61 protein-coding genes (2 of these 61 cut by a window edge) are annotated in these 57,671 nt (G+C 30.0%); 25 read left to right on the forward strand and 36 right to left on the reverse strand.

Going from position 1 to position 57,671, the window contains the following annotated elements; all coding sequences use genetic code 11:
- Positions 1 to 450 carry the final stretch of a calcium/sodium antiporter gene (locus Q0516_RS03545; protein WP_294465984.1) on the forward strand. Its footprint begins 498 nt before the window's first position, so 450 of the gene's 948 nt are visible here — the last part of the coding sequence; its start codon lies beyond the left edge, outside the window; the stop codon is at positions 448 to 450.
- Between the two features lie 42 nt (positions 451 to 492).
- Here the strand turns inward: Q0516_RS03545 and Q0516_RS03550 are convergent, their stop codons facing one another.
- The 9 genes from Q0516_RS03550 to Q0516_RS03590 all read right to left on the reverse strand — a co-directional run bounded on the left by Q0516_RS03550 (position 493) and on the right by Q0516_RS03590 (position 7,147).
- Positions 493 to 1,161 (reverse strand): allulose-6-phosphate 3-epimerase, encoded by a 669-nt coding sequence (locus Q0516_RS03550; RefSeq protein WP_294465989.1) that lies wholly within the window; start codon positions 1,159 to 1,161, stop codon positions 493 to 495.
- A 102-nt stretch (positions 1,162 to 1,263) separates the two neighbouring features.
- Positions 1,264 to 1,812 (reverse strand): guanylate kinase, encoded by a 549-nt coding sequence (gene gmk / locus Q0516_RS03555; RefSeq protein ID WP_294465991.1) that lies wholly within the window; start codon positions 1,810 to 1,812, stop codon positions 1,264 to 1,266.
- Positions 1,813 to 1,828: 16 nt separating this feature from the next.
- Positions 1,829 to 2,308, reverse strand: coding sequence for a GNAT family N-acetyltransferase (locus tag Q0516_RS03560; protein ID WP_294465995.1), 480 nt, complete (start codon positions 2,306 to 2,308; stop codon positions 1,829 to 1,831).
- 3 nt (positions 2,309 to 2,311) lie between these two features.
- On the reverse strand, positions 2,312 to 3,187 hold the full coding sequence (locus tag Q0516_RS03565; RefSeq protein ID WP_294465999.1) for a YicC/YloC family endoribonuclease: 876 nt from the start codon (positions 3,185 to 3,187) through the stop codon (positions 2,312 to 2,314).
- Between the two features lie 15 nt (positions 3,188 to 3,202).
- Positions 3,203 to 4,192 carry a tRNA dihydrouridine synthase DusB gene (gene dusB, locus Q0516_RS03570; protein ID WP_294466002.1) on the reverse strand — a complete coding sequence of 330 codons (990 nt, stop codon included), beginning with the start codon at positions 4,190 to 4,192 and terminating at the stop codon, positions 3,203 to 3,205.
- On the reverse strand, positions 4,173 to 4,943 hold the full coding sequence (locus Q0516_RS03575) for a type III pantothenate kinase (RefSeq protein WP_294466004.1): 771 nt from the start codon (positions 4,941 to 4,943) through the stop codon (positions 4,173 to 4,175). Before Q0516_RS03575 ends, dusB begins: the two co-directional genes overlap by 20 nt.
- A gap of 10 nt (positions 4,944 to 4,953) precedes the next feature.
- Positions 4,954 to 5,547, reverse strand: coding sequence for an ECF transporter S component (locus Q0516_RS03580; protein ID WP_294466006.1), 594 nt, complete (start codon positions 5,545 to 5,547; stop codon positions 4,954 to 4,956).
- Between the two features lie 184 nt (positions 5,548 to 5,731).
- Entirely contained in the window at positions 5,732 to 6,325 is a 594-nt protein-coding gene (locus Q0516_RS03585; RefSeq protein ID WP_294466008.1) for an ECF transporter S component, read from the reverse strand.
- A 297-nt stretch (positions 6,326 to 6,622) separates the two neighbouring features.
- Positions 6,623 to 7,147, reverse strand: coding sequence for a nitroreductase (locus tag Q0516_RS03590; RefSeq protein WP_294466010.1), 525 nt, complete (start codon positions 7,145 to 7,147; stop codon positions 6,623 to 6,625).
- Between the two features lie 235 nt (positions 7,148 to 7,382).
- Between Q0516_RS03590 and Q0516_RS03595 the strand changes: the two genes are divergently transcribed.
- Entirely contained in the window at positions 7,383 to 7,748 is a 366-nt protein-coding gene (locus tag Q0516_RS03595; protein WP_294466014.1) for a helix-turn-helix transcriptional regulator, read from the forward strand.
- 24 nt (positions 7,749 to 7,772) lie between these two features.
- Here the strand turns inward: Q0516_RS03595 and Q0516_RS03600 are convergent, their stop codons facing one another.
- Positions 7,773 to 10,154 (reverse strand): response regulator, encoded by a 2,382-nt coding sequence (locus Q0516_RS03600; RefSeq protein ID WP_294466018.1) that lies wholly within the window; start codon positions 10,152 to 10,154, stop codon positions 7,773 to 7,775.
- Between the two features lie 190 nt (positions 10,155 to 10,344).
- Here Q0516_RS03600 and Q0516_RS03605 point away from each other — a divergent pair, with 190 nt between their 5' ends.
- Entirely contained in the window at positions 10,345 to 11,763 is a 1,419-nt protein-coding gene (locus tag Q0516_RS03605; RefSeq protein ID WP_257480101.1) for a GntR family transcriptional regulator, read from the forward strand.
- Position 11,764: 1 nt separating this feature from the next.
- Here the strand turns inward: Q0516_RS03605 and Q0516_RS03610 are convergent, their stop codons facing one another.
- Genes Q0516_RS03610 through Q0516_RS03620 form a run of 3 tightly spaced genes read right to left on the reverse strand, consistent with a single transcriptional unit; the run spans position 11,765 to position 13,699 of the window.
- The gene (locus tag Q0516_RS03610) at positions 11,765 to 12,457 is read right to left on the reverse strand and encodes a YoaK family protein (protein ID WP_294466027.1); all 693 of its coding nucleotides are present in this window, start codon (positions 12,455 to 12,457) and stop codon (positions 11,765 to 11,767) included.
- A 20-nt stretch (positions 12,458 to 12,477) separates the two neighbouring features.
- On the reverse strand, positions 12,478 to 12,951 hold the full coding sequence (rlmH, locus tag Q0516_RS03615) for a 23S rRNA (pseudouridine(1915)-N(3))-methyltransferase RlmH (protein WP_257480103.1): 474 nt from the start codon (positions 12,949 to 12,951) through the stop codon (positions 12,478 to 12,480).
- Positions 12,941 to 13,699 (reverse strand): acyl-ACP thioesterase domain-containing protein, encoded by a 759-nt coding sequence (locus Q0516_RS03620; RefSeq protein ID WP_294466030.1) that lies wholly within the window; start codon positions 13,697 to 13,699, stop codon positions 12,941 to 12,943. The genes rlmH and Q0516_RS03620 overlap by 11 nt, the downstream gene beginning before the upstream one ends.
- A gap of 138 nt (positions 13,700 to 13,837) precedes the next feature.
- Between Q0516_RS03620 and Q0516_RS03625 the strand changes: the two genes are divergently transcribed.
- Complete coding sequence (locus tag Q0516_RS03625) at positions 13,838 to 14,782, forward strand: AEC family transporter (RefSeq protein WP_294466038.1); 945 nt, start codon at positions 13,838 to 13,840, stop codon at positions 14,780 to 14,782.
- Between the two features lie 31 nt (positions 14,783 to 14,813).
- Here Q0516_RS03625 and Q0516_RS03630 read toward each other — a convergent pair whose 3' ends face one another.
- The 5 genes from Q0516_RS03630 to Q0516_RS03650 are packed head-to-tail and all read right to left on the reverse strand — an operon-like array spanning position 14,814 to position 18,205.
- On the reverse strand, positions 14,814 to 15,005 hold the full coding sequence (locus Q0516_RS03630; protein ID WP_257480219.1) for a DUF951 domain-containing protein: 192 nt from the start codon (positions 15,003 to 15,005) through the stop codon (positions 14,814 to 14,816).
- Between the two features lie 13 nt (positions 15,006 to 15,018).
- The gene (locus Q0516_RS03635; RefSeq protein WP_257480106.1) at positions 15,019 to 15,696 is read right to left on the reverse strand and encodes a CvpA family protein; all 678 of its coding nucleotides are present in this window, start codon (positions 15,694 to 15,696) and stop codon (positions 15,019 to 15,021) included.
- A 23-nt stretch (positions 15,697 to 15,719) separates the two neighbouring features.
- On the reverse strand, positions 15,720 to 16,556 hold the full coding sequence (locus Q0516_RS03640; RefSeq protein ID WP_294466042.1) for a hypothetical protein: 837 nt from the start codon (positions 16,554 to 16,556) through the stop codon (positions 15,720 to 15,722).
- A gap of 1 nt (position 16,557) precedes the next feature.
- Complete coding sequence (locus tag Q0516_RS03645) at positions 16,558 to 17,439, reverse strand: ParB/RepB/Spo0J family partition protein (protein ID WP_294466049.1); 882 nt, start codon at positions 17,437 to 17,439, stop codon at positions 16,558 to 16,560.
- A gap of 1 nt (position 17,440) precedes the next feature.
- The gene (locus tag Q0516_RS03650) at positions 17,441 to 18,205 is read right to left on the reverse strand and encodes a ParA family protein (protein ID WP_294466052.1); all 765 of its coding nucleotides are present in this window, start codon (positions 18,203 to 18,205) and stop codon (positions 17,441 to 17,443) included.
- Positions 18,206 to 19,426: 1,221 nt separating this feature from the next.
- Between Q0516_RS03650 and guaB the strand changes: the two genes are divergently transcribed.
- From guaB to Q0516_RS03680, 6 genes are all read left to right on the forward strand, one after another.
- Complete coding sequence (gene guaB / locus Q0516_RS03655) at positions 19,427 to 20,890, forward strand: IMP dehydrogenase (RefSeq protein WP_257480110.1); 1,464 nt, start codon at positions 19,427 to 19,429, stop codon at positions 20,888 to 20,890.
- A gap of 12 nt (positions 20,891 to 20,902) precedes the next feature.
- The gene (gene guaA / locus Q0516_RS03660; protein ID WP_294466058.1) at positions 20,903 to 22,450 is read left to right on the forward strand and encodes a glutamine-hydrolyzing GMP synthase; all 1,548 of its coding nucleotides are present in this window, start codon (positions 20,903 to 20,905) and stop codon (positions 22,448 to 22,450) included.
- A 129-nt stretch (positions 22,451 to 22,579) separates the two neighbouring features.
- Positions 22,580 to 23,374 (forward strand): hypothetical protein, encoded by a 795-nt coding sequence (locus Q0516_RS03665; protein ID WP_294466060.1) that lies wholly within the window; start codon positions 22,580 to 22,582, stop codon positions 23,372 to 23,374.
- A 581-nt stretch (positions 23,375 to 23,955) separates the two neighbouring features.
- Positions 23,956 to 24,900 carry an agmatinase gene (gene speB / locus Q0516_RS03670; RefSeq protein ID WP_294466063.1) on the forward strand — a complete coding sequence of 315 codons (945 nt, stop codon included), beginning with the start codon at positions 23,956 to 23,958 and terminating at the stop codon, positions 24,898 to 24,900.
- Between the two features lie 18 nt (positions 24,901 to 24,918).
- The gene (locus Q0516_RS03675) at positions 24,919 to 26,367 is read left to right on the forward strand and encodes a nucleoside recognition domain-containing protein (protein WP_257480117.1); all 1,449 of its coding nucleotides are present in this window, start codon (positions 24,919 to 24,921) and stop codon (positions 26,365 to 26,367) included.
- Positions 26,368 to 26,594: 227 nt separating this feature from the next.
- Positions 26,595 to 27,467 carry a DUF362 domain-containing protein gene (locus Q0516_RS03680; RefSeq protein ID WP_294466071.1) on the forward strand — a complete coding sequence of 291 codons (873 nt, stop codon included), beginning with the start codon at positions 26,595 to 26,597 and terminating at the stop codon, positions 27,465 to 27,467.
- Between the two features lie 29 nt (positions 27,468 to 27,496).
- On the opposite strand, the gene Q0516_RS03685 is transcribed toward Q0516_RS03680, so the two are convergent.
- Positions 27,497 to 28,144: a hypothetical protein gene (locus tag Q0516_RS03685; RefSeq protein WP_299237464.1), complete on the reverse strand. Its 648-nt coding sequence runs from the start codon at positions 28,142 to 28,144 to the stop codon at positions 27,497 to 27,499.
- Between the two features lie 864 nt (positions 28,145 to 29,008).
- On the opposite strand from Q0516_RS03685, the gene Q0516_RS03690 reads away from it, so the two are divergent.
- Both Q0516_RS03690 and Q0516_RS03695 read left to right on the forward strand, forming a co-directional pair.
- On the forward strand, positions 29,009 to 29,665 hold the full coding sequence (locus Q0516_RS03690) for a GNAT family N-acetyltransferase (protein WP_299237466.1): 657 nt from the start codon (positions 29,009 to 29,011) through the stop codon (positions 29,663 to 29,665).
- Between the two features lie 22 nt (positions 29,666 to 29,687).
- Complete coding sequence (locus Q0516_RS03695; protein ID WP_294466082.1) at positions 29,688 to 30,608, forward strand: AEC family transporter; 921 nt, start codon at positions 29,688 to 29,690, stop codon at positions 30,606 to 30,608.
- A gap of 11 nt (positions 30,609 to 30,619) precedes the next feature.
- On the opposite strand, the gene Q0516_RS03700 is transcribed toward Q0516_RS03695, so the two are convergent.
- The gene (locus tag Q0516_RS03700) at positions 30,620 to 31,546 is read right to left on the reverse strand and encodes a hypothetical protein (protein WP_294466085.1); all 927 of its coding nucleotides are present in this window, start codon (positions 31,544 to 31,546) and stop codon (positions 30,620 to 30,622) included.
- A 149-nt stretch (positions 31,547 to 31,695) separates the two neighbouring features.
- Here Q0516_RS03700 and Q0516_RS03705 point away from each other — a divergent pair, with 149 nt between their 5' ends.
- The 3 genes from Q0516_RS03705 to Q0516_RS03715 are packed head-to-tail and all read left to right on the forward strand — an operon-like array spanning position 31,696 to position 33,743.
- Positions 31,696 to 32,235: a TIGR00730 family Rossman fold protein gene (locus Q0516_RS03705; protein WP_294466088.1), complete on the forward strand. Its 540-nt coding sequence runs from the start codon at positions 31,696 to 31,698 to the stop codon at positions 32,233 to 32,235.
- Positions 32,236 to 32,248: 13 nt separating this feature from the next.
- Complete coding sequence (gene udp, locus Q0516_RS03710; RefSeq protein ID WP_365945480.1) at positions 32,249 to 33,022, forward strand: uridine phosphorylase; 774 nt, start codon at positions 32,249 to 32,251, stop codon at positions 33,020 to 33,022.
- A gap of 4 nt (positions 33,023 to 33,026) precedes the next feature.
- The gene (locus tag Q0516_RS03715; RefSeq protein WP_294466095.1) at positions 33,027 to 33,743 is read left to right on the forward strand and encodes an AAA family ATPase; all 717 of its coding nucleotides are present in this window, start codon (positions 33,027 to 33,029) and stop codon (positions 33,741 to 33,743) included.
- Positions 33,744 to 33,750: 7 nt separating this feature from the next.
- Here Q0516_RS03715 and Q0516_RS03720 read toward each other — a convergent pair whose 3' ends face one another.
- The 4 genes from Q0516_RS03720 to Q0516_RS03735 form a co-directional block, all read right to left on the reverse strand.
- A complete protein-coding gene (locus tag Q0516_RS03720) occupies positions 33,751 to 34,362 on the reverse strand; it encodes a class I SAM-dependent methyltransferase (protein ID WP_294466103.1) in 612 nt (203 codons plus the stop codon).
- Positions 34,363 to 34,426: 64 nt separating this feature from the next.
- Positions 34,427 to 34,993 carry a TetR/AcrR family transcriptional regulator gene (locus Q0516_RS03725; protein WP_294466108.1) on the reverse strand — a complete coding sequence of 189 codons (567 nt, stop codon included), beginning with the start codon at positions 34,991 to 34,993 and terminating at the stop codon, positions 34,427 to 34,429.
- A 66-nt stretch (positions 34,994 to 35,059) separates the two neighbouring features.
- Positions 35,060 to 36,268, reverse strand: a complete 1,209-nt coding sequence (locus Q0516_RS03730) for an HD domain-containing protein (RefSeq protein WP_294466111.1) — start codon at positions 36,266 to 36,268, stop codon at positions 35,060 to 35,062.
- A gap of 84 nt (positions 36,269 to 36,352) precedes the next feature.
- Positions 36,353 to 37,522, reverse strand: a complete 1,170-nt coding sequence (locus tag Q0516_RS03735; protein ID WP_294466115.1) for a cation diffusion facilitator family transporter — start codon at positions 37,520 to 37,522, stop codon at positions 36,353 to 36,355.
- Between the two features lie 184 nt (positions 37,523 to 37,706).
- Here Q0516_RS03735 and Q0516_RS03740 point away from each other — a divergent pair, with 184 nt between their 5' ends.
- The 9 genes from Q0516_RS03740 (at position 37,707) to Q0516_RS03780 (ending at position 45,842) form a co-directional block, all read left to right on the forward strand.
- On the forward strand, positions 37,707 to 38,111 hold the full coding sequence (locus Q0516_RS03740) for a hypothetical protein (RefSeq protein ID WP_257480130.1): 405 nt from the start codon (positions 37,707 to 37,709) through the stop codon (positions 38,109 to 38,111).
- A gap of 139 nt (positions 38,112 to 38,250) precedes the next feature.
- Positions 38,251 to 38,961: a helix-turn-helix transcriptional regulator gene (locus tag Q0516_RS03745; protein WP_257480131.1), complete on the forward strand. Its 711-nt coding sequence runs from the start codon at positions 38,251 to 38,253 to the stop codon at positions 38,959 to 38,961.
- A gap of 228 nt (positions 38,962 to 39,189) precedes the next feature.
- A complete protein-coding gene (locus tag Q0516_RS03750; RefSeq protein WP_294466130.1) occupies positions 39,190 to 39,960 on the forward strand; it encodes an ABC transporter ATP-binding protein in 771 nt (256 codons plus the stop codon).
- A 71-nt stretch (positions 39,961 to 40,031) separates the two neighbouring features.
- Positions 40,032 to 41,609 carry an ABC transporter permease subunit gene (locus Q0516_RS03755; RefSeq protein ID WP_366940183.1) on the forward strand — a complete coding sequence of 526 codons (1,578 nt, stop codon included), beginning with the start codon at positions 40,032 to 40,034 and terminating at the stop codon, positions 41,607 to 41,609.
- On the forward strand, positions 41,593 to 42,585 hold the full coding sequence (locus Q0516_RS03760; RefSeq protein WP_294466134.1) for an extracellular solute-binding protein: 993 nt from the start codon (positions 41,593 to 41,595) through the stop codon (positions 42,583 to 42,585). Before Q0516_RS03755 ends, Q0516_RS03760 begins: the two co-directional genes overlap by 17 nt.
- A 19-nt stretch (positions 42,586 to 42,604) precedes the next feature.
- Positions 42,605 to 43,696, forward strand: a complete 1,092-nt coding sequence (gene phnW, locus Q0516_RS03765) for a 2-aminoethylphosphonate--pyruvate transaminase (protein ID WP_294466139.1) — start codon at positions 42,605 to 42,607, stop codon at positions 43,694 to 43,696.
- Positions 43,696 to 44,472 carry a phosphonoacetaldehyde hydrolase gene (phnX, locus tag Q0516_RS03770; protein ID WP_294466141.1) on the forward strand — a complete coding sequence of 259 codons (777 nt, stop codon included), beginning with the start codon at positions 43,696 to 43,698 and terminating at the stop codon, positions 44,470 to 44,472. The genes phnW and phnX overlap by 1 nt, the downstream gene beginning before the upstream one ends.
- 157 nt (positions 44,473 to 44,629) lie before the next feature.
- Positions 44,630 to 45,382, forward strand: coding sequence for a threonine/serine exporter family protein (locus tag Q0516_RS03775; RefSeq protein WP_294466144.1), 753 nt, complete (start codon positions 44,630 to 44,632; stop codon positions 45,380 to 45,382).
- Position 45,383: 1 nt separating this feature from the next.
- Positions 45,384 to 45,842: a threonine/serine exporter family protein gene (locus Q0516_RS03780; protein WP_294466147.1), complete on the forward strand. Its 459-nt coding sequence runs from the start codon at positions 45,384 to 45,386 to the stop codon at positions 45,840 to 45,842.
- Positions 45,843 to 45,914: 72 nt separating this feature from the next.
- Here Q0516_RS03780 and Q0516_RS03785 read toward each other — a convergent pair whose 3' ends face one another.
- From Q0516_RS03785 to Q0516_RS03840, 12 genes are all read right to left on the reverse strand, one after another.
- The gene (locus Q0516_RS03785; protein WP_294466148.1) at positions 45,915 to 47,372 is read right to left on the reverse strand and encodes an FAD-dependent oxidoreductase; all 1,458 of its coding nucleotides are present in this window, start codon (positions 47,370 to 47,372) and stop codon (positions 45,915 to 45,917) included.
- Between the two features lie 106 nt (positions 47,373 to 47,478).
- Positions 47,479 to 48,261, reverse strand: coding sequence for an EFR1 family ferrodoxin (locus tag Q0516_RS03790; RefSeq protein ID WP_294466154.1), 783 nt, complete (start codon positions 48,259 to 48,261; stop codon positions 47,479 to 47,481).
- A 442-nt stretch (positions 48,262 to 48,703) separates the two neighbouring features.
- The gene (locus Q0516_RS03795) at positions 48,704 to 49,249 is read right to left on the reverse strand and encodes a ferredoxin domain-containing protein (protein WP_294466157.1); all 546 of its coding nucleotides are present in this window, start codon (positions 49,247 to 49,249) and stop codon (positions 48,704 to 48,706) included.
- 35 nt (positions 49,250 to 49,284) lie between these two features.
- Entirely contained in the window at positions 49,285 to 50,052 is a 768-nt protein-coding gene (locus tag Q0516_RS03800) for a sulfite exporter TauE/SafE family protein (RefSeq protein ID WP_294466160.1), read from the reverse strand.
- 36 nt (positions 50,053 to 50,088) lie between these two features.
- Entirely contained in the window at positions 50,089 to 50,520 is a 432-nt protein-coding gene (locus Q0516_RS03805; protein WP_294466164.1) for a MarR family winged helix-turn-helix transcriptional regulator, read from the reverse strand.
- Between the two features lie 63 nt (positions 50,521 to 50,583).
- A complete protein-coding gene (ybaK, locus tag Q0516_RS03810) occupies positions 50,584 to 51,051 on the reverse strand; it encodes a Cys-tRNA(Pro) deacylase (protein WP_294466168.1) in 468 nt (155 codons plus the stop codon).
- Between the two features lie 102 nt (positions 51,052 to 51,153).
- Positions 51,154 to 51,801, reverse strand: coding sequence for an ABC-2 transporter permease (locus Q0516_RS03815; protein ID WP_294466171.1), 648 nt, complete (start codon positions 51,799 to 51,801; stop codon positions 51,154 to 51,156).
- A complete protein-coding gene (locus Q0516_RS03820; RefSeq protein WP_294466174.1) occupies positions 51,782 to 52,645 on the reverse strand; it encodes an ABC transporter ATP-binding protein in 864 nt (287 codons plus the stop codon). Before Q0516_RS03820 ends, Q0516_RS03815 begins: the two co-directional genes overlap by 20 nt.
- A 17-nt stretch (positions 52,646 to 52,662) precedes the next feature.
- On the reverse strand, positions 52,663 to 53,082 hold the full coding sequence (locus Q0516_RS03825; RefSeq protein ID WP_257480147.1) for a helix-turn-helix transcriptional regulator: 420 nt from the start codon (positions 53,080 to 53,082) through the stop codon (positions 52,663 to 52,665).
- A 203-nt stretch (positions 53,083 to 53,285) separates the two neighbouring features.
- The gene (locus tag Q0516_RS03830; protein WP_257480148.1) at positions 53,286 to 53,987 is read right to left on the reverse strand and encodes an ABC transporter permease; all 702 of its coding nucleotides are present in this window, start codon (positions 53,985 to 53,987) and stop codon (positions 53,286 to 53,288) included.
- Positions 53,987 to 54,847, reverse strand: coding sequence for an ABC transporter ATP-binding protein (locus Q0516_RS03835; protein WP_294466182.1), 861 nt, complete (start codon positions 54,845 to 54,847; stop codon positions 53,987 to 53,989). Before Q0516_RS03835 ends, Q0516_RS03830 begins: the two co-directional genes overlap by 1 nt.
- A gap of 146 nt (positions 54,848 to 54,993) precedes the next feature.
- Entirely contained in the window at positions 54,994 to 55,596 is a 603-nt protein-coding gene (locus Q0516_RS03840) for a TetR/AcrR family transcriptional regulator (RefSeq protein ID WP_294466185.1), read from the reverse strand.
- 204 nt (positions 55,597 to 55,800) lie between these two features.
- On the opposite strand from Q0516_RS03840, the gene Q0516_RS03845 reads away from it, so the two are divergent.
- Positions 55,801 to 57,671, forward strand: the 5' portion of a protein-coding gene (locus Q0516_RS03845; protein WP_294466186.1) for an MMPL family transporter. Its footprint extends 226 nt past the window's final position; 1,871 of the gene's 2,097 nt are visible here — the first part of the coding sequence; its start codon is at positions 55,801 to 55,803; the stop codon falls past the right edge of the window.

Genomic DNA, 57,671 nt, shown 5'->3' on the forward strand with positions numbered 1-57,671 from the left:
GTTCTTTCTCCTATAAAAAGTGTATTATATATACTACTGGGTCTTGTAGGTGTAATCTACGGAGGAGATGTAGTAGTTGACTCAGCGTCTTCAATAGCATCCAGTTTAGGTTTAAGCGCAAATTTGATAGGACTAACTATAATAGCACTTGGGACAAGCCTTCCCGAACTCGTTACAAGTATCGTTGCCGCAAGAAAAGGAGACAGTGATATGGCACTGGGAAATATAATTGGCTCAAATATTTTCAATATCTTATTGATTTTAGGTATGGCATCCTTCATTCATCCGATAGCAGTATCAATGGAATCTGTTTTTGATTTAATTATGCTTTGTATAGTGAGTATAATTACTTACTTCTTCTGCATATCCAAAGATAAAATAAATAAAAAAGAAGGCTTTGTAATGATTTTTATGTATTTGATATACATGATTTACATTATAAACAGGTAAAATTTTAATAAAAAAAGGCTTCAATTATGAAGTCTTTTTTATTTATGCTTCTTCAATTTGTTTTAAAGTCATTTTTATAGCAGTATCCAAATCTTCATGAAGACTGAATAAGCCCCTGTTTCCGACGATATAAACATCTACCCCTGCTTCTTTATATTCTCTGAAATGTTCTTTATTTACAACGCCGTCAATTTCTATTAAAAAATTCAAATCTCTTTCTTTTCTGATTTTAACTAACTTTTTTATTTTATCTAAAGTTCCCGGTATAAAATCACCACCCGCAAACCCCGGCTCTTCCGTCATTACAGTAATCTTATCAATTTCACAAATATAAGGCATCAAAGTTTCTTCGCCTATTTCAGGACACAGTACCACACCGAACTCTTTGTTTCTTTCATGTAAAAACTTACTGGTTCTAAATGCTTCGTTAATAAGTTTTTCAGAATGAATGCTTACACAGTCCGCACCGCAGTCAACCATTTCTTCCAAATAGTAAAAAGGATCCACGAGCATTACATGCGCATCTAATTTTGCGGAAGTTACTTTTCTTACAGCCTTCATAAAAGGAGGTGTGAAAGAAAAATTTTTAAAATATACTCCGTCGATTATATCGACATGATAAGAATATACATATGGATTAAGAGTTTTTATTTGACTTTCTATATTAAGCAGATCCATACACATAAGAGATGGACTTATTTTATATTTCATTTTTACCTCCCTAAATATATTCATTTATAATATATCATAAAAAAATTATAAAACACAAATATATTTATATAAAAAGAAAACTGATTTATAAAATAAATCAGTTTAATTATTGTTTATAATATCTTTTATTTCATTTGCGGCTCTATTTATATCATCATTGACCACTATGTAATCATATTTATTTTTAAATAATATCTCTTCTTTAGCCGTCGCAATTCTAAGTTTTAACTGTTCATCGCTTTCCGTTTTTCTGTTTGTAAGTCTTTCGATAAGTTCTTTCTCACTTGGGGGCATTATAAATATAAGTACAGCCTTATCGTTTTGTCTTTTTATTTGCATAGCACCCTGAACATCTATTTCAAGAATTACATTATATCCGCCGTCCAGCATTTCATCTACTTTTTCTTTAAGGGTTCCGTAGTAATGATTGAATACACTGGCAAATTCGTAAAAAGCTTTCTTTTTTATCTTTTTTTGAAATTCTTCATTACTTAAAAAATAATAATTAACTCCTTCTTCTTCACCTTTTCTCATAGGTCTGGTCGTTGCGGAAATCGATATTTTTATATTTTCTTCTTTTTCAAGTTCTTTACATATAGTACTTTTTCCGCTTCCCGAAGGTCCCGAAATAACAAATAATTTTCCCCTCATGAATATCTCCTATTATTTAAAAATTTAATACCATTATATAATCTTCATCATTTTCTTTTATTATATCAAATCCCAGCTTTTTATACAAATCAACAGCATAATTTTCTTTATTGACACTCAAAGAAACTCTATTATAATTCTTTTTAAGTACTTTAAGATGTTCTTTAAGTAAAGCTGTCCCTATACCTTTATTTCTGTATCCTTTTAAAACAGAAACAGCGATTTCGGGAGTATTATTATCGATATTACCGTAACCCTTTATATCACCGCTTAGTATCCTGCTCCAGGATAAAGCAACAATTTTATTATTATATTCACATCCTAAAATAATATCATCTGCTTTTCCAAGTCCTTCGATATAGTTATAAATTTCTTTATTATAGATTATACTTTTATCTATGGGATTACTGTCTTCAGGTATGTAAATCGCATTAAATAAGAACTCTTCCAATATTTGCATGTCAGGATTTTTTATTAATTTTATATTATACTTCATTTTTTATTCTATATTTTGGATTTGTTCTCTTATCTTTTCAAGTTCGCTTTTTATTTCGACTACTGAAGAACTGATTTCAAAACTGTTGGATTTTGAAGCTATTGTGTTCGCTTCCCTGTTTATTTCCTGAAGTAAAAAATCAAGTTTTCTTCCTATAGGTTCTTTCTTTTCTATTATGGTTAAGAATGATTTAAGATGATTATCTAATCTTACCAATTCTTCTGTTATATTGACTTTTTCTGAATATAAGGCAATTTCAGTAGCTAATCTATCAGAATCGATTATTCCTAATTTATATTTTTCTATATTATCATTTAATTCCTTGGCATAGTTTACCGGGATGTCATGAGCCAATTTAGAAATTTTTTCAGTCTCTGCACTTACAATATCGATCCTTTTTATGAAATCCTTCTTAAGTGCCTCGCCTTCAAGTCTCCTGCTTTCAACCAAAGTCTCTACAGCTTCACTAATTGCTTCTTCAAAATACTTCCATTGTTCTTCCAAATCAATTTCAGCTTCTTCTGTTTTTATAACCTCAGGATATCTTGCTATAGTAGTTATTGCAATATCGTTTTTAATATCGGTAAATTCACATCCGATTTTATTTAATATATCATAATATTCTTTAGCAAGGTTTTCATCATAAACCAAAGAAACATCTTCACTGCCAAATTTTTCGGTCTTAATAAAGACATCGATTCTTCCTCTGTTTACTTTCTTACTTATAAGATTTCTTACTCTCTCTTCAAAAGCAGAATATTTCCTGGGTAATCTTATATTAAAATCTCTGTACCTGTGATTTATAGTTTTGATTTCAACATCTATTACCAAAGTTTCGCTTCTGTATTCTCCTCTTCCGAAACCTGTCATGCTTTTCATAATATTTCCCCTTTTCTATGACTCTAATATATCATCTATTCTATTAAATATTTCATACACTTCATCTATTTCATTAACATTGTTGATACTGTTCCTAATTTTAGCACTGTTCTTTATACCTTTAATATACCAATATAAGTATTTCCTGAATTCAATCACTTTCTTTTTATCGTTTGAATATTTTAAATGTATTTCAAAATGTTTTCTTGCAGCATCTATTTTATCATGAATAGAATACTCACTTATTTTTTCACCTAAAATGCACTCATTGAACTGAGAAAAAATAAAGGGATCATAATTCGCACCCCTGCCTACCATGACACCGTCAGAACCGGTAAAATCCATTTTTTCTTTTGCCTTAAAATAATTATCCAAATCCCCGTTTGCAATAAGCGGAATGCTTGCTGTCTCTTTAGCTTTTTTTATTCCGTCATAGTCCACTTCTCCGGTAAATACCTGTTCTCTGGTTCTCCCATGAACGGTTATCATATCCGCACCGCCGTCTTCAATAGCTTTTATAATATCCTCGATGATATTTTCGTTAAAACCAAGCCTGACTTTAACACTGACAGGTTTAATTGAAGCCGACTTTACTTCTCTGACTACTTTATTTGCCTTATCCAAATCCTTTAAAAGAGCAGAACCGTCTCCGTTATTAACTATCTTTTTCATCGGACATCCCATATTGATGTCAATAAAATCAAAAGCAGTGTCATTTATATATCGCTTGGTAACTTCTGCCATTATTTCAGGTTCACTCCCAAATATCTGGATACCGGTTACTGCATCACTATGTTCAAGTTCATTAGTTTCCATTAAAGGAAAAGTATTTCTGCTTTTATAATATAAACCTTTGGCACTTACCATTTCACTTATAAAAATCTTACAGCCCATTTCTTTCATAAATAATCTATATGGCAGGGTCGTTACCCCTGCCATAGGTGCCAAGATTGCTTTATTTACCTTTAATAAATCTTCGAAATAATTATTTTTTATTTTTGTCATATATAATTTTTAGTCCTTTTAATGTTAATAATGGGTCAAATACATCTATTACATCTGTTTCCGGATATATTATTTTCCCATATCCGCCGCATGCTACAACTTTTATGCCTTCTGTGTTTAATTCTTCTTTCATTTTCTTTATTACATATTCGACTTGACCGATATATCCATAAACAAGTCCAGCCTGCATACTCGTTATGGTATTGCTGGCAAGTATGCTTTTAGGTTTTTCTATCTCTATTTTAGGAAGTTTTGCGGCACCTTTCCAAAGTGCATCCGCCGAAATTTGAATTCCCGGCGAAGTCACCGCATAGGAAAAGACACCTTCCCTATTTACATAATCATATCTCGTTGCTGTTCCGAAGTTTACTACTATTACCGGACATTTATACAAATTATAAGCAGCAGCCGCATCTACGATCCTATCTGCCCCCACTTCTTTTGGATTATCAGTCCTTACGTTTATACCCGTTTTTATCCCGCTGCCCACCATCAATGGCTCTACACCTATGTATTTCTTTATTGCATTTACAAGGTGATAGTTGACATCAGGAACTACACTTGAAATTATTGCACCTTTAAAATCTTTGATATCGATATTGAAGTGTGCAAAAAAAGTAATGATCAGTGTTCCTATTTCATCACTTGTCCTATCCTGCTTTGTAATATACCTGAACTCATGTATTAACTTATCATCTTTAAATATACCAAGCTGAGTTGTTGTATTACCTACATCTATCACTAAAATCATTTTTTCTCTCCTATTGTTCCGCTTTAATATTAGGATTTTTCTTTATATAAACAGCCATGACTGCAAGGGTAAATATTCCCATTACCGCTGCTTCAATCAACATCGAAGAAGTTATTATACCAATAAGTAAAATTTTGAACGAACTTCCGACTGCCTTTGCAATTTCCGTTCCGTAAAGAAAATATAACATCGGCATTACAAGCGCCGTGTTGGTGATTGCACCAAGTGCACCCGATAAAAATGAAGCAATACTTTTTGTTTTTATGATTTTTTTACTTAGTTTATAAACGTAATATGGAACTACCCCGATAAAGAGCCTTGGTAATACAGATACCAACGGATTTATAAAGTAAGGATCCAATATACCCGCAGGCATTAAAATTGCTTTTGATAAAGAAACAAGTCCCGCAAGTGCTCCCATAAAAGCACCTTTAACCGGACCGTAAATCAAAGATGTAATTACCGTAGGAATAAAACAAAGAATAGCAACAGACGCCATCCCCGCAGGTATCATCCCCGCAGTGTAAGTGAAGAAAATTGTAATCCCGAACATGATACTTAAAAAAGTAAACTCTTTTGTGTCTTTAAATAATCTATTTTTCATAATTAACCTCCGTTCTCACTCCTCATTTACTGTATACAAAGGATGCAAGACGATTTTTTTGTAGTTAAGAACATTATATCATCACCGATTTTATTGTCAATAAGAAAACCTTTTATTGACATCAAAGTAATTTTATAAAATAAAAAAGGAATATTAAATATTCCTTTTAATAAATGTTTATAATTTATACCTCTGCGGCAATTTTACTTTTCTTTTTCACATAAATCTGCATAATCGCAAAAGCGGCAACTCCCATTATAATCGCTTCTATAATCGCTGATGAAGTAAGTATTCCAAGAAGTATGACCTTAAAAGATTTACCAGCAGCCATTACAATATCCTTAGCATAGACTATATATAACATACCCATTGCCAATGTTGTATTAGTAACCGCACCCATAACACCTGCGCATAATGAAGCAATACCAATATTTTTAGATACTTTCTTAACGAATTTATAAACGTAAAAAGGAACTATGCCTATAAAAATTCTCGGAAGAACCGAAACAAGAGGATTTATAAAAAACGGAGATAAGATACCTGACGGCATTGTTATATTTTTAGACATTGCAACCATACCTGCCAATGCACCCATAAAGGCACCTGCCTTAGGTCCGTAAATCAATGAAGTAAGTACTGTCGGGAAAAATGCAAGAACCGCAATAGAAGCCATACCTGTAGGTATCATTCCCACGGTATATGTAAAAAGGATAGTAAGAGCAAACATAATACTTAGAAAAGTAAAAGTGTTTGTGTCTTTAAAAAGTTTATTATTCATTTGTACCTCCGTTCTCGCTCCTATATTTTTTAGTTTTCACCAAAGGATGCAAGACGTAATAACAAAATCATTATAACACTAACTTTTTTATTGTCAATAAAACACTTCACACTTTTCATTTAACAATTATTACATAATAGAACTGTCTTTTTAAATCGAATTTAAAAGTAAAGCAAATAAAATACAAAATTTTTAATGGCTTGTCTGAGATAATAAATATTAAATATAAATAATATATATTTTATAAAGATTATATATAATTTTATAAAAAGAGTATAATAATATGCTCTTTTTGTTTTATTTAATTATAATACTATAATTTTCTTTTCTTGGTTTAGCTTCTTTAATTTTACCTTTTGCATATCCCAATGCTAAAGCTCCCACTCCGACAAGATCATCACTCAGCCCCCATTTATTTAAAAGGTCTCTTCCCTCTTTTGTATTGAACATTTCATATTCCCTGTTGATCCAACAAGTAGATATTCCAAGAGAATTAGCGGCAAGCATCATTGTGCCAATAGCCAAACTCCCGTCTTGCAGATAAGTATTTACATTTTTATCTGCAAGAACTATGATAATAGTTGGAGCACCATAGTATGGATTTAAATCTGTACCCATTATTTCTGCATTCATTTTAACAAGCTTGTCTATGGTTTCCTTGCTTTGAACAGCCACTATCACAGGTGACTGTTTTCCCATACCCGACGGTGCATATTCACCAGCTTTTAATATTAACTTTAAATCATCTTCACATACTTCTTTATCTAAATAACTTCTAACACTTCTTCTCGATAAAATATTATCTATAACTGCATTACTCATTTCCATACCCCCTATTGTATTTATTTATATTATAATCCTCTAATATTAAATTTAAGTGAAACTTATGTAATAAAAAATTATTTTGTTCACAGATCTCATTAATATGTGTTTACAACGAAATAATGTTAAAATACTAAATAGCACGTAAAAAGTGCGTAATTGTATTAAGTCAGTTGGTAGAAGTTAGCTTAAAATTAAAATATAATTTGATTATAAATCAAAAAGGAGAAATAATATGAGTTTTAAAGAACAATTGATACACTTAAGAAATACTAACGGATTATCTCAGGAAGACCTAGCAGAAAAATTAAATGTAACAAGGCAGTCGGTATCAAAATGGGAAGTTGGAGAAACAATGCCTGATACGGATAAGCTTATAAAAATAAGCGAGATTTTTAATGTTAGCACAGATTATCTTTTAAAAGACATTGATAATGTATCAAATAGTAAATCAAAAATTTCAGTAGCATTATCCAAAGAAGTAAATGAAACAATTGAAAATATAAATAAGATGAGTAGATCAAAAAGATATATTATAGGTCTTATATTTATAGGTATCATATTTATAATAATAATTTTCTTAATAAACATAGTAAAATAAAAAAGAGTAATCATTACTCTTTTTTTAATTTATTAACTTATTTATTTCCTTCATCATAATGCTGCTATTAAGAGGCTTTGAGAGATGTCCGTTCATACCCGCTGCTTTTGCGGCATGTATATCTTCCGAAAACACATCTGCTGTCATTGCTAGTATCGGAACCGTTAAAGAATCATTTCTTTTTAACTTTCTTATGATCTTAGTTGCCTCATAACCGTCCATTACAGGCATTTGAATATCCATCAACATCAAATCATAATAATCTTCTTTAGAAGACTTAAACATTTCCACACATTCTTTTCCGTTTGAAGCACATTCAATATTAGCTTTTGTTATGGATAATAGTTCCACTGCAATATCTCTATTTAGTTCATTATCTTCAACCAGTAATATATTTTTATTTTTAAAATCGTAATAATTAGTTTTCTTATCTAAATAATCTTCGTCATTTGTTTTTAAAACATATTTATTGAGTGCCCTGTAAAGCGTTGAACGGAAAAGTGGTTTTGATAAAAATCCATTCACACCTTCAGCTTCATTTTCTATTTCACTCCAGTCATATGCAGAAACGATTAAAATAGGTATATCACCATTTATGGAAGCTCTGATTTTCTTTACTGTTTCTATTCCATCTTGGTCAGGCATCATCCAGTCAAGAATTACTATATCAAAATCTGTTTTTTCGTCATGAGCATTTATTACTTTTTCAACAGCATCCTTACCGCTGTCTACCCATTCTGCATTTGCTCCTAAGGCTTTTAAGTTACTGACTGTATATTCACACATGATATCATCGTCATCAACTACGAGTACATTTGTATTTGGTAAAGTATAGTCTGTTACTTTGTTTTTATCTATTTTAAGAGGAAGAGTCACGATAAATGTTGTTCCCAAACCCACTTTGCTTTTTACTTCAATAGTACCATCCATTATGTCTACTATCTTTTTAGTAATAGCCATCCCAAGTCCGCTGACCTCGGTTTTATCGACTCTTCCGTCTTTTTCACGAGTAAAGGAATCAAAAATATTGTTTAAAAATTCTTTTTTCATTCCCATCCCCGTGTCAGTAAACGTAAATGTCAATTTGGAATAATCCATATCATCAGAATATTCCTCTTCTACATCTACAGTTATACTCCCTTTTTCAGGTGTAAATTTAGTAGCATTAGATAAAATATTAATAAAACATTGACGGAGTCTCAATGCATCAAAGTAAAAATCCTCATGTACTAAATTATGAATTCTGATTGAAAATGACTGTTTTCTCGATTTCACCATTGGCTGAAGTATAGATACTATATTCTCTAACACTTCCGGTAAAGATACAGAATCATTTCTTAAAATCATCTTTCCGCTTTCAATTTTAGACATATCCAAAACATCATTTATAAGTCCAAGTAAATGCTGACCCGATACAGAAATCTTTTTAAGGCAGTCGTTTACTTTATCAGTATTTAAAATATTCATTTGGGCTATCTCAGTCATACCCATGATAGCATTCATCGGTGTTCTGATGTCGTGGGACATACTTGATAGGAACTCTGATTTTGCTTTGTTTGCATTTTCAGCTTCATTTAACGCTTTTTTAAGTTCAACGGATTGTTTTTCAAGTTTTACCTGCATTTCTCTTAAATCCGTTAAATCTGTTACATCTATACAAACAAATAAGTAAATTGGATCTTGTCTGATCCAGTCAATACAATCTCCATTTATTTGCATCCATGTATCTTCATTTTTATTATTTTTAAGTTTTGCCAAAAAACGTATATGTTTACCGACTTCAACTTCTGCTAAATATTTTCTTATTATTTGTCTGTTATAATCAGACATAATATTATAATTTTCATTTTTATAATTAAGTATCTTTTTATTTTTACCTTGTTCATCTAAAAGCTCAAGTTCATTATCATTTTTTATAATACCTTTAAAAATCAATCCGGGTAAATTGTTAGTTGTTATATGCTGAGTTTTTTGAGTTTGAACCAAATCATCTATATTTGTAATTACAGTATAAGATACTTGCTTACCGCTTATTATTTCATCGGTAAAGGTTGCATTCATCCTTACCCATATATGCCCCTTTTTCCCTTTTATAGGAAGACGGGTTATCAAACTATATCCTTTTCTTCCGTTATTGATTGCATCCATTACAGCAGCAGTAAGTTTTGCCAGTTCATCTAAATATCCAAGTTTACTGTAATATATATCCGGACGATTTTTAAATTTTTCTTCATATTCATCTTTAGGATAACCTATTAAATCATAATAATAATCATTAGCCCACACAGTTGTAAAGTATTCATCTAAAAGGTGTTTGCTTACACTCACTTTCATCGTACTCATTAGATTATTATATTCGTCACTTAATGGCAGTGATTTATCTGTTTCATTTATATCATGTTCCATAATATATTTCTCCTATACACGGATAAACATTTAATATTAAAAATAAATTTCAATTAAAGGTGAATACTTATATTAAAATATCTATAGCTTCTGTGTTCATGTATATATAGATTTATTGTAACAAATACTTTAAGATATAGCAAGAAAAGAAATTATTTAATTATTAAATAACAATTATTAGGTGGGTATTGTGAACAGAGCTTTTTATGAAATGATTTATGAATATTATTCCACACAAATATTATTTGGACATATAAAATATGGAGAAAAACTACCTTCAATCGAACACCTATGTTATAAATTCCAGGTAGCACCCCAAACCATAAGAAATATGCTATATAAACTAAAAAAAAATGGATTTATAGAAATTTCATCGGGCAAGAAGGCAACTGTAGTATATAAAACTTCAAATGATGAGGTTATAAATTATATAAACGATTATTACGTAAAAAGAATTGAAGCAATAAGGGATATAAATGAAATCGCTCCTTTAATGATACATCCTATGCTAAAAAAAGCATACCTATTATTAGATAAAGAAGACATGAACATTTTATATAATTCAATTAAAAATACTGATCCTAAGGATACTTATTTATCTTTTACTATGGGAAGTGCTATACTTGAAAAACTTAATAATAAATTAGCTATGAATTTATTTAATGAAATAATTTTATTTTATAAATTCCCTTATTTTGATGATAAAAACGATCATTTTAATACATACACTAAAGATAATAATATAAATATTTTAGAAAGAAAAAGTTATAAAGAGGCTATTAAAAATATATTAATAAGTTGTAAAAACCATAAAGCAAACGATTTTTTAAATAATTATTTAATTTTTGAAGATATACTACTTACAGATATAAAAAAATATATTAAATATCCTGATAAAAAATCGTTAACACCTGAAAAACAGATTCCGTTTATTTGGCATGTATTTCGTGACAGACCTCAAAAATGTTATTCTATAGCCGAACATATCATCGGCGGGATTTATTATGGAGATTATAAAATGAATTCTTTCTTACCTTCTTTTACAAAAATGGAAGAAAAGTATAAGGTTTCATTTAGTACAATAAGAAGGACAATAAATCTTTTAAGCACATTGGGAATAGTAAAAACGATTCCGAGAAAAGGCACAATAGTAAGTATAGAAAATATAAACATAGAAAATTTCAATAATAAGACTATAAACAAAAATATAAAACTTGGATATGAAAGTCTGGAAATATTAAAACTTAATGCATATGAAATGAACGAAATTATTTTTTCAAAATTTTCTAATGATGATTTCGATAAAATAAAGGAAAAAATTATATCTTTAGATAATAAAAAATCATTGGATATAATATTTGCTTATTTGGAATGTATTATATTATTAACAAAATCAAAATTTATTAAAATGGTATATTCTCGTTATTTTGCACTAATCCTTTGGATATATCCTATAAATCTTATATATAATGAAAAAAATATGAACGACATTCAAGACATTTTAAATATATTAAACAGCAGAAATGCTGATGAATTTTCAATAATAATGATTAAACTGATAAAAAATGTCCAAGATATTACAAAATCTGTGCTACAAAAAAAAGAGTAAGTCATACTCTTTTTTTGTTATTATTTTTTACTTCAACTTCTTCAATAAACATAAGTATAAAAACTGCTATTAGACCAATCAGAGAAAATAATACTGCTTTAACAAAGAACAAATGCGTAAGTAAACTTCCTATTAGTGCTCCGACTATAAAAAATAGTATTATCCCATAATACTGTAGACTATTTTTAAGTATTCTTTTATCTTTTGTTTGCTTGTAGTTATATAAATGTTCCGTAGCACTTCTTAAATTTCCTGTGCACATAGTAGTAGCATAAGCATTACCGTTGACTTTCCTAAAGCTTTCAACTTGAAGCGAACATACAAAAGATATCAATATATTACTTAACATATCAAATCTTCCCGAAGGAATAAAACCTACTATTAAAAGAGTAACAATTTCTATTATGATTACAATTTGTCTCCAGTGAATGTTCTCATTATATTTATGTCTTTTCTTTATCATCTCTGCGCCTATAATACCTACAAAAAATGCAATAATAGGAAGCAGATAAAAAGCAGCTTCTTTAAATTCCCCTTCTGCAAAATTCACCCCGAGAAGTACTATATTACCGGTTTGAGCATTGGCAAATACTTTACCTCTTGAGATATAAGTATATGCATCTAAAAATCCTCCTACAATGGCGAGGATCATACCTATTATATAAGTCTCCGACATTTGTTTTTTTCTGGTCATAATCATCCTCTATAAGTATTCTATTTATGATATGTCTCATTATTATTTATTTTAAAACATCTATATATCTGCTCTAGGAGCATAACTCTGAATAACTGATGGGGAAAAGTCATTAATGAAAACGACATTTTTTTATTAGCTATTTTCAGAACATCTTCGCTAAGCCCCAGGCTTCCGCCGATTATAAACGTAAAATCGCTTTTGCCGGATACACTTAAACTATTAAGTTCTTTTGCAAAATCTGTGGAAGTGAATTGTTTACCCTTTATATCCATGGCAAAAATATAAGAATTTTTAGGTATTTTATTTATAATACTCTCCCCTTCCTTATTTTTTGCTATTTTATCCAACGATTCACTGCCCGTCAACTTTTCATCATTTAGCTCTATAATTTTTATTTTAGCAAACCTTGATATTCTCTTTAAGTATTCACTCTGTGCTTCTTTAAGATATTTTTCTTTTAATTTCCCTACGCATATTATATTAACATTCATCTTTTTTCTTCCACAAAATCTTAATCAAAGTATAAATTTCATTATCATCATTACATATTTTAACATTTGTGTAATGCTGTTCATCTTTTACTTCATCTTTTGTATATACATATGGTTCATCATCAATAGTGATTTGCTTTTTATATGTAAGCTGGATCTTATAAGGGATATATTTTTCCAATACTTTCTTATCGATATAATCATAAAAATATGAAAAGTATAATGTATTATTAACATGATTATTTATATCAAGATCCGATCTTCTTATTTGTAAAGGCTTCTTTTCTACATCACTAAACAACTTATCATCTATGCTGTCTACTTCAAATCCTTTTCCCTTTTCTATTTTATGAAGGTCATATACCTCTGCAATTTCTTCGGTTACTTTTTTTATCTTAAAAGTATCTTTTTCAACAAGCAGCCATCTTGTCTTTGCCTCTATTAAAACATTATCATTTTCGTCTTTTAAGAAAAACATTCTATTCCCATAAAATCTATTAAAAGAATAAGGATATGTTTCTATTTTTACACTATCTCCGATTTTTCCATACTTATAAATATTCATATCATAATTTAATAATATCCAAGTAAAATCATTGGTCCTCTCAATTCCCAGTACTTCGTCCTGCCTTAAAAATATATCCTGAAACCATCTTGCGGCTTCCATCGGCTTTAACATATTATTATTATCTACATTTGAATATTTGATTCTGTGATTTTCTGTTATATATGATTTTAAGTTTTCCATTTTAGCTCCTAATACTCTATTAAACTTCTTTGAAATTACATTATACTACGTCTTGTTAATTTTTCAAATTATATAAATACACTTTATTGTCTTTAAACCCTCGTTATGGTAAAATTTTTCCCGGAAGGAATTACATATATGGATGATTTGATTTTTAGTTTAAATGCAACTTTACCGATTTTTTTTACTATGGTGGTCGGTGTAATATTAAAAAAATTTGATATATTCAATGATAACTTTTTATCTTCTTTAAATAAATTTGTTTTTACCGTAGCGCTTCCAATCCTATTATTTCAAGATATAAGCTCGACGGATTTTATAAAAAATTGGGATACCAAATTTGTAATATTTTGCTTTATTGTTACTTTGATCTCAGTATTGATATCTTATCTGGTTTCTATATTTTTAAAAGATAAATCGATACAAGGAGAGTTTGTGCAGGCTTCATACAGAAGTTCCGCTTCTATTATAGGAATAGCATTTGTACAAAATATATATGGAAATATAAGTGTTGCCCCTCTTATGATAATAGGCGCTGTTCCGTTATATAATATAGTAGCTGTAGTAGTGCTTTCTTTTCTAAAGCCGGAAAAAGATAAGCTTAACATAGAAACAATAAAATACACAATTAAAGATATAAAAACAAATCCTATAATACTTGGAATTATTATAGGCATGGTATGGTCTGTTTTAAAAATACCAAAGCCTATTATTTTAGATAAAACCTTGGTCAATCTCGCAAATTTAGCAACACCTTTGGGACTAATAGTAATCGGAGCGAGCTTTGATTTCAATAAGGCATTTAAGAATATAAAACCTGCACTAATGTGTACTATTCTTAAATTGATAATATTTTGTGCACTATTCATTCCGCCGGCAGTATTCATTGGATACAGAAACGAATATCTTGTAAATATATTAGTCATGCTCGGCTCAGCGACGACCGTAAGCTGTTACATAATGGCTAAAAACATGGGACATAAAGGAATATTAACCTCGAGCACTGTTATGCTTACTACAATGCTTAGTTCTTTCACTTTGACAGGATGGCTGTTTATTTTAAAAAGCTTGGGACTTATATAATGTTTCACGTGAAACAAATAAAAAAAAGAGACTATATAGTCTCTTTTAATTTGCACTTTACACTTTTATTAAATTTAGCTCTTGATAAAGTAACTATCCTTTTGCACTGGATACATTCAAGTTTAACATCAGAGCCTATCCTTATTATTCCCCATTTATTGCTCCCGCATGGGTGTCCTTTTTTCATCATCACAATGTCATTTACTTCATAATTTTCCAAAATATATATCTCCCGATCAAAACAAAATATATCCTATATAAAAGTAACTTGCAAATAAGGAATCTCTAAGTGCTATATTAAGAGGTGAATCCTTTAAAAATATTGCTATAACAAATAAAATACTTATTATGACAAGATTTAAGATAAGTCCTTTTAAAAATCCAAATACAGCTCCGCCTATCGTATTGAAAGTCCCGATGACCGGAAGTTTTGTTACCAAATTCAAAACTTCTACAAGTAGGGAAATAACTACAAAGGCAAATATCAGTAATCCAATAAATGATATAAATGAAACTATAGAAGCTGTGGTTATATCTGCAACCGTCGCATTTGCATTTCCCGCAGCTTGAACACCGCCATTCCATAAATTTTGAAAAAAGTTAATTACGGAATTAGGTACTTCACCAAGGTTTAAACTATCAAACCACACGCTTACACTATTTGAAGCATCACTTACCCCGCTTGGAACACTGGGAAGGGTATCTTTAACTTTAAAAAAGTTATGTATGGTGTTTTCTATATTGGTATTATTTATAAGCCAGCTTGAAAGGACAGGTGTGAACATCTTAGCAACTAAGAAACTTAAAACAATAGTCACCAAAGAGAATACACTTTTTACAAGTCCCTTATAAGCTCCGAGTATAATGCATATACCAATAATTACAATTATTAAAATATCAATCCATGTCAGCATAATTTTTTCCTTTTGAAGAAGACTTATTCATCTTCATTTTTAGGTTCTTTTTGCTCCTTTAAATTTTCCTTTAATATACTATTTACAATTTCCTCTGCTAACTTATCTTCTTTTTCATCTAAATCTTTTGTTATTGTAGTAGTGTCGGTAACCAAGGCTTCTTCTATTTTATCGTCGTCATTAGAAATCTCGTTCAGTTCATCTTTCTTATATGATAATTCATCATCTATTTCTTCGGTTACCTTTTCACTGTCTTCTTCAACTTTTTCTTTTTTCTTTAGTTTTCTCTTATTCTTCTTTTCTTTTTTTGCTTTTTTATCTTTTTTATTAGGTTTAGTGACAACATTATTTTCTTTTACCGATTTTTTATTTTTTCTTCTTTTTCCCCCATTAATGGCATAACCTAAAAGTTCGCCTATAAAATAGGAAATACCCATTACCGCATAATTCACTAAGAACAGTAAATATCCGCTGCCTTTAAACATAGCCATAAGTAACGTAATTGGTTTATTGAAGAATATAAGAGGTCCGCCTAGGAAAAAGAAATGAGTCCACCCCTGACTTTCCACTGGTATAAATCTGCTTACACCATAAGATATCCCTGTATATAATAATATTGGGAATAAAGCGATCAAAACAGCCAAAAACAGTTTGCCTACCTTATCCATATCACCGCTTACTGCAACTTTAAAACCGCATATCAGCCATATTATAACTTCCGCAATAAGCATGGCCATTGCTATAACCACATTATTAACACTAACTATCATCCCCACAACATATATTATAAAACATAATAAAAGCTGTAGTCCGTTTACCAACATTGCTGTCCCAAAATATCTAGTTTCTTTTTTTGTCATATTATTTATCCTCTATATTAAAAAGTTCCAAAAGTCTCGATAAATCTTCATTTGAATAATAATCAATCACAATACTTCCCTTATTGCCTTTATCGTTCAGTTTAACTTTTGTCCCAAACGTTAAAGACAATTTATGTTCTAAATCCACAATATAAGGATTTTCTTGTTTTTCTTTTATTATTTTTTTAGATTTATCTTTACTGTTACCTTTAAATTCTTTACTTAATTTTTCGCTTTCTCTAACCGATAAGCTTTTACTTATGATTTCCTCTAAAAATTCATCTCTGTAATTTTCATCAACCGAAAGGATAGCTCTTGCATGCCCTGCAGATATTTTATCATCTCTTATAGCTTTCTTTATATTATCCGTTAATGAAAGGAGCCTTAAAGTATTTGCAACGCTTACCCTGCTGGTGCCAAGTCTTTTTGCTATATCCTCCTGAGTCATCTTAAAACTTTCTTTTAACTCATTATATGCTTCAGCTTTTTCGATTTCATTCAAATCTTCTCTTTGAAGATTTTCTATTAAAGAAACTTCACTTATTTCTTTCTCACTGTAATCTTTAATTATAACTGGCACTTCTTTTAATCCTGCAAGGATAGAAGCTCTGTACCTTCTTTCCCCTGCAACAATTATATACTCATCCCCTTCTTTTACAACAAGTAAAGGCTGAATAACACCATGTTCTTTGATTGAAGCGGATAATTCTTTTATTTTTTCTTTATCGAAATGTTTTCTTGGCTGATTTGCATTTGCCTTAACCAAATTAATATCGACTTTTTTTATATCGTGTTCACTACTTTCACTGAAAACACCGTCTACATCTTCCTGAGGTATTAATGCAGACAGCCCTTTTCCGAGACCACCTGATTTTTTCTTCATATTATTCCCCTTTTTTAAGTAATTCTTTCGCCAAATTCATATAAGCTTTTGAACCTTTTGAAGAAGGATCGTATTCAACGATCGTTTGTCCGAAGCTTGGAGCTTCGGCAAGCCTTATATTTCTTGGGATAATCGTTTCATAAACTTTATTTCCAAAAAATCTTTTTACCTCTTCGACCACCTGAGTTGAAAGATTGGTCCTATTGTCAAACATGGTAAGCAGTACTCCCTCTACTTTTAAGTATGGATTTATACCTTTCTTAACAAGATTAATTGTATTCATTAACTGACTGACCCCCTCAAGTGCATAGTATTCGCATTGAATAGGTATGAGAACACTGTTTGATGCACAAAGAGCATTTATTGGAAGCAATCCCAAAGATGGAGCACAATCAATAATAACAAAATCATAATTTCCGATTATGCCTGATATATGTCTTTTTAGAATAGTTTCTCTCTTCGGCTTACTAGCTATTTCAATTTCCGCACTTGCTAAATCAATACTTGAAGGTATCAAATCTAAATTTTTTACTTCGGTATTTATAACGACATCACTTCCGTCTATATCGTTGACGATAATGTCATATGTACTATATTCAAGTTTAGTTCTATCTATATCAAGTCCGCTGGTAAAATTACTTTGAGGGTCAAGGTCGATCCCAAGCACCTTTTTACCCATTTTTGCAAGACATGCAGATAAATTAACTGCGGTAGTTGTCTTACCAACGCCTCCCTTTTGATTAAATAATGATATTATCTTTGTCATATTTCTTACTTCTTCCCTATTATATTTTTACTTTCTACATTGTAACACAGAAAAAGTACCCCTTCAATAAATTTAATATTAAAAATGTTTCACGTGAAACATAATTTTATTCTTCATTTCTTATTTAATCTAATTGATATAAAATTAACTTGTTTTATTTATCAAATAAATATTTAATAATTTGTTAATAAAGAAAATCACTCCCTGCATTATCAGCTAACCTATAAATATCATTATTATATTCACATTCTTCTTTTATTTTCTATTTTCCCTATATATAGCCGTTAAACAATAATAATTCTTCGGATGAAATAATTTTGAATTCTAAATGTATGTATATATATATTGAAAAAAATATCTTAATCAGAGAAGACTATATTTTCTCCAATTAATAAATTAAGAAATATAAGTTTATAAATAATAAGGAAAATGGCATAAGCTAATTTATCATATAGAATTAAACAATTTTAATTTTCATTCAATGAATAATATATTTTTTTAACTTTTATCATATCCAACATAATGAAAACATATTAAATCAGAATGTGCAAATTTATTTCTGATTTTATGAATACTATTTTCTCCCCTTGAAATAAATATATATTCAATTTATTAAGTATTTTTATTATATAAAGTTTCGGATAATAAATAAAATGAAGTTTTATAGTCATTTAAAATATATATTATAGTTATCTCCAATATATTAAATAACAAAAATAAACATTCAAACTCATTTCCAGCCTTATTCAATTCTTCACAATAAAATATTTGATTTTTAAAATATTTTGAATACTACAAAGTATAATCAATAATTTTTGTTTTTATTAAAATTAATTAATTTAATTTCATATATCCTTTAAATATAAAGTTACTAAATGTTTCACGTGAAACATTATGAAATTAATATTCAAAGTAATACATTATAAATTATAATATTCAAAACTTAATTTAACTTGAATTTATTTTGAATATTCTAAATTAATTATAATATTTGACTGTTTAACACCCATATATTATATAAAACAACAATTTAAATTATCTTTATATAATTAATATTATAATCACCTAAATATTTAACAATTTTTTCTCATTTTTTATTGCATTTTCTGTTTACAAAAATAGCTTTTTGCATTAATATATATATAAATTAAAATACAGTTTACTTTTTAGAAGATAGCAGAGACTTTATCTTCGATTTTTTTATATTATAAGGAGGCAATCATGGGTAAAATTTTAAAAGAAGGACTAACATTCGATGATGTATTATTAATACCGAGAAAAAGCGATGTTATTCCTTCACAGGTAGACACATCAACATATTTAACAAAGAAAATCAAACTTAATATTCCACTAATGAGTGCGGGAATGGATACTGTAACAGAATCAAAGCTTGCCATAGCAATGTCAAGACAAGGCGGTATAGGTATTATTCATAAGAATATGACTATTGAACAACAAGCAGCCGAAGTCGATAAAGTAAAAAGAAGCGAACATGGGGTTATTGTAGATCCATTCTTTTTATCTCCTGAACATGTAGTTGAAGACGCTAATGAAATCATGGCAAGATATAAAATTTCAGGAGTACCTATTACGGACAAAACAGGTACACTCGTTGGCATCATCACAAACAGAGACTTGAGATTTGAAAGAGACCCTAAGAAAAAAATAAAAGATGCAATGACTAAAGACAACTTGATCACAGCAGCCGAAGGTACAACTTTAGAAGAAGCAGAAAAAATACTTAAGAAAAACAGAATTGAAAAACTTCCTATAGTAGATAAAAACTTTAAGTTAAAAGGTCTTATAACAATCAAAGATATCGAAAAGAAAATTCAATATCCAAATGCCGCAAAAGACGAACAAGGCAGACTTCTTGCTGGAGCTGCAGTGGGTACAGCAGCGGATACACTGGAAAGAGTTCAGGCACTGGTAGATGCAAAAGTTGACGTTATTGTGCTTGATACAGCTCACGGACATTCAACAAATGTTTCGGACTGGCTAAAGAAAATTAAAGATGTTCATCCAGATTTACAAATCATCGCCGGCAATGTTGCAACAGGAGAAGCAACAGAAGATTTAATAAAAGCAGGCGCCGATGCGGTTAAAGTTGGTATGGGTCCGGGTTCCATTTGTACAACAAGAGTTGTTTCTGGAATTGGTGTGCCTCAAATCACGGCGGTAATGGACTGTGCGGAAGTCGGTAATAAATATGGTGTTCCCGTAATTGCCGACGGCGGTATCAAATTCTCAGGTGATATCACAAAGGCTATCGCAGCAGGTGCAAGCACAGTAATGCTTGGAAGCATGTTTGCAGGAACAGAAGAAGCTCCGGGCGAACTTATAATATATCAAGGAAGACAATTCAAAGCATATAGAGGAATGGGTTCAGTAGCTGCCATGTCACAGGCAAATAACTCTTCAGACAGATACTTCCAAAGCGGACAGAAGAAACTTGTTCCCGAAGGAGTTGAAGGAAGAGTTCCATTCAAAGGAAATATTGCTGACAATGTATTCCAGCTTCTAGGCGGACTCAGAGCAGGAATGGGATACTGTGGATGTGCTACAATACACGAACTTAGAAACGATGCAAACTTTGTTAAAATAACAGCTGCTTCACTACAGGAATCTCATCCTCATGATATTTCAATAACAAAAGAGTCTCCAAACTATACAAGAGAATTTTAAGGAAAATAAAATATGAGCAAAAAAAATGAATTAGTAATAGTTTTAGATTTCGGAGGACAATACAATCAGCTTATCGCAAGAAGAGTAAGAGAATGTAATGTTTACTGTGAAATAAAACCCTACACTATTTCTCTAGAAGAATTAAAAGATTTAAATCCCAAGGGCATTATTTTTACCGGAGGTCCTAACAGTGTATACGGTGAAGATTCCGCAACATACACAAAGGAAATATTCGAAGCAGGGATCCCGATCCTTGGAATATGCTACGGTTCACAGTTGATGGCACATAAGCTTGGAGGAAAAGTTGAGACAGCTCCGGTTAGTGAATACGGACATACCGAAGTCGAACTTGATACCTCTTCCCTACTATTTGAAGATATAGATGAAAAAAATGTCTGCTGGATGAGCCATACGGATTATATATCTAAAGAACCTCAAGGTTTTAAGGTTACAGGAAAAACTCCTGTTTGCCCTGTGGCAGCAATGGAAAACAAAGATAAAAATCTTTATGCAGTTCAGTTCCACCCTGAAGTAATGCATACAAAAAAAGGAACTAAAATCATAAATAACTTCCTATATAATATTTGTAAATGCAGCGGCGACTGGAAGATGGACTCATTCGTAGAGGATACAATAAAAGCTATAAAAGAAAAAGTTGGTGACGGAAAAGTTTTATGCGCATTATCGGGAGGAGTCGACTCTTCCGTAGCAGCGGTAATGCTAGCAAAAGCGGTAGGTAAACAGCTAACTTGTGTTTTTGTAGACCATGGACTTCTTCGTAAAAATGAAGGTGATGAAGTCGAAGCTGTATTCGGTCCCGACGGTCCATACGATTTAAACTTCATAAGAGCGAATGTACAGCAAAGATTTTACGATAAACTTGCAGGCGTTACAGATCCGGAAACAAAAAGAAAAATCATCGGAGAAGAATTCATAAGGGTATTCGAGGAAGAAGCTAAAAAAATCGGAACTGTGGATTTCTTGGTTCAGGGAACGATATATCCGGACGTTGTGGAAAGCGGTCTTGATAAAAGTGCGGTAATAAAATCACATCACAACGTAGGCGGACTTCCTGATTATGTAGACTTTAAAGAAATCATTGAGCCTCTAAGAGATTTATTTAAAGACGAAGTTAGAAAAGCAGGAAAAGAACTTGGTATTCCGGAATACTTGGTAATGCGTCAGCCATTCCCGGGACCGGGACTTGCCATTAGAATAATCGGAGAAGTAACCGAAGAAAAAATAAAAATCGTTCAGGACGCAGATGCGATTTACCGAGAAGAAGTCGCAAAAGCAGGAATAGACAAAGACCTAGGACAATACTTCGCGGCACTTACAAATATGCGTTCGGTAGGTGTTATGGGAGACTTTAGGACTTACGACTATGCAATAGCCTTAAGAGCGGTAATGACTTCAGACTTTATGACGGCGGAAGCAGCAAAACTTCCTTGGGATGTCCTTCACAAAGTAACGACAAGAATAGTAAACGAAGTCGACCACGTAAACAGAGTACTGTACGACTGTACGAGTAAACCACCGGGAACGATTGAGTTCGAGTAGAATAAAAAAGCACTTCAGAATATGAAGTGCTTTTTTAATGAGATAAAGTAGTACATGTCGGAATTTGTCTTTTTTATGTAATCGTTGTATAATATTATTATATATTTAATATTATGTTAAGGAGCAAAAATGCATTTTCAAACATTTCAAATGATTATTGACGGAAATATACCTGATAATATACAAATACAAAAACTATTTAATTTAACGGATGATACATTTGAATATAATAATTATATTTATACAATACAACCTAAAAAAATAAATAATAATATATTATGGATATATTGTCAGTTTGAAAACAAAAATAAATATGGTACAACAGTGTATGATGATACTACAAAAAAAATAATAAATAATACTAGAGATAAATCTAAAGTTGAATTAAGAGAACAGCTATTTATAGCATATGATATAAATACAAAACGATTATATATAAGTAATATAAATAAAAAGGGATTTATAAAAACATATATAAAATCACGTTTAGGTTATGATATTATAATAAAAAACATTTACTCCTCTTTAGATGATTTTCAAAAAGCTATAAAATATTTAAAAACCATATCTTTTACAGAATATCATAATATAGTAAATTATCAGCCAGATACTATTTTTAATAGACAAATAAATGTATTAGGGATAGATATCCCATATAAATTAAAAATGCAACTAGATTATTCTCGTAGACCAATTTCAACATTGAAAAAAACTATTAATATGTTAAAAAGTAATAGAAATAATGCATATTTTGAAAATGTCATATTAATTGGAGAGGATGATAAAGGAATAGAGCAAATATTTGATTTTAATAATATTATAGAAAAAATTAATATAGATGTAAAGAAAGATGAAAATGAACAATATAATTCAAAAGAAGTGCAAAACCTTTTTATAAAAAATATAGAAGGTAAATATGTATAAACATCATAGAAAGATAATAGTATTAATTTTTTTTATATCTACTTTAATTTCATACTATTTAAAATTGGATTACTCAAAAATAGTTTCACAGAGTATAACAATATTATCATTCTTTTTAGTAATCCTGACAACATCTATAACAAATTTAATTTCTTCAAATTCTTTAGTAGATAAATTAAAGAAAAGCTCTGATAAACAAATAGTAAGCAAATCTGAATTAGGTGTTTACATCACTTATATAAAAACAGCATTTTATTTTGAAATTGCAAATATAGTTTTAAATTGTTTATTTATTATATTAAAAAATACTATACAAATATGCATAATAAAAATATTATCAATTCTTGGTTTTAGCATTTTAAGTATTAATTTTTATATAATTTTTTTAATATTTAAATTTTTAATTGAAAGACAATTATATAATTAAATAAATATTATTAAAACAACTTATAATATATTATATACCCCCTCCTCCCGAATATTCAGAATATATTGAAAATAATGTCGAAATATGCTATTATTAAGGGCAAAAAGAGGATATTTTATAACATTTTGAAATGTCTAAGGAGGAAATTATTATTATGTCAGAAGTAAAACAACCCGCAAGTGCCCTATCATCACCTAGATTTTGTAATATGGGGACTTTTATGAGAATGGATAAAGTGGATAGTGCAAAAGGACTAGACTTTGTAATCGCAGGTGCACCTTTTGATACCGCAAGCTCATTTCGTTCAGGCTCAAGGTTCGGACCAAATGCGATACGTAACATATCCGCAATGATGAAACCCAATAATGTATTGATGCAAGTCAATATCATGGACGGTTTAAAAGGCGGAGATATCGGTGACTTTCCTGTTATTCCGGGATATATCCACCCTACTTACAAAGCAATCGAAGAAGGAGTCAAAGGCATAGTCGATGAAAATGCTGTTCCAATAGTTCTTGGAGGAGACCACTCTATTACTTTAGCGGAACTTCGTGCAGTAGCTAAAAAATATGGACCTGTTGCATTGGTTCATTTCGATTCTCATTCGGATTTATGTGATGAAGTATTCGGAGAAAAATATAACCACGGAACACCTTTCAGAAGAGCATTGGAAGAAGGTTTAATAGATCCTTCGCATTCAATTCAAATCGGTATGAGAGGTTCACTATATGACCCCGACGAACATAAAATGGCTGCAGAACTTGGAATGCTACTCATTCCGGGACACAAAGTAAGAGAAATGGGAAGTAAAAAATTACTTGAAACAGCCCTTGAAAGAGTTGGAGATAAACCTTGTTTCTTAACATTCGATATCGACTTTGTCGACCCTGCATATGCTCCGGGTACAGGTACACCTGAAGTAGGAGGCTTTACTTCTTGGGAATCTCTTGAAATGGTAAGAGGACTCAAAGACCTTAACTTTATCGGAATGGATTTGGTTGAAGTTCTACCTGCTTATGACCATGGAGAAATCACAGCTTATCTTGGTGCAAATATAGTATTTGAATTCTTGTCAATTCTAGCTACAAAGAAAAAATAGAAAGGGCAAGAGTGATAAATGGAAAATACAACAACAAAAGTAGTCTATGATCCGGATATGCCTTCAAATGAGCTGGATAATATAACATTCAATAAAGAAAAATTTATAAAAAGTCTTATAAGACTAATTATTTGTTCTGTAATTGGTGTACTGGTATTCTTTGTATCCGTTCCTCATAACGGCGACAGTGAGATCATATTTAGTATAGTATATAACTGGCTTATAGGGCTAATGGGTAATTTTGCATACTGGGTGATTGCCTTGATAGTGGGAGGGAACCTATGTGCTCATATTTATTATAAGTACATAAAAAAGAGCACATGTACATCCACATTTGCAGGAGTATATGAAAATGATACAATAATTCACACTGTCCTATATTCTTTAGGATTTATATATGTATTCTTATATGCGATGAAAATGAATATTGCCGGCTTTGTCGGTCCCGAATTCATCGTTGGAGACGCAACGGGCGGAAGTGTAGTACCTCCTATCGTTCTAGGTGTCCTCGGTATTATCATAGTAGGAGCGATATTCATGCCTTTCTTGCTTAACTATGGAATACTTGAAATCGTAGGAGCATTATTGGAACCTTTTATGAGACCTTTGTTTAAGGTTCCGGGAAAAGCCGCTCTGGACGCAGTAGCTTCGTTTGTAAGCTCATCTTCCCTCGGAGTTCTAATTACAAACAGGCTTTGGAAGAAAAATGCCTACACCGATAAAGAAATGGTCGCAATAATGACCGGATTTAGTGCGGTAAGTATCGGTTTTGCATATCTTGTAATAAATACAGCAAATCTAGGTCATTTATTTCTAAAAATATATGCAATCAGCTTTGTGCTTGTTTTCATCATGGAAATGATAATGGTTCGAATACCTCCTATCTCAAAGAAAAAAAATGTATACCATAATGGAAGAGAACAAAGTGAAGCAGAAAGAAAAGACGGTGCTAAAGCAAGTTTATCTATATTTAAAACAGGTTTCAGCCGTGCAGTAAAAAGAGCAGGTATAGCAAACGGAGTAGCGACCGATATCAAATTAAGTTTAATGGACAGCTTGCTTATATTACCTCAAGTGCTTACAATGCTATCGGCAATAGGTGTATCGGCATTGATACTCGCAGAATACACTCCTGTATTCCAGTGGCTCGGTAATATATTTAAACCACTATTATTAATATGTCAAGTCCCAGATGTTTCACTGATTGCACCTTCTATTCCCGTTGGTATAGCTGAAATGTTTTTACCTGTCCTAGTTATGGGAACAAAAATAACCTTAATCAGCGAACCCGCAAGAGTATTCGTTACGCTTGTTTCTATAGTACAAATTATTTTCTTCTCTGAAACTGCAACGGTTATGCTTGCAACAAAATCTCCAATCAAATTTTGGGAGATTATAGTTTGCTTCTTGGAAAGAACGGTCATAGCCATACCTTTAGCGGCAATAGTCATTCATTTGTTCTTCTAAATAAAAAAATCAAACAGCAGTGTTTATTAAACTGCTGTTTTTTATTATTTATTTTATATTTATCCTTGACTTAGAGTTAACTCCAAGTGGTAAAATATTTATATAATATATATGACATCTATAAAAAATTATTATCCAATGATTTTAATCATTTCGAGGAACTATTATCAGCTCTTAAAAGAATTGAAATGCACAGTTAAAATAAATAAAACAAAGAGGTAAATAAAATGAAAAGCAAAGTTTATTTCACAAAAGAAATCACACCTTCAAAAATGGTGGAAATGTACAAAGTGATGGGCAGAGAACTAAAAGGAAAAATCGCTGTAAAAGTCCACAGCGGAGAAGTCGGCAATCAAAACTTTTTAAGACCGGAATTCATGAAGGACATTATAGATTATGTAGACGGTACGGTTGTAGAATGCAACACTGCATATGAAGGAAAAAGGAACACAACAAAAGCACACTGGGAAACAATGAAAGAACATGGCTGGAGCGAAATGTTTAAGGTAGACATTATGGACGAAAAGGAAGACATGGAAATACCTGTTAAGAATGGAAAAATCCTCGATAAAAATTATGTTGGAAAAAACTTAGAAAATTATGATTCATTGCTGGTTCTCTCCCATTTTAAAGGACACCCCATGGGAGGATATGGCGGAGCGCTTAAAAATATTTCCATAGGTATAGCATCGAGCAAAGGTAAAGCATATATTCACGGAGGAGGCACGTTCGATGATATGTTCAAAGCAGACCACGACTCTTTCTTGATTTCAATGGCAGATTCGGCAAAATCAATAATGGATTATGAAAAAGATAATATTGCATTTATAAATGTGATGTGTAATATGTCGGTAGACTGTGACTGTTGTGCGGTAGCAGAAGACCCAAAAATCAAAGACATCGGAATATTATCATCACTTGACCCTGTTGCCCTGGATCAAGCATGTATCAATTTAGTATATAATAGTAAAGATGAAGGCAAAAAAGATTTAATAGAAAGAATTGAATCCAGAAACGGACTTTTGACTATTAAAGCAGCAAACGAACTTAAAATAGGCTTAAGAGAATATGAATTAGTAGATGTAGATATAGATAAATAATAATTAAAAGCAGGTAACGATACCTGCTTTTAATTTACAAATTTAAATATTATCCCAAATACAATACCTGCTATTATTCCAATAGTAAAATATGATTTTAATCCTTCGTTTGTGGTCATAATATCAGGATGGTATTTCCTTAAATAAATAAGAAATAAATATGATCCATTTTTTACTTTAATAATATCTCCGTCGTAAGTATGTATATATAATTTATTTGGAGTATAACTGGTCCTGCTATACGATGCAGCTTCGTAATGAACCGAATTTATATCTTCCCACTTAGTATAATCTCTAAGAGTACTTATCCCCTCTTCATCAGCTACAATATTTATTTTCCCAAACCATAAATAATTGATTACTACCAAAGGGATAACAAAAATAAAGGCTGCTCCAAACATAAGTAGTATACTTAAATATTTAAAATCGAAAAACCATATCACACACATTATAGAAATAGACAAAGCTAGAGGTGCCATAACAACATAAAAACCAAGACTCCACATATGTCTGAACTTTTTACCTTCAATGTCATCTAAATCTTTGATACTATTTACCCTATAATTATTAATATAATTTTCATATATTTTTTTGAATTCTTCATAATATCTATAATTACATATACTGACCGGTACAATAACGAATAAGCAGAAGTATGAAAATATCAATGCAACCATACAAAACCAATTAGGAACAATAAAATATAACGGTAAAAATAATATAAGAAATACAGCTACATATAAATAAAACCTTTTATCAATTTTTCCATTTAAAAAAAAGTTTATATAATATTTTGACGCTATTCTATAAAATATAAAAACAAACGGTAAAGAAATCATAAAAACTATTTTGAGTACTATCAAATTAGAAAAATATTTCAAAAATAAAATACATATAACATTGCTAATTCCTAAAAATATACTTGATACAAGTAAACTTGCAAAAACCTTAGATAAAAAGCCTATTAATCTATTCGTCATATCTTTTTTGTATTTATAAAAAATAACAGAATACATTATATATAAAAATGCAGAAATAATTAATAAAATCCATGGAAAAACACCAAAGTAAAATTTACATATAAAAGTCAATACTAATTGAACAGCGAAAAAAATAAATAAAGCAATTAAATATCCAATAAAAGAAGACTCTTCCAACACTTTAAAGTCTTTCCCGTCACTGTCATTCAAAAAGTCTTTTATATTTGAAGAACTATGTCTGCATAACTCATCAATATTATAAACCGGAAATAAAAATTCTTTCAATTCATTCTCCTTATACTTATTTTTATCATTATATAATCTTTATAAGTTTTTATCAATCAATAAACTATTTAACACAATAAATTTATGCTATAATGTGTAAACAATCTTTTTATTAAATCAATAACGATGTTTATAAATCGTAAGATAGAATTCACTGTTTTTGTTTTTTAATCTTAATTACATGGACAGTAAAAGCATACCAAATATTAAAGATATTTGACATGATATTCTCATGTCTTTTTTGTAAGGTGATATTATTAATATTTAAATAAAGAAATGGAGAATAACATAGTAATGGACTATATCATAAGGTTGGAAAATAAAGAAGATTATAATGAAACAGAAACATTAACAAGAGAAGCATTTTATAATGTATATATTGAAGGTTGTTTTGAACATTATATCTTAAATAAACTGCATTCAAGCAAGGATTATATAAAAGAGCTTGCATTTATAGTTGAAAAAGATAACAGACTAATAGGTCACATAGGTTACACTCACTCTAAACTTATTTCATCAAACAATAAAGTAAAAGATATAATAAGCTTTGGTCCTGTAAGCATACTTTCGGAATATAAAATGCAGGGTATAGGAAGTAAACTAATAAAACACTCAATAAGTAAAGCTAAGGAGTTAGGATATAAGGCAATCGTTATATATGGAAATCCTAAATTATATCAGAAGTTCGGTTTTACCTTAGGTATAAAATATGGCATCAAGACTTCAGAGGGAAAAGATGCAGTCCCGCTTCTTGCACTGGAACTTAAAGAAGGGTATTTAAAAGACACTGACGGATATAGATTTATAGAAAGTCCGGATTTTGAAATCGATGAAGAAAAGTTTAATGAATATGATAAAAACTTTCCATATAAAGAAAAAAAGAAAACAAAATCTCAGATTGAATTTAAAATAATATCAAACTTAATGTGGTAAAAAACATATAAAGGAGTAAGTTATGAATATAAGTAATATAATTATGCAGATGATAGAATTATTCCTAATAATGGGAGTAGGATATATATGTTATAAAGTAAAATATATAGACATAAAATCTGCTAAGAAAATGAATATATTACTTCTAAATGTAACTACGCCCTGCCTTATTTTAGGCTCGGTATCGACCGGAGAAGTTCCATATGAAAAAAGCATAATATTTACAATTTTGTTAATAGCATTTCTTATGTATATCATTCTTCCTTTTGTTGCATTTATTTTAAATAAGTTATTAAAAGTCGAAAAAGAAAACTTCGGATTATATTTATTTATGACAGTATTTTCAAATATTGGATTTATGGGTTACCCCGTAGTGAAAACAATATTTGGTGATAATGCAGTATTCTTATGCAGCCTGTTTAATATGGTATTTGGATTATTCGCATACAGTCTTGGGATATATTTATTTAATTTAGATAAAGAAGAAAGTATCAAATTTGAAATCAAAGAAATGATAAATCCCGCAATGATTGCAAGTATAATCGCTCTCTTTATATTTCTGTTAAATATAAAACTTCCTTTAATGATAAGCGACACCTTTGTTACGATAGGAAATATCACAACTCCTCTGGCAATGATGTTGATAGGCTCATCTCTTGCCACAATGCCTGTGAAAGAAATATTTAAAGAATATAAATTATATCCATATACGTTAATAAAACAAATAATAATTCCTTTGATAGCACTTATATTATTAAAACCTATATTGACAGACCCCTTGATTTTAGGGATAACCGTCGTAGTACTTGCGATGCCCGTGGGAAATATATCAAACATATTTGCCAATAGATTTGACGGGAATTATCAGCTGGCTTCAAAAAGTATATTTATAACGACCATATGCTCCTTTATCACCATACCCATTTTATGTTATATATTATAAAAGACAGATGATTATCTGTCTTTATTTAAATACCATTTTTTAAAATCATTTACCAAAGGCTCCTCCAAATAATTGAACTTTAACCTTAAAACTTTACCTGTACTGATTATAACTTTAATAGTATAAGTTCTATGAGTACCTAAACCGCCTTCTTTTTTTATATCTGATATCTTACTTATATAATTCCTATTAAATGCAATAAATCCTGTGTTGCCCATACCTATAAACCAATCATAGGATTTATAAATCAAATCTTTATTTAAATATTTATCCTTAAAATAATCATTAAAAGATATACCAAATTCTTTTTCTTGCTTAATAATATATATAATAGATTTTATCAAGCGGATCGAACAGAAAAAAATTATACCTAAAAACATAGCTATAATGATCATCCACATATAAATAAAATCCAGCATTGTAAATCCATTTTTATCTAAATTTACTATCCCTATAACTGTCATTATTATTAGTAAGAACGAGCATATGACAGACATAACTAAAAATAAGCTTTTAATTGAATTTTTGAAAAGGGAAAATTTTGAGATAGCAATCGGTTTTCGATTAACATACTTTTTCTTGAATTTTTTGTTTTTCTCTTTTAATTTATCATTACCGACAATAAATTCAGTATATGGTATATAGCTTACTGCAGGTTCATCATCTATTGAAACGACTTCAATTTTTTCTTTAATATCAAGTAAATATTCACCGTCAATCATTCCATACTTCTTTAAATCTTCAAGTGAATTAAATTTTTTATCATCCAAATAAAAATCACATACTTCTCTTGTACTTCCGCTGTCATCACCTTCCAGTGATAAAACATGTTTCTTACCACTTATAATAAATACTATTCTGCATCCTGTTAAAATTTCAAGACTTTCATATATTGGAATAAATAAATCCTCAATATTGCAAATCACTTTACCTTTCATCCTATTCTCCGCTTTTGTATATTTATTTTATATATCATAACATAACTTTTAAGTATTAAATGTAAAACTATTAAATTATTTATAATCACTACTTTCAACATAAAAATAAATATATGTTATAATATAATAAAAAGATAGCAGGTGATAAAATGAATATATGCATTTATGGTTCATATAGTAAAAATCAAGATGAAAATTTATTAATATTATCAAAAAATATAGCGAAAGAACTCTGTAAAAGAGAGCATAATTTAGTTTACGGAGGAGGAAAAAACGGGCTTCTCGGAGAATTAGCAAGAGAAGTTCATAATAATAAAAAAGAAACAATCGGAGTGATTTTAAATGATTCCGATATGGAAACCTATGTTTATAAAGACTGCACAAAGTTGATATCAAAAAAGAATATGAGTGAGAGAAAATATTATATGGAAGAAATATCTGACGGGTTTATAATCTTACCGGGCGGAATAGGCACGTTAGATGAATTCTTTGAAATACTTGTATTATCAAGTAAAAATGTATTAAATAAACCAATAGTATTATTTAATATAAATGGATTTTTCAATGAAATAATATCATTCATGAAAATGCTTTTAAATAAAGGCATGATGGGAGAAAAAATATTTAATTTATTCTATATAACGGATAATATCAAAAAATGTTTTGATTACATAGAAAACTACAAATAGGAGAATTAACATGATAGATTATGCTGAAGGAAGCGGAAAACAATATCATATAGGAGTAGGAAAAGGAGAAGTAGGTAAATACGTACTTCTACCGGGAGATCCAAAAAGATGTAAAGAAATCGCCAAATATTTTGACGAACCTAAATTAATAGCCGATTCAAGAGAATTCATTACTTACACGGGATTTGTCGACGGAGAAAAGGTATCTGTAACATCTACAGGAATAGGCGGACCTTCCGCAGCCATTGCAATGGAAGAATTGGTCGCCTGCGGAACCGATACATTTATAAGGGTAGGTACCTGCGGAGGTATGGACTTAGATGTAAAAGGCGGTGACATGGTAATAGCAAATTCCGCCATAAGGTTTGAAGGGACAAGCAAAGAATATGCCCCTATAGAATACCCTGCCGTAGCAGACTTTGAAATAATAACTGCTCTTAAAAATGCCGCAGATAAACTGGGTATCAGAAACCATATAGGAGTGGTACAAAGTAAAGACGCTTTCTACGGACAGCACAGACCGGAAACCCTTCCAAATAAAGATGAATTACTATCTAAATGGGACGCATGGTGTAAACTTGGATGTAAAGCGAGTGAAATGGAAGGTGCTGCCTTATTTATAGTTGCAAGCTACCTTAAGGTAAGATGCGGTGCATGTTTTCTTGCAATAGCAAATCAGGAAAGAGAAAAAGCAGGTTTACAAAACATACAAGTCCACGATACGGATGAAGTAATCAAAGTTTCAATAGAGGCAATAAAAGAACTAATTAAAAAAGATAAGAAATAATATTATGAATGATTTATTTATAAGAGGAATTAAAATAAACTTTGATGAAATAAAAGAGAGTTCTTATGTTAAAGACATAAAATCAATAGGAAATACAAAAGAATTGATATTCAATAAAAACGTAACTTTTTTTGCAGGAGAAAATGGAAGCGGAAAATCAACATTACTTGAAGCGCTTGCCATAAATTACGGATTTAATCCCGAAGGAGGAAGCAAGAACTTCAGCTTTTCAACAAATAATACTCATTCACAGTTGTATAAAAATTTAACATTAATAAAAGGTACAAGACCGGCAAAAGACGGTTTTTTCCTTCGAGCAGAAAGCTTTTATAACGTAGCAAGTAAATTAGATGAATACGAAGCTATAAACAGTTACGGAGGTACTTCTCTTCATGAAAAATCACACGGAGAAAGTTTTTTATCTTTAGTGGAATATAGATTTTGGGGAAAAGGTTTATATATACTTGATGAACCCGAAGCAGCTTTATCTGTAGAAAGACAGCTTACCCTACTAATACATATAAACAGACTTGCAAAAGAAGGTGCACAATTCATAATCGCAACCCACTCCCCTATTTTACTTGCCCTTCCCGACTCTGTGATATTATCCTTTGATAATGATAAAATTTCCAAGATAGACTATGAACAAACTAGCAGTTATCAGCTTATAAAAACATTTATAGAAAATAAGGATTATATGCTTAAGCTATTGCTTGAATGATAATAGCTTATTTTCTTGCTTTTATTACACAGCTTGTATGATTTACTTTCTTATAATCGATATCTTTAAATCCTACTTTATCGAGCATTTTAATAAACTCTTTCTTCGAATATATTTTTACATCTCCGTCACTGCTGAACTTCATAAATATATTTACTATTTCCCTGGAAATAATCGGCTGAGCACATTCCCCAATAATCAAATATCCGTTATATTTTAATACTCTGTACACTTCACTTAAGACTTTCTCAGGATTTGGATAATGATGAAAAGAGTCATTGCATAATATCAAATCAAACTCACTATCTCCATAAGGTAAATTTTCACTGTCACCTACAGTAAGAGCAGCATTATTTCCCAGTTTATTTTCTGCTACTTTTATCATATTCTCCGACAAATCCAAGCCATAATATTTAGCTTTATCATTTTCAATTCTAATGATATTTATAAGCTCTCCCGTACCGCAGCCAACATCCAGCATAGAAGTAAAATTTATACTTTCCACTTCTTTTATTATATTAGCATATAGTTTCTTGGCATGATCACAGCAATTTGTTTTATCATACCCTACTGCATATCTGTTAAAGGATTTTCTTGATTTTTCTTTATATTTATTCATTATTCACCTCCATTGACCTTTATTCATTCAAAGTTTAAAAATTTACCCCGACATAAGTCGGGGATTAACCTTTAATCAAAATATCTATATAATGACGTAATTCTCTTACAACTTCCTCTATATTTTTATCTGTACTAGATAGAAGTCCCACCTGACCATACATGATAAAGTTTACCAATACCTCAGGGTTATTTACTTTTATCTCTCCGCATTCACACAGTCTCTCTATTTCTTCCTTAAAATAAGAAGATAAATATCTGCACATTTTTATAGTGAGTCTTTCATGAAACTCTTCATTTCCGTCTTTATGAAAAAAACTGTTATATTTAGATTTCTTATCCGTTTCAATCATTAAAGAGCCAAGTAAATCCAGTCTTTCACTCAGCGGTTTTGAATGGTCATTTATAAGATTTAGAAATACTTCACTGCACTGTATAACATATTGATCCATGGCTTCTTCAAAAAGTTTTTGTTTGGAATCAAAATACCTGTAACAAAGACCTTTTACCACGTTCATCTCTTTTGCTATATCCGCCATAGTAGTTTCATTATATCCCTTTATGGAAAACAACCTCATAGCAGTATCCAATATTTCCTGCTTTCTTTCTTCAGGTGCTTTAGAAATACGCATTTTTACTTCCTTTCAAAAATATATTATCACATGAATGAATTAAAGTCAATGAACTATATTCATTTATTAATGTTCAAAATATCCTTTATACTGAACTTTATATTTACTGTTTGGGAAAAGATGTTCATGTAAATCTATGAAATAATCATCCGTCATACTGGCTATATAATCAGTGACAATATCATTGGGTTTTGTTTCTTCATATTTAAAGTCCTTGGCAGTATAAAAATTGTTGCTGTTTACATAATTGATATGATGTCTGTATATGATTGATGAAGTATCCTTTTTATCCAAATCATAAAGGAGTTTTTCATATATTTCTCTCATCATAGGTTCGATTTTTTCGCTGTAATCTGACCTTACCTTATCCGTTCCGTATATGATTTCATTATTTTCGACCTTACCGAGCTTTAACGCATTATATGCTACCTCGTCCATTTGAAGGTACTCTTTGCCGTAGCTATGCTCCATTATGCTTACACTTAAATTGTTTATTATTTCGGCATTGCTGCTGCCTATCCCTTCATCACTAAACACTTCTGTTCCCTTAAGCATCTTGAGTCTTTCGGCGTCCTGTCTGTCTTTACCAAGATAAGCTATTATATCACTGACCCTGACCACACAGCCTTCCAAAGTTGAAGGTACCAAATGTCCTATATTCTTTTTATCAATATAACAAGCTTCGGCTTTTTTATCAAAGTTATCAAAACTGTTAAGAGGCACAGGTCTATATTCTTTTTGTTCAAGTTCACCGTTATGACATAGTATCCCATCCAAAACCTGAAGACTCATATTTCTCTTTATTATTTTATCTAAAACCCTTACGCTATGTACATTATGATTAAAATATCTACCTGTGTGTTCATAATATAGCCTGCTTAAAAAATCCTCTCCCGCATGACCGAAAGGAGTATGTCCAAGGTCATGTCCGAGGGCTATAGCTTCTATCAAATCCAAGTTTAAGTTTAGTACTTTTCCAATATTTCTTGCAATTCTCGAAACAAGCTGAACATGAAGACCTCTACGTGATATATCATCATTTTTATATAATGAAAACACCTGAGTCTTATCAAAATACCTATTATAATAAGGGATATGCAAAATCTTTTCCACATCTCTTACAAAGGCAGGTCTCCACAAATTTGCCTTATCATGCTCAATATCCCTTCTTATGATATTTTCATCTTTAAAAGCATATGGATTTTCCTTTTGATTTTTTCTATCTTCCATTATTCGTTGCTGTAACTCTTTAGAAAGTGAATTATATTTAGGCATCTTATCATCTCCTTTTGTTAATTGTAACACATTAATATTGTTTTATTAATAAAAAAACTTTGCCCAAAATGGGCAAAGTTCTATTTATATATATGTACTTTCCACTTTGACTACCGCAAAGTGGTTTTTGAAACTATTGCTGACCAGCTCTTTTATTCTATCCTCTACTTCTTTTTCACTCATTTTATATTTGGGAGGTATCACCGCGTCAAAAATCACATTCGTATGACTTGGACCTTTTACCATCCTAAAATCATGAATAGAAATAACTTCATCTATTTCTTCTTTTATCTTTTTACTTACTAAATCTTTCATTCTCATAGTTTCTTCGTCATCGGTATCTATGGGATCCAAATGGATAACTGCTTCACAGTGAAGTTTTTCGCTGAGCTCCATTTCGGCTCTGTCTATAGCATCATGAAGAACGTATATATCTCCGCTACCGGGAACTTCCGCATGAAGAGAAATCATGAGCCTTCCCGGACCGTAATCATGAACTACAAGGTCATGTATCCCTACTATCTCATCATAATTCATTACTATATCTTCGATACTTTGAACAAGAGAATTATCGGGAAGCTGCCCGAGAAGCGGACTTAAAGTTTCTTTTGCCGCATCATAACCTGCATAAAGTATGAAACAAGCAACAAGCACTCCGCTGTAACCATCGATATTTAAACCTGTTAGTTTAAGTATCAACATAGATATGAGTACAACAGTGGTAGCAATGCAGTCGCTTTTGCTGTCCGTAGCAGTGGCTTTCATTGCGGATGAATTTATCTTTTTACCTATACTTCCGTTATATAAAGACATATATAATTTAACAAGGATAGATATAATCAAAATAACAATCGCTATTAAACTTGTATCTATTGCTTCAGGACTGAAAATTTTAATTACAGACGATTTAAATAATTCAACACCCATTAATATTATGAGAACCGACACAATAAAACCCGCTATATATTCTATTCTTCCGTGTCCGAAAGGATGTTCATTATCAGGTTCCATCCCCGCAAACTTAAATCCTATCAAAGTAATTAACGACGACCCTGCATCGGATAAATTATTAAATGCATCTGCCATAATAGCAATCGACCCGCTTAACACTCCTGCAAAATATTTGATACCAAATAAAAATACATTAAATAAAATGCCTAATATACTGCATAATATCCCATATGCACTCCTGACATTTTCGTTATTTACATCATCATAATTTTTAATAAACTTTCTAGCTAATAAATTAACCATTTTAATCCCCTACCTTTTACTTACAATATAATACAATATTTAGCATAAATTTACAAAGCTTTTATGTGATAGTTTTTAAATTTCATAAACTATAATATTTTTATTATTTCTATATATAAAGTATCTATTCAAATAACATTATGTTATAATTTGAGTAAATAAACAAATTTAAAGGAGAAAATATATGAATAAAAAAGCAAAAGGATATAACTTTTTAACTGCTTCTGCCATTATGGATATTATTTTAGCATTAGGCAGTCTGTTACTTGTTGTTATTTTACAAAACGAATCATCATCAGAACTTTATAAATCTATAGGTATAAGTGCAAAAGAAGGATTACTTGGATTATTTGGCTTCTATGCTATCCTGATATTACATGCAATAAATGCAGCAGTAGCTTTTATGACCAGAAATAAGCCGGAATCATGGAAAACACCCTATATACTTTCTATATTCATGGTATTATTGGTTTGTTTGACAACCAACTGGTCTGCACTTAATATTATAAATGTAGCTATACCGCTCATACCTCCATGTTTTATGATGTCCGGAGCAACTATGAACAAAAAACAAACTCAAGAACAATAAGTTGTAAAAAATAACTATCTTAAAAATGATAGTTATTTTTTTATGTTAACTTTGGTTGACAAAATTCAAAGTAAGATTGATAGCTATTTTAATGTCTTTGGTGTATATTTAAGTTAACAAAATAAAACAGAGGTTAAATATGGATCTGGGAAATAAATTATATACATTAAGAAAACAAAAAGGTATATCACAGGAAACGGCTGCAAATGAAATCGGTGTTTCAAGGCAAACGATATCAAAATGGGAAACAAACTCCAGTTATCCCGAGTTCGATAAACTTGTATTAATAAGCAAGCTTTATAACATAAGTCTGGATGAACTTGCAGGAAATACAAATATAAATAATAAAGAAATTAACTATATACCAATCAAAACTCACTATGAATACATCAGCAAAAGAAAAATAGGAGGTATTCCGTTTATACACATAAATATAGGAAGAGGTCTATATAAAGCAAAGGGGATCATAGCCATCGGAAATATAGCAAAAGGTTTGATATCAATAGGTCTATTATCAATGGGACTTATTTCTATAGGTCCGGTCGCACTCGGATTATTACTGGCGCTTGGCGGATTTTCTGCCTCAGTGATAAGTATCGGAGGATTTGCAATAGGGGGAATCGCTATAGGAGGATTTGCACTTGGTATATTTGCCATTGGAGGTTTGTCAATCGGTATATACTCAATAGGAGGAGCTGCCTTTGCAAGTAAGATCGCCGCAGGAGGATATGCTAACGGACCTGTTTCAATAATGGAAAATACAAAAAATATAAAATACCTCATATTAAAAGAATTACCCAACACACCGGATTTTCTTATTAAATTATTCAGTAATATAAATATAAGATAAAATTCATATGCATTATGAAAAGAAGAGAATTATACTCTTCTTTTTTATTTGAGTACTATTGAATATTATTTTGATTATAAATTTTACAAAGTCTTTATTGCAAGTTCTAATTCATATGCGTTTTAAATTTACAAAACATTTACAAAAAATTAAGAGTAATTTGATAGTGAAGACTTTCCTTTTTATGTAAACTTTAACAAAACAAGAAAAGTAAAAAGGAGAAATATAATGCTCAAATTACAGAATATAAAAAAATCATACGGTGATAATGTTATCTTAAATAACATTAACCTGGAAATAAACGACGGAGAAATCGTATCGATTTTAGGACCATCAGGCAGCGGTAAGACTACACTGTTAAATCTGATATTGGGACTCACCGATGCAGACAGCGGCAAAATAAAGTTCAATAATAAAGACTTAACAAATATATCTATGGAAAAAAGAGGATTTAATATAGTTTTTCAGGACTATGCTTTATTCCCAAATTTAAATGCATATGAAAATATAACTTACGGACTCAAAAATAATCCGGATATCTCCACAAAAGAAGAAGTAAATGAAATGATACACCTTTTGGGATTAGAGCCTCATTTAGATAAAAGAATTGAAATGCTTTCCGGAGGACAAAAACAAAGAGTAGCTCTTGCAAGAACTCTTGTAATGAAACCCGACATTCTTCTGCTTGATGAGCCATTAAGTGCTTTAGATGGTGTTATAAAAGAATCAATAAAAGAAAAGATCAAGACTATCGCAAAAGAACTTCATCTTACAACTATAATTGTAACTCACGATCCTGAAGAAGCCTTAACTCTTTCAGATAGGGTACTTATTATAAACGAAGGTGAAATTTCACAGTACGGTAAACCGGAAGAAATCATTCACAGTCCCAATAATAACTTCGTAAAAGATTTTATATTAAATCAGCTTGAGATAAAAAGAAATAATATATTTAGTTTATTTCAAGTTAACAATAATCTAAGCGGTGAATTTGCATGAAACAAAAAAAGGGCTTAGAGATTAAAATAATATATGCATCTATTTTAATTATCTTTGCTTTTTTTCTGCTAATGCCATTACTGCATATACTTGGTAATGCATTTCTGAATGGCAGCAGTTTTACTCTGGATTATATAAAAGAAGTGTTCAGTGAAAGAAACTTTTCTACAGTGCTTTTAAACAGTTTCAAAGTATCTATAGTAAGTGCTTTAATAGCAACATTGATTGCTTTTTTTATGTCTTATACGATCCAATATACTAATGTAAATAAAAAAGTAAAGAAAATAATAAAACTTAGCTGTACACTACCAATGCTTTTACCAACCATAACATATGGTTTTGCGATTATATACTCTTTTGGTAAACAAGGACTTCTTACTAAAATATTCGGTAAACAGATTTTTGAAATATATGGATTTAACGGACTGGTTTTGGGTTTTGTGATATATACTCTTCCCATAGCATTCATGCTCATAAATAATACTATGCTATACATAGACAAAAAATTTATGATCGTTTCCAAGATAATGGGAGATAACGGCTTTAAGACATTTAAAAATACTCTGCTTAAACCTCTCCTCGGAACTCTGGCAGCATCATTTATTCAAGCATTTTTCTTAAGCTTTACCGACTTTGGTATTCCGGCTTCAGTAGGAGGTCAGTACTCCGTGATTGCCTCAAACTTATATGGAGAAATGCTTGGTGCTCTTCCAAACTTCAATACCGGAGCAGTTATAGCTATAATAATGCTTATACCTTCAGTTTTAAGTATTTTGATACTTACTTATTTAGAAAAATATAATATCAGATATCAAAAAATTTCTACAGTTGAAATAAAAAAGAATACTTCAAGAGATGTATTTTTCGGTTGTGTATCATCAGTATTCTCAATCATGATACTGTCACTTTTCCTGGTAATATTCCTTATACCTTTTATAAAAGGTTGGCCTTATGACTTGACATTTACCTTGGATAATATAAAAAATGCCATTACAGGTCAAAATCTCGGTCAGGTATATTTAAACTCGATATTTGTAGCGGTCTTAACCGCTGTAATAGGTATGCTTATTACGTATGGCGCTGCGCTTGCCACTGCAAGAAGTAAGCTAAGTAAAAAATTAAAAAAAGTAATAGAAAATATATCTATTATAACAAACACCATACCGGGGATGGTTTTAGGTATAGCATATTTACTCATGTTTACGGGAACAAGTCTTCAAAATACTTTTCCTTTAATCATAATTTGTAATATAATTCACTACTTTTCAACACCGTACCTAATGTTTAAAAATTCTTTGGAAAAGATGAACAGCTCATGGGAAACTACCGCTATGCTCATGGGAGATAACTGGGTCAAAACAATTATAAGAGTAGTAACACCAAATGCAAAATCAACAATCTTTGAAGTATTATCTTATTACTTTGTAAACGCAATGGTAACGATAAGTGCAATAGTATTTTTGGTTGGAACCAAAACAATGGTCATTACAACTAAAATAAAGGAACTTCAGCATTTTGCAAAATTCAATGAAATATTTATATTATCTTTAATGATAATGATAACAAATGTAATTATAAAAATTATTTTTGAAAGACTGGCAAATAAAAAGAATAAGGGGAATAAAAAAGAAAATGAAAAAATTAATTAGTTTATTATTATGTTTAATTTTGGGATTAGGACTTTTCGCGGGATGCGGAAATAATAAGGCAGAGAATAACTCAAACTCGGATAAAGTGATCATATATTCAAATGCAGATGATGAAGCGATTGAAGCTATGTCTACCGCTCTTGATTCTAACGGATACAAAGACAAATATATGTTCCAAACATTTGGAACAAGCGAACTTGGAGGAAAGTTAATCGCCGAAGGAAAAAATATCGAAGCAGATATGGTAACAATGTCTTCTTTTTATCTGGACAGTGCAGAAGATAAAAATACAATGTTTAAAGAATTAACATTTGATGTTAAAACAAAAGATAAGTTTCCTAAAATATATGCTCCTATAACATCTCAAGAAGGTGCAATCATAGTAAATACAGATGTACTAAAAGAAAATAATCTTCCTATGCCTAAATCCATTAAGGACTTAACAAAAGATGTATATAAAAATAATATATCAGTTACGGATATAAAATCATCTTCAACAGCTTGGTTACTTATTCAAGCTATAATCAGTGAATACGGAGAAGACAAAGGAGCTACAGTACTAAAAAAACTTTATCAAAATGCAGGACCTCATATTGAAGAATCAGGTTCGGGACCAATTAAAAAAGTCCGCTCAGGAGAAGTAGCAATAGGCTTTGGTCTCAGACAACAAGCGGTATCGGACAAAAAAGAAGGACTTCCCATAGATTATGTCGATCCTACTGAAGGCAACTTTTCACTTACGGAATCAGTAGCAGTAGTGGATAAAGGTGATAAAACAAATCCACTTTGTATGGAAATCGCAAAATGTATCATTGAAAAAGGAAGAAGTGAATTGATCAAATATTATCCTAACGCATTATATGAAGGAGAAACAACAAACAAAGAGAACTCTTCCAAATATCCTAAAGTATTTAAAGAAAAATTATCAGCGGATTTGTTGAAACAGCATCAAGACTTTTCCGAAAATTGCAAATAGGAGGATTAAAATTCTAAATATGAAATATAAACTATTAACTCCGGGACCACTTACAACTACTGACTCGGTCAAAGAGCAAATGCTCTTTGACCATTGTACATGGGATGAGGATTATAAAAAGATAACAAGAGATATAACAGATAAATTATTAAACTTAGCAAAAGTCAATAAAGATAATTATGTATGTACTTTAATACAGGGAAGCGGTACTTTTGGCGTAGAATCGGTATTATCGAGTTCTGTAGGTGAAAATGATAAACTTCTTATCCTTGCAAACGGAGCTTACGGAGAAAGAATGGCGGATATTGCAAAACATAATAGAATAAATTACGTTATATATACCGAAGATTATAATAAAAGACATAACATAAATAAAATAAAAGATATTCTTAAAAATGATAAAGCTATTACTCATGTTTCTATTGTACATAGTGAAACCACATCAGGCATATTAAATGATATTGAAGAAATTGGTAAAGTAGTTAAAGAATACAATAAAATATTTATTGTTGATGCCATGAGCAGTTTCGGCGGAATTGATATTCCCGTGGAAAATTATAATATAGATTTTATCATAAGCAGCGCTAATAAATGTATACAAGGGGTACCGGGATTTTCATTTATAATAGCTAAAAAAGAAGAAATACTAAAATGTAAAAATAAAGCTAGAAGCCTTTCTCTTGATTTATACTCTCAGTGGGAAACGATGAATAAAGACGGAAAATGGAGATTTACATCACCGACTCATACTGTCCTTGCATTTAATAAAGCTCTTGATGAGTTAAATGAAGAAGGCGGAGTTGATAAAAGATATGAAAGATATTATAACAATAACCGTTTGCTTATAGATAAAATGAAAGAACTTGGTTTTGATACATATGTAGATAATAAATATCAGTCTCCAATAATCACTTCTTTTATTTATCCTAAAAATGCCAATTACACATTTGAAGAAATGTATGACTTTATAAAACAAAGAGGGTATGCAATTTATCCGGGAAAAATTGAAAATATAAATTCTTTTAGAATAGGTAATATAGGCGAAATATATAAAGAAGACATAATAAAATTATGTGCAATTATAGAAGAATTTTTAAAAGGAGTAAACTAATGAGTAAAATTAAAGCAGTTATTTTTGATTGGGCGGGAACAACGGTTGACTACGGATGTTTTGCACCCGTTCAAACTTTTATAGAAGTTTTTAACGCATACGGACTCAATCCAACAATGGAAGAAACAAGAAAACCAATGGGTATGCTTAAAATAGATCATATAAGAACTATGCTTAATATGGATAGATTAAATAAAGAATTTACTAAAAAACATAATAGAGATTTTAATGAAGATGACGTTAAAATCATGCATGATAGATTTTCAGATATGATATTAAAAGTTTTGGATAAATATTCTGATGTAAAGCCTTATGTTTTGGAAACAGTAGAAGAGCTTAGAAAAATGAACATTAAAATAGGCTCAACTACAGGTTATACAGATAAAATGATGAAAATAGTAACCGACTCGGCAAAGAAGCAAGGATATGAACCTGATATATGGTTCAGTCCCGATTCGACTAATGGAATAGGAAGACCTTATCCATATATGATATTTAAGAACATTGAAGAATTAAAAATACAATCCGTAAATGAAGTTATTAAAGTCGGAGATACCGTTTCTGATATTTTGGAAGGAAAAAATGCGGGAGTTATTTCTGTAGGTATTATCGAAGGCAGCTCTGAAATGGGGTTGACAATGGAAGAATATAATAATTTAAGCCAGGATAATAAGAAAAAAGAAATTGAAAGAGTAAAACTATCTTATAAAAATGCAGGAGCAGATTATATAATTAATGATATTAGAGGAATAATAGATATTATTAATGCCCTTTAATATAAATATATTACTCCGTACAAAAAATAGATGGCAATGATAATTGTCATCTATTTAAATTTATAAATATAATATAAATTTAAAATAAATCCGGTAAATAACCATAAATATTAATATAATAAAAAAAAGACTTTATACATTTTAGAAAGGACACTGAATGCAAAGTTCCAAATTAGTTTCTAATATATTGGATATAGGTGAAATGCTTCTTGTATCGGGAGCGGAAGTAAGCAGAGTCGAGGACACTATGATAAGAATTGGAAATGCTTACGGTTTTAAAAAAGTAGATGTATTTACTATTACATCAACAATAATTTTAACTATACACCTCTCAAATGATGAAATATTGACACAAACGAGAAGAATTAAAAAATATAATACAAATTTTGAAAAGGTCGAATATTTAAACCAACTATCCAGAGATATATGTTCTAAGAAAATAAATATTTCAAAAGTAGAAAAGGAAATAAAAAATATAGATAAAACAAAAAATTATCCCAAAGTATTACATTTATTTTCTTATATATCTATTTCATTTGCTTTTTCTGTCTTCTTCGGAGGCACTTTTTTAGATGCTGTAGCGTCGGGAATGACAGGAGGATTTTTATATTTATTACTTGAACTACTAAATAAAGTTAATATGAATAATATAGTTATAAGTCTTTTATCCTCTACAGTAACGGCTTTAAGTGCAGTAACCTTATCAAATATGGGTGTAGGAAGTAATATAGATAAAATCATAATAGGCAATATAATGCTTCTGATACCGGGGATCCCTCTTACAAATTCTTTAAGAGATTTAATCAACGGTGATATAATATCCGGTCTGTTGGGGTTGCTCGAATCCTTACTTAAAGCTATAGCGGTTGCACTGGGGTTTGCTCTTATTCTAATACCCTTAGGAGGTTAACATGATAGAAAGTCTTATTCAAATAATAATGGCCCTATTGGGTTCCGTAGGTTTTGCGATACTTTTTAATATAAAAAGAGATAAGATATCTATAATAGCGTTCGGAGGAGCAATGTCTTGGATTTGTTATTTATTTTTTTACAGTTATAATGCAAATAAAGTAATAAGTTTATTTATTTCAACTTTTATATTATCTATATTCGCAGAAATCATTTCAAGAAAAATAAAAACTCCGGTGATAATAATCTTAATACCAATACTGGTACCCTTGATCCCGGGAGGGGACTTATATTATACGATGTATAATTTGGTTACAGATAATATGAATAGCTTCATTTATTTTTTTAATCTTGTTATAAAAGAAGCGGCGGCAATTTCTTTTGGAATAATATTAGTAACTTCAATAATGCAAATAATTACAAAAGTAAAAAAATATTATATAAGAAAAAGACCTTATTAAATAAGGTCTAATCTTATGGGCACTACGCCTGCTGCGCAGATTCCGCGCCCAAAAACATAAAGCTATAATTTATCACTTCTTCTCTATAAATTCAAGATTTTCTACACTTGGATCATTTATAATATTGCCCATATAATCAAATCTCGAACCATGGCAGGGGCAGTCCCACGATTTTTCATCAGGGTTCCATGACAGTTCACATCCCAAATGAGGACACTTTGTAGAAACTATAAAGCACTTTCCGCTTTCATCTTTATATACTCCGACTTTCTTACCATTATACTTAACAACTCCTCCATGTCCCAAAGGCAGTTTGTCAAGCTCTGTATTTGGTATATCAAGAAATTCCTTAGATAATCCTTTTATGGAATATGGACCTTCTTTAATAGCCGATTTAACAATGCCTTTGGTATCAAATCTGCTTGGAGAAAAAATACTATTTTTATTATCTAAACCATTGGATATCATATCAGCAATTATATTACTTCCAAGCATAGAAGAAGTCATTCCCCACTTGTTAAATCCTGTAAGCACATAAACATCTTTAAGAGAGTCTGAAAATAATCCGATATAAGGAACCTTATCTATACTTATACAGTCCTGAGTCGAGTATTGTCCGACTTCTTTATAATCTTTATCAAATGTTCTTAGTTTTTCTCTGAGTAATTTATACTTATCGCCTTCTTTATTTTCTCCCGTCCTGTGATTTTCTCCTCCAAACAAAAGATACTTATCATAGCTTCTAAAAGAATAACTCTTATCATCTACATCTAAATATACATTTTTAAGCTTCTTCGTATTTTCTGCTATAAGTACATAAGATCTTTCCTGATGCATCCTTAAAAAATAATATCCGGGAGTATTCACAAAAGGATAATGACATGCAAATACTATTTTATCTGCTTTTATTTTATATCCTTTATCGGTAGTTAATTCTTTATTATCTCCATTAAATTCTTTTATAAATGTATTTTCATATATTTTTAAACCGTTTATTATATGTTTTACAAACTTTAAAGGATTAAATTTTGCTTGATTAGTATATTTAATTGCACCCTTAAATCTTTTGGGCAGTTTTCTTTCATCTAAAAATTCACAGTCTATACCACATTTAATAGCTGCTTCATATTCTTCTTTTAAATGATAATCATATAAAGTAGAGTAAAGAAAAGAAGAACATTTTTTAAATTCACAATTAATATTTTCTTTATTTATCAAATCTTCAAATTCTTTTATAGCTCTTTTATTATAGTCGGCATATTCTTTTGCTTTTTCCAAAGAAAAATTATCTATCAAATAATTATAAATAAGTCCGTGAGCCAAAGATATTTTTGCTGTCGTATATCCGGTAGTACCCGAACATATTTCTTTCGCTTCAAAAATAGCAGCATTTATTCCTTTTTCCTTTAATTTATAAGCTGTTAGTATACCGGCAAGACCTCCTCCTATGATGGCTACATCAACATTGATATTATTTTTCAAGCTTTCATAGCTAGGCAAATCAGTAGTGTTTTTCCAAAGTGCATCCATAATAAATACCTCTTAATATTTTTTTATAATTATTGACACATTATTGAAATGTATAACATTATAAAAATAAAAAAAGCAGTATTTATTTACTGCTTTTTAGCTCTATCTATTCAATATAAAATTCATTATTTTTTCTGCTCTCACATGCTTTTTTTAACTTTTTCTTAGAAGCCGCAAGCATAACTTTACTGACACTTCTTGCTTTATTAGGACAAATCTCTATACATCTCATACAGGAAATACACTTTTCTTTATCCGTAAGTTTTGGGTTATCCATAGGTATTGCCCCTACAGGACATTTTTTGACACATAGCCCGCATTCAATGCATTTGTCAGAAGATTTAGGTTTTATAGGAACTCCGTTATATTCTTTATAAGGATAATTTCCGGGAACTTCAACATTGCCTTTAATATAATCATTATCATTTAAATAATCTTTAACTTTATTAGCATAATCAGTTAATTCTTTTTTATCATCTTCATCGGGACGTCCTTTACCATAAATGTGCATTATGGAATGTTCAGCTACAGCCGCAATAGCAGAAAAACATAAGAAACCATTATCTTTAAGTATATCTTTAAGTTCTTTTAGCGTATCATCATATGCTCTGTTACCATAAGAAACGATAAGTAAAGCAGGAGTATCATTACCTTTTATTTTTGAAATATTATTTATTGCAGCACTTGGAACTCTGCCTCCAAAAGACGGAACCGAGATTATACAGAGTTCATCTTTATTAAATTGATATTTTTCATAGTTTTCATTATGTACAGATATGTCTATATTATTTATTAGTTCCTTATCCCATATATCTAAAATGATATTTACTATTTTTTCAGTACCTCCTGTAGGACTGAAACATATGCTATTCACCTTTGATATTTTCATGATTATCTCCTTTTTATTTCTATTTGATTATTTTATTAATTTTCTAAAATTAATATTAATATTTTTAAAATCAACTGTTTTAATTTAAATAAAACCAAGTCATATAATATGATATTTAACTTATTATAAATTATATTTACCAAATTCTTCAATGTAACTAATCAATAAATCTGTTATTTCGCAATTCATAATTTTAATTTTATTTATATTATCAAAACAATATAAATATGATTTTATTTAAATCAATAATAATAAATAATTACTTTTATTTTATATCATATAAAAACAATTAAATCTAATTTACATTCATTAAAGGTTTATTTATTTTTTTGAAATATATAATTTTATTTAATCAATATAGATTAAATAATAGACTTATTCAATATTAACAAAGTCTGCTTAAAACAAAAAAAGACAATTATATATTGTCTTTTTTATATTTCTATTTTTTAACTCTGTCAAAATATGGACTTTTTCCGCTGATACTTATAGGGATACCTTCCCATAAAATATCTTCACCCTCAGCATAATCCATTTCCTCGGCTACTTTTCCTATCGAAAACATGACTCTGCTGTCAACCCTGTTATCAGCGGCAACAGAAACGGCTGAGCCTATAGCAATACCTAAATCCAATGTATTAAAAGCACATCTTCCGCCTAACTTTTTATTTTCACTGCAGTTTTCAAATCCGCAGAACGAGCAATGAGGAAGTCCTGTATAAGCCTTTTTTACACCAATCAATACTACTGCATCCGAAGCTCTGAGGTTTCTTCCGTCCCTTACATAATGCCCTTCTGTTTCTCCGAATTCTCTTAAATAAACTTCTTCCATTTTATCTGCAAGTTCATCCTTTTCTTTTCCGGTTAAGACAACGGTTACGATATTGTCTACACCTTTTGCCTTTGGCGCGGTTCTCGCAGCGGCACACATCTTTGCGGCAGTTTCTAAAACAGCTTTTTCTTCCATTTGTTTTTCATCGTAAAACATTTTTATATCTCCTTTTTATTTATATAAAATATACTTTATATAATTTTTACAAGTATCATTGCAAGTCCAAGAACAGCAAGAACTATACCCGTTATCCTGTTTAACTTTTCGGGAGTTGATTTATTTGCAAATAATGCAGCCACTCTCGCACCTACAAATGTAGCTATTATACAAGTTATAAGAGCAGGTATATCCGGGGTAGTACTTATGGCAGTGTGAGATAAAAATCCTGTAAATGCAGTAAAAGTCATGATGAAAACACTTGTACCGACAGCAGTCTTAAGTTCATATCCAAGAACACTCGTTAAAATAAGAAGCATCATCATACCGCCTCCGGCACCTATAAATCCGCATATAAAACCAATCAGTATACCACAAATAATAGAACTTATGATCATGGATTTTTTATCTTTTTTCTCCAAATTTTCTTTAGTAGTCATAACGGGTTTTACTATAAATTTGATACCCAGTAAAAATGTCATGAATACAGAAAAACTACCCATTGTGGAATTGGGTACTATTGAAGCTATATAACTTCCCACGACGGTAAATATTAATACTGCGATAAGCATTATAATCCCGTTTTTAATATCTATATTTTTATTTTTGTAATATATGTAAGCAGAAACTGCAGAAGCTAAAACATCCGAAGCCAACGCGATAGAAACAGCTTCATACGCATTAAATCCCAAGAATGTAATTAGCATGGGAGAAATAACCGCCGCCGCAGAAAGACCTGCCAAACCGGTTCCTATCCCTGCACCAAGCCCTGATATAATATAAATCAAATAATTAAAAATCATAAAAACCTCTCAATATAAATTTACTTAAATAAAATACTAATTATCAATATCTAATTTATTTAAACTATCTAAAGTTTTTAATAAATTAGTGAAATTTTCTTTACCTATTTTATTTTCGATATCTTTCTGAGCATTTTCCCACAATGGTACAGCCGAATTTAAAAGAGTTTTCCCTTTTTCGGTAAGCCTTACTTTTTTATTTCTTTCAGATATATCTGAAATATCTTCTATTAATTGTTCTTTAAATAAAGATTTTAAATTTCTTACCACGGTAGTTCTTTCAAGTCCTACTTTAACTGCAATCTCGCTTACCGAAGCAGGTTCTATCTTTAATATATTTTTAAGTAAAGAAAACTGATTTATTGTAATACCAACTTCTTTTAAATAATTGTCATAATATTTTGTAACTATATTTGCCGCTCTTCTAAAATTAATACAATAACAGCTATATTTTTTTGAATTATCCATACCCTCACCTTTTCGTGTATATACACCATAACACTTTATAAAAACTTTGTCAATATATTTAATTTATACGATATCTTCAAGTTTAAATTTTATGACTTTCTTTAAGTCATTTATTTTTACTTCAACCTGATATCCAACTTTACCGGCAGAGAATATAAAAGTATCAAATTCTTCTGAGGTTATATCAACGACAGTTGTAAATAATTTCTTCATCCCTATAGGAGAACATCCCCCATGAACATATCCGGTAAGCGGTAAAAGCTCTTTTTCTTTTATCATATTAATAGATTTCTCACCTACACTTTTTGCGGCTTTCTTCAAATCAAGTTCTTTATTTACGGGAATGACAAACACATAATGTTCTTTGGATTTACCTACGGTAACTAAAGTTTTAAAAACTTGATTTTCATTTTGATTTAAATACCTAGCTACTTCCCTTCCGCTTATAGCTCCTTTTTCCTTATATGTATAACTTTTATATTTAATATTCTTTTTATCCAATATCCTCATAACATTCGTTTTTTCACTCATCATTGACCTCTTTATAAGTAATTTAAATTAATTTTAACACATGATAATTTTTCTTTCAATTTTTGTAAATAAAAAATACCTTATTTTCATAAGGTATTAAAACTATATATCTACATCACTAAATAATTTTACCGACTTTTTATATGTAAATATATTAGATATAATGAATATAAATATACTGACAATTAATATCATTATTTTTCCAAATAAGAATATATTATCGGGAGTATCTATATAATTAATTACAAAGGGAAAAATATGTGTAGATGATTCAATTATTATCATAAGTATAGTAGAAAATATTGAAGCTATACAAAATGAATATCCCACTTTATTTACATTCTTATAATAATGTGTAAAGAATACATAATTATATATACTATATATCAAAAATCCCATTGCCAATAATGAAATATTTGCATCGAGTCCCGCCAGATTAGGTGTATATACAAATATATTTTTTATAATTATAAAAGGTATAAGTAACAAAACTTGAGATATTTCAATAAGGCAAACAAATAATATCCTGGCTTTCACAATATCACTTCTGTCTATGGGAAGAAGCATTGAATAATATATATCCTTAGTTTCTCTGCCGTTTAAAGATATAAAAAATATTCCTAAAATACTATAGAAAAATATGACCATATAAGGATAATTGGGTATCATTACCATTGATGATAATAGTAAAAATACATATGTACTCGGATGAACAGCAAGTTTTAATTCTTTATATAATATATTTTTCATTATTTTCATCCCTCTCTAAATGTATCATTATATTTTCCAAATCAGTATTAATTAATTCATAATAATCTTTTAACTTTTCCTCTGCCTTTATAATGCCTTCACAACCATATTTAGTTTCTTTTATTCCTATTAGATTTTTATTATCTTCAACTTTATAATTTTCTTTGTTTATTCTTACACATTTAAATTTATTTATCAAATCATCATAAGTTTCATTTAAAATGATTTTTCCGTTTTTTATATATATGATATTGTCTGCACATCTTTCCAAATCTGATGTTATGTGAGTAGAGAAAAATATCGTTACCTTTTCTTTATTTATAAGCTCTAAAAATATATCTAAAAGTTCTTCCCTCGAAACGGGATCCAACCCGCTTGTGGGTTCATCAAATATCAATAACTTTGCATTATGAGAAAGTGCAAGTATCAGAGAATATTTTACTTTCATTCCTTCGGATAATTCACAGGGTTTCTTATTTTCATCGATATTAAATTTATTCATATAATCCTTATATGCTTCATCATCCCAGTTGTCATAAAATCTCTTCGTAACAGAAGTTATAACTTTGATAGGTTTTAAAGAATAATAATCTATACCTCCGCTTACAAAACCAATATATTTTTTTATTTTATTTATATTATCTCTGTTATATTTTTCAAAAAAAGTTATATCGCCGTCATCGATTTGAATAAAATTCATAATAGATTTAATTGCGGTCGTTTTACCCGCTCCGTTCCTACCTATAAATCCTACTATTTTACCTTCATCAAGAGAAAATGATATATTTTTAAGTTCGAACTTTTCATACTTTTTATTTAAATTTTCTATATTTAATACTTTCATTTTATTATGTCCTTTTCTTATTTATCTTTTAATATCTCGTCTGTTATAGGTTTGAATATTTCTGTCTTAGCAAGAGCCAATCCTTTATTTATATCACCTAAAAATATAAGATAATCTCCTGCATTGATATTAAAAATTTTTCTTGCTTCTTTAGGTATAACTATTTGTCCCCTATCGCCGACTTTTACAGTACCAAATAAATATTTGCCTTCATCATCATCGGATTTATCATCTACATCATCGAGTAAATACCTCACCAAAGTATCGATAGTTACCGAGTAAACATTGGATAGTTCCAATATACTATATAAATCAGGTATACTCTCTCCTTTTTCCCATTTTGCTATGGCTTGCCTGCTAACACCTATCTTCTCTGACAACTGTTCCTGAGTCAAACCGTTATTTTTCCTTAAGTCTTTTAAATTTTTGTAAATCATGACTCTTCTCCTTAATTCAAAAGTATAAATTTAATATAGAAAATTTAAAACCAACCAATATTTACATTTATGTTATATTTAGTTGCAAAATATAATTTAAATATATCATCATTTATCCAATAATAATATTATTATTTCCATGTTTATATTTTTATAAAATAAAAAAGACAGGTAAAAACCTGTCTAAAAAATACTAAATATCATTAATCCGATAATTTCTTTTGATTATAAACAAATACGAATACAGTTGCAAGAACCACCAAGTTTACCATCATGATAGAAACTCGTAGGAAAGTAAAGTTATTTGCTATATCAAATATAATAGTCATCAATTGTCCGCTGTATAATCCCATTGCAATGGTAGATAAAAATCCGCTTCCTGTACCCGATGCAATTAGTGGAACAAGTGCGAACAAAATTGTTATAGGTGTACTTGCAGCAGCTACATTCGAACCCGACTTAACAATTACCCCTATAATAGCACCAAGTATCGTTGAACATAGTATACCGAGCATTACTATAAGTAAAAACTGAGGTATATATATAAGCTCTAAATTTAAAAGAGGCAAAAACAAACATGAAGTAACTATATTAAGTACGAATACAAAACTACCTACACCAAGCAGATACTGTAACGGTTTAACATTTGATAGTATCAGTACTCTTAAAGTTTGTTTATCTTTTTCCTCTGCAATAAGTGCAGCAGTAATCATCAAAGGTATCATAGATATATGCATTGTAAGGAAAATAAGCGGATTTGTTCCTGCATTTCCTTTCATCATTGCTGTTATCAAATATGCAAATACAGGGAAAAGTAAGAATAAAAATACTATTCTGTTACTTCTAAGTGCATCTTTGATTTCTTTAACAAAAATTGCTTTTATTTTTCTAAGTGATGTTGACATTATATTAACTTCCTTCCTGTAAGAGCAATAAATACTGTTTCCAAGTTAGGTTCAGAAGAGTGGATAGATACGACTTCATTGTTTCTGAAATGATTTGCTATCTTATCGGCACACTCACTGTTATTTAAATATCTTACTATATTACCAGATTTAAGAAGTAATTCGACTTCATTTTTTTCATTATACTGTCTGCATAATTCGTCAGGAACACCATACTCAACAATAACACCTTCATTAAGTAACGCTACATGATCACAAAGCTTGGTTGCCTCTTCCATGTTATGTGTAGTTAGGAATATAGTAGTACCTTGTTCTCTAAGTTCAAATAATAATTTATGTACTTTCTGAGCTGTTAAAGGATCAAGACCGCTTGTAGGTTCGTCTAAGAATATAAGTTCGGGTTTATGCAGTATAGCTCTTGCTATAACAAGTCTTTGCCTCATACCTTTTGATAAGTTACCCGCTTTTTCCCACTTAGCATCCGCTAAATCTACTTTATCGAATACATCATGAACTTCCTGTCTTGATATATTATGTAAATCTGCAAAGAAAAGAATATTATCAAAACAAGTAAGTCTTTCATAAACTCCGCTGTCGTCAAGAACCATACCTATTCTTTCATAATCTGCATCTTTAAGTCTTATACATTCTTTATTAAATACTTCTGCAATACCAAGATCCGAAGGGATCTGACCTGTAAGGATTTTTATCAAAGTGGTTTTACCTGCTCCGGAAGGACCTAAAAAACCTAATATTTCACCTTTATTTACATTAAAAGTTACATCTTTTAATGCTTCTTTTTCGCCGAACTTCTTGTTAACATGTTCCAGCTTTATAACTATGTTTTTATTTTTCGCCATACAATACCTCGTATAAATTTTACTTAAATATTATAGTAATTTTTAAAACTTATATCTCATTATATATTGTTTAAAATCAGTAGTCAACAGTTTTGAAATTTACTTTTATTTACATAATAAAAAAAGACTAAAATACTAAATAGTCTTTATTCTTCGATTATATGATTATCTATTATCGCATTTATATCTTTATATAAAAACTTTTTAAGTACCTCGAGTTTTACAGGCTCATTATATAATATTACATTATAACAAGTTGAATTTACAAATTCCAATATGGTATAAAGCATAAGTTCATGATTATCAAATTTATATCCTGATGTGTCAATCAAATCGTAAAAATATTTTTTAAATTTATTATCTTCTTCATTATCCTCTATTATTACTTTCTTAAATACGGCCCAGCTTAAATTTTTAGCAATGAAACTCAACATAATTGGACTTTTATCCAGTAAATCAATTATATAATCCACTATAAATATTATTTTATCATGGAATTCACTTATATTTTCTTTTTCTAAAGCTGATTTTGCTGCATTAAAAATTTCCGTAGACTTATTGAAAATAAGAGTATCATTAATATCATATTTATTTTTAAAGTATAAATAGAAAGTTCCTTTTGCAACTTTAGCTTTTTTAGTTATATCCGATACAGATGTTTTTTCTATTCCTTTTGTTATAAATAAGCTAAATGCAGAATCTAAAAGAGCATCTAATTTTAATTTCTTTTTATCTTCAATAATCCCCATTTTTATATCTCCTTACTTTAAATATTATTATATTAACAGAGGAAAGTCAATTATTAAATCAAAATAATTGACCAAAAGTCATTTTTTATTTATTATATATTGACTAATGGTCATATTAGTATTATAATCTTCTACAATAATAAAATGACTAATAGTCATTATTTAATATATACCTTCATATATTAAACTTGAGGAGGAAATTATATGATAAAAATATCTGAAAAAATAGTAAAAAATAAAATACTGATTTTAATAATAAGTTTACTTTTATTGATCCCGTCAGTAATAGGATTTGTTACTACAAGGATAAACTATGATATATTATCATATCTGCCTAAAGACCTGGATACGATGAAAGGTCAGGATATACTCATCGATGAATTCGGTAAAGGCGGATTTGGTATGTATATAGTTAAGGGAATGGAAGATAAAGACATATCAAACTTGAAGACCAAAATAGAAAATGTAAAAGGTGTTGAATCGGTAATATGGTACGACGATATAATGGATACATCTGTACCGAAAGAAATACTTCCGGATAATATTTATAAGGAATTTAACAACAAAGAAAATAATGAAACATTAATGGCAATTTTCTTTAAAGGAAGTATGGGGTCGGATGAAACGATGAAAGCTGTGGAAGAGATAAGGAGTATATCCGATAAACAATGTTTCTTAAGCGGTATGTCATCTGTAATAACAGATATAAAAGAGGTCGTCAATCAGGAAACAGTGGTTTATGTAATAATAGCAGCTATTCTTACATCTATAATATTAGCTGTTTCAATGGATTCATTTATGATCCCTGTATTCTTTCTGCTCAGTATAGGCATGTCCATATTATATAACCTCGGAAGTAACTTCTTCTTAGGAGATGTATCATTCATAACAAAAGCATTGACTGCAGTTCTTCAGCTTGCCGTTACAATGGACTATTCGATTTTTTTATATCACAGTTATCAGGAAGAACTCGAAAACTTTGACACAAAAAATGAAGCAATGGCAAATGCCATAACAAATACATTTACTTCGATAGTAGGAAGTTCCATAACAACTATAGCAGGATTTTTAGCTCTTTGTTTTATGACATTTACTCTCGGACTTAATCTTGGAATAGTAATGGCAAAGGGCGTAGTGATAGGTATTATATCCTGCGTTACAATACTGCCTTCATTTATACTTACTTTTGAAAAGACAATCAATAAAACAAAACATAGAAACTTTATGCCGAACTTTGATAAGTTATGTAACTTTATAGTTAAAAACTATAAAATATTTGCTTTACTGTTTGTAATAATATTGATACCTTCTATTTACGGATATAAAAATACAAAAGTTTACTATAACTTAGCTGATACACTCCCTGCTGAAACAGAAAGTATAGTTGCAAATAATGCATTAGTTAAAGATTTTGATATAGGTACAACACATATGATACTTGCAGATAAAAATCTATCCAGAAAAGATACCTATAATATGATAAATAAAATAAAAGATGTAAAAGGTATAAAAGATGTCTTATCACTGGATTCTATAGTAGATCCTTCTGTACCCGATGAAATGATACCAAGCGACGTGAAAGAATTATTAGAAAGCGATAAATATAAACTAATAATAATAAATTCATCTTACAAAACCGCATCAACAGAAGTAAACAATCAAATAACAAGTATAAATAACATTACAAGTGAATACGATAAGAACTCACTGGTGATAGGAGAAGCCGCATGTACTAAGGATTTAATAGATATAACAGACAGAGATTTTAAAGTTGTAAGTTATATTTCAATAATAGCAATACTTATTATAATAGCCTTCGTATTTAAATCAATATCCCTTCCTATTATATTGGTTTCAATTATAGAGTTCGCTATATTTATAAATATGGGTTTACCTTTCTATACAAATACCACGATACCATTTATAGCTTCTGTAGTTATAGGTACTATACAGCTTGGAGCTACGGTAGATTATGCAATCCTCATGACAACGAGATATAAAAGAGAAAGGACTAACGGACTTAGTAAAAAAGAGTCTGTGACGATAGCTCTTAAAACATCAATAAATTCAATCAT

Source organism: uncultured Anaerofustis sp. (assembly GCF_938029165.1).
Taxonomy (GTDB): Bacteria; Bacillota; Clostridia; order Eubacteriales; family Anaerofustaceae; genus Anaerofustis.

Coding starts and splice junctions, on each gene's coding strand:
- Q0516_RS03550 (WP_294465989.1), bottom strand. CDS start 1,161: ATGAAATATAAAATAAGTCCATCTCTTATGTGTATGGATCTGCTTAAT.
- gmk (WP_294465991.1), bottom strand. CDS start 1,812: ATGAGGGGAAAATTATTTGTTATTTCGGGACCTTCGGGAAGCGGAAAA.
- Q0516_RS03560 (WP_294465995.1), bottom strand. CDS start 2,308: ATGAAGTATAATATAAAATTAATAAAAAATCCTGACATGCAAATATTG.
- Q0516_RS03565 (WP_294465999.1), bottom strand. CDS start 3,187: ATGAAAAGCATGACAGGTTTCGGAAGAGGAGAATACAGAAGCGAAACT.
- dusB (WP_294466002.1), bottom strand. CDS start 4,192: ATGACAAAAATAAAAAATAATTATTTCGAAGATTTATTAAAGGTAAAT.
- Q0516_RS03575 (WP_294466004.1), bottom strand. CDS start 4,943: ATGATTTTAGTGATAGATGTAGGTAATACAACAACTCAGCTTGGTATA.
- Q0516_RS03580 (WP_294466006.1), bottom strand. CDS start 5,547: ATGAAAAATAGATTATTTAAAGACACAAAAGAGTTTACTTTTTTAAGT.
- Q0516_RS03585 (WP_294466008.1), bottom strand. CDS start 6,325: ATGAATAATAAACTTTTTAAAGACACAAACACTTTTACTTTTCTAAGT.
- Q0516_RS03590 (WP_294466010.1), bottom strand. CDS start 7,147: ATGAGTAATGCAGTTATAGATAATATTTTATCGAGAAGAAGTGTTAGA.
- Q0516_RS03595 (WP_294466014.1), top strand. CDS start 7,383: ATGAGTTTTAAAGAACAATTGATACACTTAAGAAATACTAACGGATTA.
- Q0516_RS03600 (WP_294466018.1), bottom strand. CDS start 10,154: ATGGAACATGATATAAATGAAACAGATAAATCACTGCCATTAAGTGAC.
- Q0516_RS03610 (WP_294466027.1), bottom strand. CDS start 12,457: ATGACCAGAAAAAAACAAATGTCGGAGACTTATATAATAGGTATGATC.
- rlmH (WP_257480103.1), bottom strand. CDS start 12,951: ATGAATGTTAATATAATATGCGTAGGGAAATTAAAAGAAAAATATCTT.
- Q0516_RS03620 (WP_294466030.1), bottom strand. CDS start 13,699: ATGGAAAACTTAAAATCATATATAACAGAAAATCACAGAATCAAATAT.
- Q0516_RS03625 (WP_294466038.1), top strand. CDS start 13,838: ATGGATGATTTGATTTTTAGTTTAAATGCAACTTTACCGATTTTTTTT.
- Q0516_RS03635 (WP_257480106.1), bottom strand. CDS start 15,696: ATGCTGACATGGATTGATATTTTAATAATTGTAATTATTGGTATATGC.
- Q0516_RS03640 (WP_294466042.1), bottom strand. CDS start 16,556: ATGACAAAAAAAGAAACTAGATATTTTGGGACAGCAATGTTGGTAAAC.
- Q0516_RS03645 (WP_294466049.1), bottom strand. CDS start 17,439: ATGAAGAAAAAATCAGGTGGTCTCGGAAAAGGGCTGTCTGCATTAATA.
- Q0516_RS03650 (WP_294466052.1), bottom strand. CDS start 18,205: ATGACAAAGATAATATCATTATTTAATCAAAAGGGAGGCGTTGGTAAG.
- guaB (WP_257480110.1), top strand. CDS start 19,427: ATGGGTAAAATTTTAAAAGAAGGACTAACATTCGATGATGTATTATTA.
- guaA (WP_294466058.1), top strand. CDS start 20,903: ATGAGCAAAAAAAATGAATTAGTAATAGTTTTAGATTTCGGAGGACAA.
- Q0516_RS03665 (WP_294466060.1), top strand. CDS start 22,580: ATGCATTTTCAAACATTTCAAATGATTATTGACGGAAATATACCTGAT.
- speB (WP_294466063.1), top strand. CDS start 23,956: ATGTCAGAAGTAAAACAACCCGCAAGTGCCCTATCATCACCTAGATTT.
- Q0516_RS03675 (WP_257480117.1), top strand. CDS start 24,919: ATGGAAAATACAACAACAAAAGTAGTCTATGATCCGGATATGCCTTCA.
- Q0516_RS03680 (WP_294466071.1), top strand. CDS start 26,595: ATGAAAAGCAAAGTTTATTTCACAAAAGAAATCACACCTTCAAAAATG.
- Q0516_RS03685 (WP_299237464.1), bottom strand. CDS start 28,144: ATGGTTGCATTGATATTTTCATACTTCTGCTTATTCGTTATTGTACCG.
- Q0516_RS03690 (WP_299237466.1), top strand. CDS start 29,009: ATGGAGAATAACATAGTAATGGACTATATCATAAGGTTGGAAAATAAA.
- Q0516_RS03695 (WP_294466082.1), top strand. CDS start 29,688: ATGAATATAAGTAATATAATTATGCAGATGATAGAATTATTCCTAATA.
- Q0516_RS03700 (WP_294466085.1), bottom strand. CDS start 31,546: ATGAAAGGTAAAGTGATTTGCAATATTGAGGATTTATTTATTCCAATA.
- Q0516_RS03705 (WP_294466088.1), top strand. CDS start 31,696: ATGAATATATGCATTTATGGTTCATATAGTAAAAATCAAGATGAAAAT.
- Q0516_RS03715 (WP_294466095.1), top strand. CDS start 33,027: ATGAATGATTTATTTATAAGAGGAATTAAAATAAACTTTGATGAAATA.
- Q0516_RS03720 (WP_294466103.1), bottom strand. CDS start 34,362: ATGAATAAATATAAAGAAAAATCAAGAAAATCCTTTAACAGATATGCA.
- Q0516_RS03725 (WP_294466108.1), bottom strand. CDS start 34,993: ATGCGTATTTCTAAAGCACCTGAAGAAAGAAAGCAGGAAATATTGGAT.
- Q0516_RS03730 (WP_294466111.1), bottom strand. CDS start 36,268: ATGCCTAAATATAATTCACTTTCTAAAGAGTTACAGCAACGAATAATG.
- Q0516_RS03735 (WP_294466115.1), bottom strand. CDS start 37,522: ATGGTTAATTTATTAGCTAGAAAGTTTATTAAAAATTATGATGATGTA.
- Q0516_RS03740 (WP_257480130.1), top strand. CDS start 37,707: ATGAATAAAAAAGCAAAAGGATATAACTTTTTAACTGCTTCTGCCATT.
- Q0516_RS03745 (WP_257480131.1), top strand. CDS start 38,251: ATGGATCTGGGAAATAAATTATATACATTAAGAAAACAAAAAGGTATA.
- Q0516_RS03750 (WP_294466130.1), top strand. CDS start 39,190: ATGCTCAAATTACAGAATATAAAAAAATCATACGGTGATAATGTTATC.
- Q0516_RS03755 (WP_366940183.1), top strand. CDS start 40,032: ATGCCATTACTGCATATACTTGGTAATGCATTTCTGAATGGCAGCAGT.
- Q0516_RS03760 (WP_294466134.1), top strand. CDS start 41,593: ATGAAAAAATTAATTAGTTTATTATTATGTTTAATTTTGGGATTAGGA.
- phnW (WP_294466139.1), top strand. CDS start 42,605: ATGAAATATAAACTATTAACTCCGGGACCACTTACAACTACTGACTCG.
- phnX (WP_294466141.1), top strand. CDS start 43,696: ATGAGTAAAATTAAAGCAGTTATTTTTGATTGGGCGGGAACAACGGTT.
- Q0516_RS03775 (WP_294466144.1), top strand. CDS start 44,630: ATGCAAAGTTCCAAATTAGTTTCTAATATATTGGATATAGGTGAAATG.
- Q0516_RS03780 (WP_294466147.1), top strand. CDS start 45,384: ATGATAGAAAGTCTTATTCAAATAATAATGGCCCTATTGGGTTCCGTA.
- Q0516_RS03785 (WP_294466148.1), bottom strand. CDS start 47,372: ATGGATGCACTTTGGAAAAACACTACTGATTTGCCTAGCTATGAAAGC.
- Q0516_RS03790 (WP_294466154.1), bottom strand. CDS start 48,261: ATGAAAATATCAAAGGTGAATAGCATATGTTTCAGTCCTACAGGAGGT.
- Q0516_RS03795 (WP_294466157.1), bottom strand. CDS start 49,249: ATGTTTTACGATGAAAAACAAATGGAAGAAAAAGCTGTTTTAGAAACT.
- Q0516_RS03800 (WP_294466160.1), bottom strand. CDS start 50,052: ATGATTTTTAATTATTTGATTTATATTATATCAGGGCTTGGTGCAGGG.
- Q0516_RS03805 (WP_294466164.1), bottom strand. CDS start 50,520: ATGGATAATTCAAAAAAATATAGCTGTTATTGTATTAATTTTAGAAGA.
- ybaK (WP_294466168.1), bottom strand. CDS start 51,051: ATGAGTGAAAAAACGAATGTTATGAGGATATTGGATAAAAAGAATATT.
- Q0516_RS03815 (WP_294466171.1), bottom strand. CDS start 51,801: ATGAAAAATATATTATATAAAGAATTAAAACTTGCTGTTCATCCGAGT.
- Q0516_RS03820 (WP_294466174.1), bottom strand. CDS start 52,645: ATGAAAGTATTAAATATAGAAAATTTAAATAAAAAGTATGAAAAGTTC.
- Q0516_RS03825 (WP_257480147.1), bottom strand. CDS start 53,082: ATGATTTACAAAAATTTAAAAGACTTAAGGAAAAATAACGGTTTGACT.
- Q0516_RS03830 (WP_257480148.1), bottom strand. CDS start 53,987: ATGTCAACATCACTTAGAAAAATAAAAGCAATTTTTGTTAAAGAAATC.
- Q0516_RS03835 (WP_294466182.1), bottom strand. CDS start 54,847: ATGGCGAAAAATAAAAACATAGTTATAAAGCTGGAACATGTTAACAAG.
- Q0516_RS03840 (WP_294466185.1), bottom strand. CDS start 55,596: ATGGGGATTATTGAAGATAAAAAGAAATTAAAATTAGATGCTCTTTTA.